Annotated in this window: 57 protein-coding genes (2 of these 57 running past the window's edge); 35 read left to right on the forward strand and 22 right to left on the reverse strand. The window is 58.9% G+C overall.

Going from position 1 to position 56,657, the window contains the following annotated elements:
* Positions 1-947: the 3' portion of a dihydrolipoyl dehydrogenase family protein gene (locus BMY55_RS03135; protein ID WP_091428221.1), read on the forward strand. 424 nt of this gene lie to the left of the window's left edge; 947 of the gene's 1,371 nt are visible here — the last part of the coding sequence; its start codon lies off the left edge, out of view; its stop codon occupies positions 945-947.
* Between the two features lie 24 nt (positions 948-971).
* Positions 972-2,360, forward strand: coding sequence for a sensor histidine kinase (locus tag BMY55_RS03140; RefSeq protein WP_091428223.1), 1,389 nt, complete (start codon positions 972-974; stop codon positions 2,358-2,360).
* Between the two features lie 7 nt (positions 2,361-2,367).
* On the opposite strand, the gene BMY55_RS03145 is transcribed toward BMY55_RS03140, so the two are convergent.
* The 5 genes from BMY55_RS03145 to ubiA form a co-directional block, all read right to left on the reverse strand.
* Entirely contained in the window at positions 2,368-5,574 is a 3,207-nt protein-coding gene (locus tag BMY55_RS03145) for a reductive dehalogenase (RefSeq protein ID WP_245744634.1), read from the reverse strand.
* 1 nt (position 5,575) lies between these two features.
* The gene (locus BMY55_RS03150; protein ID WP_091428225.1) at positions 5,576-7,231 is read right to left on the reverse strand and encodes a sulfatase-like hydrolase/transferase; all 1,656 of its coding nucleotides are present in this window, start codon (positions 7,229-7,231) and stop codon (positions 5,576-5,578) included.
* Positions 7,232-7,362: 131 nt separating this feature from the next.
* Positions 7,363-7,692, reverse strand: a complete 330-nt coding sequence (locus BMY55_RS03155) for a hypothetical protein (RefSeq protein WP_091428227.1) — start codon at positions 7,690-7,692, stop codon at positions 7,363-7,365.
* A 24-nt stretch (positions 7,693-7,716) separates the two neighbouring features.
* The gene (locus tag BMY55_RS03160) at positions 7,717-9,810 is read right to left on the reverse strand and encodes an OmpA family protein (RefSeq protein ID WP_091428228.1); all 2,094 of its coding nucleotides are present in this window, start codon (positions 9,808-9,810) and stop codon (positions 7,717-7,719) included.
* 64 nt (positions 9,811-9,874) lie between these two features.
* The gene (ubiA, locus tag BMY55_RS03165) at positions 9,875-10,843 is read right to left on the reverse strand and encodes a 4-hydroxybenzoate octaprenyltransferase (protein WP_091428230.1); all 969 of its coding nucleotides are present in this window, start codon (positions 10,841-10,843) and stop codon (positions 9,875-9,877) included.
* 11 nt (positions 10,844-10,854) lie between these two features.
* On the opposite strand from ubiA, the gene BMY55_RS03170 reads away from it, so the two are divergent.
* The 4 genes from BMY55_RS03170 to BMY55_RS03185 all read left to right on the forward strand — a co-directional run bounded on the left by BMY55_RS03170 (position 10,855) and on the right by BMY55_RS03185 (position 14,387).
* Entirely contained in the window at positions 10,855-11,580 is a 726-nt protein-coding gene (locus tag BMY55_RS03170; RefSeq protein WP_091428232.1) for a 16S rRNA (uracil(1498)-N(3))-methyltransferase, read from the forward strand.
* Positions 11,550-12,443 carry a GNAT family N-acetyltransferase gene (locus BMY55_RS03175; RefSeq protein WP_177179277.1) on the forward strand — a complete coding sequence of 298 codons (894 nt, stop codon included), beginning with the start codon at positions 11,550-11,552 and terminating at the stop codon, positions 12,441-12,443. The genes BMY55_RS03170 and BMY55_RS03175 overlap by 31 nt, the downstream gene beginning before the upstream one ends.
* On the forward strand, positions 12,440-12,952 hold the full coding sequence (locus BMY55_RS03180; protein ID WP_091428235.1) for a hypothetical protein: 513 nt from the start codon (positions 12,440-12,442) through the stop codon (positions 12,950-12,952). Before BMY55_RS03175 ends, BMY55_RS03180 begins: the two co-directional genes overlap by 4 nt.
* 64 nt (positions 12,953-13,016) lie before the next feature.
* A complete protein-coding gene (locus tag BMY55_RS03185; RefSeq protein WP_091428237.1) occupies positions 13,017-14,387 on the forward strand; it encodes a glutamate--cysteine ligase in 1,371 nt (456 codons plus the stop codon).
* A gap of 461 nt (positions 14,388-14,848) precedes the next feature.
* On the opposite strand, the gene BMY55_RS03190 is transcribed toward BMY55_RS03185, so the two are convergent.
* Positions 14,849-15,091 carry a hypothetical protein gene (locus BMY55_RS03190; RefSeq protein WP_091428239.1) on the reverse strand — a complete coding sequence of 81 codons (243 nt, stop codon included), beginning with the start codon at positions 15,089-15,091 and terminating at the stop codon, positions 14,849-14,851.
* A gap of 93 nt (positions 15,092-15,184) precedes the next feature.
* Between BMY55_RS03190 and BMY55_RS03195 the strand changes: the two genes are divergently transcribed.
* Together BMY55_RS03195 and BMY55_RS03200 are read left to right on the forward strand one after the other, a co-directional pair.
* Positions 15,185-15,553, forward strand: coding sequence for a YigZ family protein (locus BMY55_RS03195; RefSeq protein WP_091428241.1), 369 nt, complete (start codon positions 15,185-15,187; stop codon positions 15,551-15,553).
* Positions 15,550-15,903, forward strand: coding sequence for a diacylglycerol kinase (locus BMY55_RS03200; RefSeq protein WP_091428243.1), 354 nt, complete (start codon positions 15,550-15,552; stop codon positions 15,901-15,903). The genes BMY55_RS03195 and BMY55_RS03200 overlap by 4 nt, the downstream gene beginning before the upstream one ends.
* Positions 15,904-15,907: 4 nt before the next feature.
* Here the strand turns inward: BMY55_RS03200 and BMY55_RS03205 are convergent, their stop codons facing one another.
* The gene (locus tag BMY55_RS03205; protein ID WP_091428245.1) at positions 15,908-16,366 is read right to left on the reverse strand and encodes a hypothetical protein; all 459 of its coding nucleotides are present in this window, start codon (positions 16,364-16,366) and stop codon (positions 15,908-15,910) included.
* Positions 16,367-16,726: 360 nt separating this feature from the next.
* Between BMY55_RS03205 and BMY55_RS03210 the strand changes: the two genes are divergently transcribed.
* Positions 16,727-17,320, forward strand: coding sequence for a thymidine kinase (locus BMY55_RS03210; RefSeq protein ID WP_091428248.1), 594 nt, complete (start codon positions 16,727-16,729; stop codon positions 17,318-17,320).
* A gap of 1 nt (position 17,321) precedes the next feature.
* On the opposite strand, the gene BMY55_RS03215 is transcribed toward BMY55_RS03210, so the two are convergent.
* The 4 genes from BMY55_RS03215 to BMY55_RS03230 form a co-directional block, all read right to left on the reverse strand.
* Positions 17,322-18,272, reverse strand: a complete 951-nt coding sequence (locus BMY55_RS03215) for a 2-hydroxyacid dehydrogenase (protein WP_091428251.1) — start codon at positions 18,270-18,272, stop codon at positions 17,322-17,324.
* The gene (locus BMY55_RS03220) at positions 18,272-18,610 is read right to left on the reverse strand and encodes a tRNA-binding protein (protein ID WP_091428254.1); all 339 of its coding nucleotides are present in this window, start codon (positions 18,608-18,610) and stop codon (positions 18,272-18,274) included. Before BMY55_RS03220 ends, BMY55_RS03215 begins: the two co-directional genes overlap by 1 nt.
* Positions 18,603-19,427: a pyrroline-5-carboxylate reductase gene (gene proC / locus BMY55_RS03225; protein WP_091428257.1), complete on the reverse strand. Its 825-nt coding sequence runs from the start codon at positions 19,425-19,427 to the stop codon at positions 18,603-18,605. Before proC ends, BMY55_RS03220 begins: the two co-directional genes overlap by 8 nt.
* A gap of 109 nt (positions 19,428-19,536) precedes the next feature.
* Complete coding sequence (locus tag BMY55_RS03230) at positions 19,537-20,040, reverse strand: type III secretion system chaperone family protein (RefSeq protein WP_091428259.1); 504 nt, start codon at positions 20,038-20,040, stop codon at positions 19,537-19,539.
* A 325-nt stretch (positions 20,041-20,365) separates the two neighbouring features.
* Between BMY55_RS03230 and BMY55_RS03235 the strand changes: the two genes are divergently transcribed.
* The 4 genes from BMY55_RS03235 to BMY55_RS03250 all read left to right on the forward strand — a co-directional run bounded on the left by BMY55_RS03235 (position 20,366) and on the right by BMY55_RS03250 (position 23,581).
* Positions 20,366-21,652 carry a lipoprotein-releasing ABC transporter permease subunit gene (locus BMY55_RS03235; RefSeq protein ID WP_245744635.1) on the forward strand — a complete coding sequence of 429 codons (1,287 nt, stop codon included), beginning with the start codon at positions 20,366-20,368 and terminating at the stop codon, positions 21,650-21,652.
* Complete coding sequence (locus BMY55_RS03240) at positions 21,645-22,322, forward strand: ABC transporter ATP-binding protein (protein ID WP_091428261.1); 678 nt, start codon at positions 21,645-21,647, stop codon at positions 22,320-22,322. Before BMY55_RS03235 ends, BMY55_RS03240 begins: the two co-directional genes overlap by 8 nt.
* 105 nt (positions 22,323-22,427) lie before the next feature.
* Positions 22,428-23,075, forward strand: a complete 648-nt coding sequence (locus tag BMY55_RS03245) for a DUF3047 domain-containing protein (RefSeq protein ID WP_091431969.1) — start codon at positions 22,428-22,430, stop codon at positions 23,073-23,075.
* Between the two features lie 92 nt (positions 23,076-23,167).
* Complete coding sequence (locus tag BMY55_RS03250; protein ID WP_245744636.1) at positions 23,168-23,581, forward strand: c-type cytochrome; 414 nt, start codon at positions 23,168-23,170, stop codon at positions 23,579-23,581.
* 168 nt (positions 23,582-23,749) lie between these two features.
* On the opposite strand, the gene BMY55_RS03255 is transcribed toward BMY55_RS03250, so the two are convergent.
* Positions 23,750-24,457, reverse strand: a complete 708-nt coding sequence (locus BMY55_RS03255; protein WP_091428262.1) for an AbiU2 domain-containing protein — start codon at positions 24,455-24,457, stop codon at positions 23,750-23,752.
* 16 nt (positions 24,458-24,473) lie between these two features.
* Positions 24,474-26,432 carry a DNA topoisomerase IV subunit B gene (parE, locus tag BMY55_RS03260; RefSeq protein WP_091431973.1) on the reverse strand — a complete coding sequence of 653 codons (1,959 nt, stop codon included), beginning with the start codon at positions 26,430-26,432 and terminating at the stop codon, positions 24,474-24,476.
* A gap of 216 nt (positions 26,433-26,648) precedes the next feature.
* On the opposite strand from parE, the gene BMY55_RS03265 reads away from it, so the two are divergent.
* Positions 26,649-28,016 (forward strand): pyridoxal phosphate-dependent decarboxylase family protein, encoded by a 1,368-nt coding sequence (locus BMY55_RS03265; RefSeq protein ID WP_091428263.1) that lies wholly within the window; start codon positions 26,649-26,651, stop codon positions 28,014-28,016.
* A 69-nt stretch (positions 28,017-28,085) separates the two neighbouring features.
* Here BMY55_RS03265 and BMY55_RS03270 read toward each other — a convergent pair whose 3' ends face one another.
* Both BMY55_RS03270 and truA read right to left on the reverse strand, forming a co-directional pair.
* Entirely contained in the window at positions 28,086-28,949 is an 864-nt protein-coding gene (locus BMY55_RS03270; protein WP_177179278.1) for a DUF533 domain-containing protein, read from the reverse strand.
* A 145-nt stretch (positions 28,950-29,094) separates the two neighbouring features.
* Positions 29,095-29,862, reverse strand: coding sequence for a tRNA pseudouridine(38-40) synthase TruA (gene truA, locus BMY55_RS03275; protein WP_091428265.1), 768 nt, complete (start codon positions 29,860-29,862; stop codon positions 29,095-29,097).
* A gap of 108 nt (positions 29,863-29,970) precedes the next feature.
* Between truA and BMY55_RS03280 the strand changes: the two genes are divergently transcribed.
* From BMY55_RS03280 to BMY55_RS03290, 3 genes are read left to right on the forward strand one after another with little or no spacing between them, the layout of a single operon-like run.
* On the forward strand, positions 29,971-31,410 hold the full coding sequence (locus BMY55_RS03280) for a YcjX family GTP-binding protein (protein WP_091428266.1): 1,440 nt from the start codon (positions 29,971-29,973) through the stop codon (positions 31,408-31,410).
* Entirely contained in the window at positions 31,407-31,841 is a 435-nt protein-coding gene (locus BMY55_RS03285; protein ID WP_091428267.1) for a GNAT family N-acetyltransferase, read from the forward strand. Before BMY55_RS03280 ends, BMY55_RS03285 begins: the two co-directional genes overlap by 4 nt.
* Positions 31,841-32,848 carry a YcjF family protein gene (locus tag BMY55_RS03290; RefSeq protein ID WP_091428268.1) on the forward strand — a complete coding sequence of 336 codons (1,008 nt, stop codon included), beginning with the start codon at positions 31,841-31,843 and terminating at the stop codon, positions 32,846-32,848. The genes BMY55_RS03285 and BMY55_RS03290 overlap by 1 nt, the downstream gene beginning before the upstream one ends.
* An 18-nt stretch (positions 32,849-32,866) precedes the next feature.
* Here BMY55_RS03290 and BMY55_RS03295 read toward each other — a convergent pair whose 3' ends face one another.
* Entirely contained in the window at positions 32,867-33,304 is a 438-nt protein-coding gene (locus tag BMY55_RS03295; RefSeq protein WP_091428269.1) for a group III truncated hemoglobin, read from the reverse strand.
* A gap of 275 nt (positions 33,305-33,579) precedes the next feature.
* On the opposite strand from BMY55_RS03295, the gene ileS reads away from it, so the two are divergent.
* The 11 genes from ileS to BMY55_RS03350 all read left to right on the forward strand — a co-directional run bounded on the left by ileS (position 33,580) and on the right by BMY55_RS03350 (position 45,238).
* Positions 33,580-36,570 (forward strand): isoleucine--tRNA ligase, encoded by a 2,991-nt coding sequence (ileS, locus tag BMY55_RS03300; protein ID WP_091428270.1) that lies wholly within the window; start codon positions 33,580-33,582, stop codon positions 36,568-36,570.
* 75 nt (positions 36,571-36,645) lie between these two features.
* Positions 36,646-37,104 (forward strand): methylated-DNA--[protein]-cysteine S-methyltransferase, encoded by a 459-nt coding sequence (locus BMY55_RS03305; protein WP_091428271.1) that lies wholly within the window; start codon positions 36,646-36,648, stop codon positions 37,102-37,104.
* A 62-nt stretch (positions 37,105-37,166) separates the two neighbouring features.
* Positions 37,167-38,093, forward strand: coding sequence for an ABC transporter ATP-binding protein (locus BMY55_RS03310; RefSeq protein WP_091431975.1), 927 nt, complete (start codon positions 37,167-37,169; stop codon positions 38,091-38,093).
* Positions 38,090-38,851, forward strand: coding sequence for an ABC transporter permease (locus BMY55_RS03315; protein ID WP_091428272.1), 762 nt, complete (start codon positions 38,090-38,092; stop codon positions 38,849-38,851). The genes BMY55_RS03310 and BMY55_RS03315 overlap by 4 nt, the downstream gene beginning before the upstream one ends.
* Before the next feature lie 80 nt (positions 38,852-38,931).
* Complete coding sequence (locus tag BMY55_RS03320) at positions 38,932-39,729, forward strand: S49 family peptidase (protein ID WP_091431976.1); 798 nt, start codon at positions 38,932-38,934, stop codon at positions 39,727-39,729.
* A 168-nt stretch (positions 39,730-39,897) separates the two neighbouring features.
* Positions 39,898-40,869 (forward strand): calcium/sodium antiporter, encoded by a 972-nt coding sequence (locus tag BMY55_RS03325; protein ID WP_245744637.1) that lies wholly within the window; start codon positions 39,898-39,900, stop codon positions 40,867-40,869.
* Positions 40,869-41,660 (forward strand): SDR family oxidoreductase, encoded by a 792-nt coding sequence (locus BMY55_RS03330; protein WP_091428273.1) that lies wholly within the window; start codon positions 40,869-40,871, stop codon positions 41,658-41,660. The genes BMY55_RS03325 and BMY55_RS03330 overlap by 1 nt, the downstream gene beginning before the upstream one ends.
* A gap of 315 nt (positions 41,661-41,975) precedes the next feature.
* Positions 41,976-43,859 (forward strand): excinuclease ABC subunit UvrC, encoded by a 1,884-nt coding sequence (gene uvrC / locus BMY55_RS03335; RefSeq protein WP_245744638.1) that lies wholly within the window; start codon positions 41,976-41,978, stop codon positions 43,857-43,859.
* Positions 43,860-43,877: 18 nt separating this feature from the next.
* Positions 43,878-44,552 carry a CDP-diacylglycerol--glycerol-3-phosphate 3-phosphatidyltransferase gene (gene pgsA, locus BMY55_RS03340; RefSeq protein ID WP_091428274.1) on the forward strand — a complete coding sequence of 225 codons (675 nt, stop codon included), beginning with the start codon at positions 43,878-43,880 and terminating at the stop codon, positions 44,550-44,552.
* Positions 44,545-44,793 carry a molybdopterin converting factor subunit 1 gene (gene moaD / locus BMY55_RS03345; RefSeq protein WP_091428275.1) on the forward strand — a complete coding sequence of 83 codons (249 nt, stop codon included), beginning with the start codon at positions 44,545-44,547 and terminating at the stop codon, positions 44,791-44,793. The genes pgsA and moaD overlap by 8 nt, the downstream gene beginning before the upstream one ends.
* A gap of 1 nt (position 44,794) precedes the next feature.
* The gene (locus tag BMY55_RS03350) at positions 44,795-45,238 is read left to right on the forward strand and encodes a molybdenum cofactor biosynthesis protein MoaE (RefSeq protein ID WP_091428276.1); all 444 of its coding nucleotides are present in this window, start codon (positions 44,795-44,797) and stop codon (positions 45,236-45,238) included.
* A gap of 28 nt (positions 45,239-45,266) precedes the next feature.
* Here BMY55_RS03350 and BMY55_RS03355 read toward each other — a convergent pair whose 3' ends face one another.
* The 4 genes from BMY55_RS03355 to fsa form a co-directional block, all read right to left on the reverse strand.
* A complete protein-coding gene (locus BMY55_RS03355) occupies positions 45,267-45,965 on the reverse strand; it encodes a CDP-alcohol phosphatidyltransferase family protein (protein ID WP_091428277.1) in 699 nt (232 codons plus the stop codon).
* 61 nt (positions 45,966-46,026) lie between these two features.
* A complete protein-coding gene (locus BMY55_RS03360; RefSeq protein ID WP_091428278.1) occupies positions 46,027-46,962 on the reverse strand; it encodes a tyrosine recombinase XerC in 936 nt (311 codons plus the stop codon).
* Positions 46,959-47,666: a DUF484 family protein gene (locus BMY55_RS03365; protein WP_091428279.1), complete on the reverse strand. Its 708-nt coding sequence runs from the start codon at positions 47,664-47,666 to the stop codon at positions 46,959-46,961. The genes BMY55_RS03360 and BMY55_RS03365 overlap by 4 nt, the downstream gene beginning before the upstream one ends.
* Positions 47,667-47,806: 140 nt before the next feature.
* Positions 47,807-48,460, reverse strand: a complete 654-nt coding sequence (fsa, locus tag BMY55_RS03370; RefSeq protein WP_091428280.1) for a fructose-6-phosphate aldolase — start codon at positions 48,458-48,460, stop codon at positions 47,807-47,809.
* A 102-nt stretch (positions 48,461-48,562) separates the two neighbouring features.
* Here fsa and BMY55_RS03375 point away from each other — a divergent pair, with 102 nt between their 5' ends.
* A complete protein-coding gene (locus tag BMY55_RS03375) occupies positions 48,563-50,758 on the forward strand; it encodes a primosomal protein N' (protein WP_091431981.1) in 2,196 nt (731 codons plus the stop codon).
* Between the two features lie 75 nt (positions 50,759-50,833).
* Entirely contained in the window at positions 50,834-51,256 is a 423-nt protein-coding gene (locus BMY55_RS03380; protein WP_177179279.1) for a GNAT family N-acetyltransferase, read from the forward strand.
* Positions 51,257-51,264: 8 nt separating this feature from the next.
* On the opposite strand, the gene BMY55_RS03385 is transcribed toward BMY55_RS03380, so the two are convergent.
* A complete protein-coding gene (locus tag BMY55_RS03385; protein WP_091428282.1) occupies positions 51,265-52,338 on the reverse strand; it encodes a YeeE/YedE family protein in 1,074 nt (357 codons plus the stop codon).
* Positions 52,339-52,472: 134 nt separating this feature from the next.
* Here BMY55_RS03385 and BMY55_RS03390 point away from each other — a divergent pair, with 134 nt between their 5' ends.
* The 5 genes from BMY55_RS03390 to BMY55_RS03410 all read left to right on the forward strand — a co-directional run bounded on the left by BMY55_RS03390 (position 52,473) and on the right by BMY55_RS03410 (position 56,346).
* A complete protein-coding gene (locus BMY55_RS03390) occupies positions 52,473-53,708 on the forward strand; it encodes an MFS transporter (RefSeq protein ID WP_091428283.1) in 1,236 nt (411 codons plus the stop codon).
* Positions 53,709-53,790: 82 nt separating this feature from the next.
* Complete coding sequence (locus BMY55_RS03395) at positions 53,791-54,660, forward strand: 50S ribosomal protein L11 methyltransferase (RefSeq protein WP_091428284.1); 870 nt, start codon at positions 53,791-53,793, stop codon at positions 54,658-54,660.
* Between the two features lie 140 nt (positions 54,661-54,800).
* Positions 54,801-55,109: a hypothetical protein gene (locus BMY55_RS03400; protein ID WP_143064274.1), complete on the forward strand. Its 309-nt coding sequence runs from the start codon at positions 54,801-54,803 to the stop codon at positions 55,107-55,109.
* 200 nt (positions 55,110-55,309) lie between these two features.
* Positions 55,310-55,633: a 2Fe-2S iron-sulfur cluster-binding protein gene (locus BMY55_RS03405; protein WP_091428286.1), complete on the forward strand. Its 324-nt coding sequence runs from the start codon at positions 55,310-55,312 to the stop codon at positions 55,631-55,633.
* Entirely contained in the window at positions 55,633-56,346 is a 714-nt protein-coding gene (locus BMY55_RS03410; protein ID WP_091428287.1) for an FG-GAP repeat domain-containing protein, read from the forward strand. Before BMY55_RS03405 ends, BMY55_RS03410 begins: the two co-directional genes overlap by 1 nt.
* Positions 56,347-56,352: 6 nt before the next feature.
* Here the strand turns inward: BMY55_RS03410 and purD are convergent, their stop codons facing one another.
* Positions 56,353-56,657, reverse strand: partial view of a phosphoribosylamine--glycine ligase gene (gene purD, locus BMY55_RS03415; protein WP_091428288.1) — the 3' end only. The gene runs 958 nt beyond the window's last position; 305 of the gene's 1,263 nt are visible here — the last part of the coding sequence; its start codon lies off the right edge, out of view; the stop codon is at positions 56,353-56,355.

The following is a 56,657-nucleotide window of genomic DNA, read 5'->3' on the forward strand; positions in this document are numbered from 1 at the left end:
TGACGAATGAAACGCTTTTTGACCTGGAAGAGCAGCCCAAGCATCTGCTGATTATCGGCGGGGGGCCGATTGGCATGGAAATGGCGCAGGCGCATCGACGGCTGGGCAGCAAGGTGACGGTGATCGAAGGGGCGAAGGCGCTGGGCAAGGACGACCCGGAACTGGCGGCGCAGGTGCTGGATGTCTTGCGGGGCGAAGGCATCGCCATTGAGGAAGAGGCGTTGGCCGCCGAGGTGCGCGGAAAGGTTGGCGCGATCGAGGTGGAGGTCAAAGATGGCCGCGTCTTCACAGGCACACATCTTCTGGTGGCTGTAGGCCGGAAAGCGAACACCGAAAAACTGAACCTGAAGGCCGCAGGCATCGAACCCACGCGCGCGGGTATCAAGGTGGACGACAGCCTGCGCACCACCAATCGCAAGGTCTATGCGATAGGCGACGTGGCCGGCGGGCTGCAATTCACCCATGTGGCGGGGTATCACGCGGGGGTCATCATCCGATCAATGTTGTTCGGGTTGCCGTCCAAGCAACGCACAGATCACATCCCTTGGGCGACTTATACATCCCCCGAACTGGCGCAAATCGGTTTGACCGAAGCCGAAGCGCGTGAAAAGCATGGCGACGGGCTGGAAGTTGCCCGGTTTGATTTCGCTGGCAATGACCGCGCCATCGCCACGCAGCAAACCGATGGGCGGATCAAGGTGATGGTGGTCAAAGGCCGCCCCGTGGGCGTGTCCATTGTCGGGCCGGGCGCGGGCGAGATGATCAATCTTTGGGCGCTGGCACTGGCCAATAACCTGAAGATGAGCCAGATCGCCGCCATGGTCGCGCCCTATCCCACGATGGCGGAAGTCAGCAAACGTGCAGCAGGGGCCTATTTCTCGCCGCGACTGTTTGATAACCCTTGGGTCAAGCGGATTGTCGGACTGGTGCAACGGGTCCTGCCGTGATGATGTAACAGCGGAGCACGCGCCGTGTTTAACACCCTTTCAGGACGTTTCCTGATCCTGACGACCCTGTTCGTCATGTTGGCCGAAGTGCTGATCTTCGTGCCATCGGTTGCGCGGTTTCGCGAGGATTACCTGCGCACCCGACTGGAACGCGCGCAGATCGCGTCGCTGGTGCTTTTGGCCGATGACATGATCGCGCCGGAACTGGAAGTGGAGCTTCTGGAAAACGCCGAGGTTTACAACGTTGTATTGCGTCGCGATGAAGTGCGCGAGTTGATGCTGTCCTCGCCCATGCCTGCGGCGGTCGATAAAAGTTTCGATCTGCGCCAATCGACACCTTTCACCCTGATCCGTGACGCGATGGTGCGCCTGTTCACGCCAGAACCCGAGGTGATCCGCGTGATCGGCGACCCGGTGCGTGAAGGTGGGTTGGTGATCGAGATTACCATGATGACGGGCAAGCTGCGCAGCGCGATGCTGGAATATGGTCTGAACATCTTCTATTTATCGGCCGTCATCTCGGTGATCACGGCGGGTCTTTTGTTTCTGGCTGTGCGCTCGCTTATGGTGCGACCGATCAAACGGGTCGTCGGTAATATGAAAGACTATGCCATCGACCCCGAGGATGCGCGCAGGATCATCCAGCCCAGCACCCATGTCACCGAGCTACGAGAGGCCGAGCTTGCCCTGAAAAGTCTTCAAACCGATCTGACCAGCGCGCTGAAACAAAAAGAACGGCTTGCGCAGCTGGGTGGGGCAGTTGCCCGGATCAGCCATGATCTGCGCAATATTCTGACGACGGCGCAACTGTTTGCCGACCGCATGGAAAGCAGCAAGGATCCGATGGTCAAACGCATCGGACCGAAGCTGGTGAACTCGATCCATCGTGCGGTTAGCCTGTGTGAAAATACGTTGACTTTCGGCAAGGCGGAAGAACCCGCGCCGGCATTGGGTTGGGTTGCCTTGGCCAATTTGGCAGGCGACATATTCGATAGCGAACGGCTGGCCGCAGGGGACCATGACATATCTTTTGCCGAGGATATTCCCACCGGGATGACGTTGCGCGCCGATCCCGAGCAGCTTTACCGGGTTTTGTCCAATCTCGTGCGCAATGCTCGACAGGCAATTGTGGCTTCGGGCAAGCCGGGTGAAATAGCCGTTCAGGCAACCGAAACGAGCAAGGATTGGCAGATCCGGGTGGCCGATACCGGGCCGGGCCTTCCAAAACCCGCGCTGGAACATCTGTTTCAACCCTTCGCGGGCACCAATCGCAAGGGTGGATCTGGGTTGGGGCTGGCGATTGCGGCCGAACTTGCGCGGGGGCATGGCGGGACGCTGGTGCTGGAGCAAACAGGTCCAGGCGGAACCACGTTCCTTCTGACTTTGCCAAAAGAGGTCGTGCACGCCTTGTGACTATTGACTATCTGTCAATCTCGATCACGCCATCAGCGTCTGCGGCCCGGCTTTGGCACAGGATCATACTGTTTGCGCGCTGGGCGTTGGACAGGACGAAGTCGCGGTGCTCGACCTTGCCCGAGATCACGCCGCATTTGCAGACGCCACAGATGCCGTCTGAGCATTTCACATCGACATGAACACCCGCGGTGTTCAGCGCCCCTGCTGCTGTTTGATCCTTGGGCACCGCGATCCGTCGCCCATCTTTCAGTTTGATGGTGAACGGGTGGTTCTCGTAATCCGGTTGTTCGGGCGGGGTGAAGTATTCCAGATGCAGCGCTGTTTCGGGAATGCCCTGCCGCGCCGCTGCCTCCATCACCGATGACATATAGCGGTCAGCGCCGCAGCAATAGACATGCGTGCCGTCTGGTGCGCCTGACAGGATCGCCTCGAAATCCGCCCGCGTGCCTTCATCCGAGAAATGAAGATGCACGTGTTCCGCCCATGGCATCGCAGAAAGGTCGGTCAGAAATCCCGCTTCAGATCGGCGGCTGGCCGAATAGTGCAGCGCGAAATCCGCGCCGATGGCGTGCAGACGATGGGCAAACGCGATCATGGGCGTGATGCCGATGCCACCGCCCATCAGAAAAGTTCTTGAGGCGCTTTCGTCCAGTTCAAAGTGGTTGATCGGCTTGGCGACGAAAACCTTGCGCCCCTCGGTGAATATCCGATGCAACAGGGCTGAACCACCGCGACCGTCCGGTTCGCACAAGACTCCGATTTGATAGCTCATCCGATCCGCAGGATCACCCGACAACGAATACTGACGCAGGAAATCTGGCGATACCAGCACATCCAGATGCGCGCCGGCGGTCCATTCGGGAAGCGGGGCACCGTCGAGGGACGAGAACTCGTACTTCTTGACACCTTCGGCCATAGGGTCGACCCGCTTCACCACCAACTGCAACACAGGCGCATCATCAGGCACGGTGTAACGATGGATCATCGTTTGATCACCTGCCGCCAGCCGGGTGCGGTATTCGCTGGCCGGGATCATCGCCTGATAGGCTGCGATTCCGGCCTCGCGTTCCATTGGGAACGGATATGGATAAGGCGGCGGGGCAAGGGGGGCGGGATAAACAGCGAGTGTCTGATCTTCATAGCGAAGGCTCAGATCGCGGTTCAGTCCTCGACGGTTTGCCGGAATGTCGGTCGGATGATACCCGCCATCCGGGCCAAGTTTCAGATCCCACCACCATTTCTTGGTGTCATTCAGTTCACCATGGCCGACGGCATCATCCAGTTTCGCCAAAACGGGGGCCGCACCTGGCAGGGTCGATGCCGCCCAGCGGAACGGAGTCTGCGCAAACAGCCCTTCAAGGTTCCACGGGCAGGTTTTCATACACCGACCACACATGGCGCCACCGGGTTGGGTTACGCGATAGGTTGTGCATTTCTGACTGTCGGATTTCCAGATCTCATAGCCGTTGAACATCAGCTTCGGTCCGGCGGTGATGGCACCCGATGGGCATTCGCGCGCGCATTTGTTGCAGGCTTCGCAGAACCGTTGCAGGCCGAAGTCGATTGGTTTGTCATGTGCTATCGGCATATCGGTCGTCACCACCCCCGATTTCAGGCGCGGGCCAAGATAGGGGTTCAGGATAACCTCGCCGATCCGGCTGACCTCGCCCAATCCGGCTAGAAGCAGAAGGGGCGGTTGCAGGACAGTTCCATCCATCACGGTATGCGCCTTGGCGGCATAGCCAAGGTTGCGGATATGTTGTGCGATCACGCCACCGATCAGAGAGAAACGCAGATAAGCGCGCATGGATTGGCTGACGGCGATCCAGTCGTCCCCCGACGCGCCCTCCATCGTCTCAAATCCCTGATCCACGATCATCGAGACCGCTTGACCATGCGAGGGCTTGATCTCGGCCCCTGTGGCATCGTGGCTGTACCACACCCATTCCGGGCAGCGACTGGTGCCCACTGCGTCGATCCCAAGGAAATAACTGGCAGCCTTTAGCGCGGCGGCGTTTGCGACCGGGTCACTGGGACGGCTGGCTTGATCCGCGACGGGTCCGTCCTGTAGGGGTGTCAGCACCCCCAATGCGCGGCGCTGGGCATAGCTTGGCGCCGCCTTGCGAACATAAAGTCCGCCGGACGAGTTTTCCTGCAAGTGCTTTCCCATGTCACCGAATTGTGCGCGGGCAAACATGTCGGCGCGTTTCGGAACGCGGGCAACATTGGGTTCGTCGATATAGGTTGTCGGCGTGTCGACACGCTTCAGGCGCTCGAACGGATGGGCGCCCATGGCATAGTCGCGCTTGGCGTATGGGTCGCGGTTCAGCGCCGATTTCGTTGTCTTTGTTCCCAGCCACCACGTCGGTCCGTTGATCTGGTGCCATGGTTGTCCCGACATTGGCGCAAGAGCCTTGTCGGGTGTCAGCGCCATGTCGGTCGTCACCGCCGCCAGTCCGAACCGAGGGCCGATCCACGGCGCAACGATTTGTGCGTTCTCGATCGTTGCCAGACCCGCTGCAACCGCCAGCCGGTTCAGATCAACATCGGTGGCAGACCCCGTATGCGCCCTGGCATCAAAACCCAGAAGACGGATGTAGTTTGCAATGACAATGGCGGTTTCAGCCCCCAGCAGACAGGCGCGCTGCGCCTGCGCATCCATGATCCATGCGGCCCCCGGTTCGTCCGGTCTGGGGTCGCGGTGATACTCATAAAGGAATACCAGAGCATACCGGTGGCAGCTGATCTCGCGTGGCGATGCCCCAAGATTTTCGCGCAGTTCTGCCATCAATGTGTCGATGCCAGCGGCCAGTGTGTGCACTTCGCGGCTGTTGAGTGACGTGACAAGCGCCCCAATATTCGGATTGATGATCGGCTGTCTCAGAAAGTCATCTGACCCCAGATCCGCGATACCCACCATGGACGCGTCCGAGAAATAGCCAAACGCTTTCAGATGCTCGGCGCGCGCGGTGGGGTCATCGGGGATAGTGGCCCGCGCCGGGTTCACATCGCCATCCCGTATCGCGTCCAGTGCAGCCTGATAGGGCGCCATTGCATTGACGATGCTGTCCGGTTGGTCGGCACGGTCAAACCGCACCGGCGACAAGGCGGGTATGCCAGACAAATCGGGTGTGCCGTCTGTGCGGCTCAGCCCTTCAAGCGGGTATGGTCCCATATGCACCGGGCGGTTCTTGGTCGAAAACAGCCGCATTTCAGGTTTGATCCACCGACGTGGCCTTGCCGGAATAGGCGGTCAGATAGTCTGGCGGTATATCTTCGTCTCCGAACAGACCCAACAGAATACCGACGCGAGCAGATCCTCCTTTGCGCCGCGCTTCGATCTGCGCGTCCGAGATTGTGGTGCGGTGCGATTGCCGCCGCGCCCAGTGAAACAGCTTGTCATAAAGGGCTGAGATGACTTCAGCATGATCACCCGACGCGCCCAGATCGACCAACTCGTCGGGGTCGTTTTGCAGGTCGAACAGCATCGGTCGAAAGCCGCCCTCGGCATGCGTCATCTTCCAACGGTCGGTCACGACCATGAACAGCCGGCAATCCTTCGGTGCAAGCCCCAGCCTGGAGGCCGCGCCCGAGGTCGAGAAGTCATATTCGCTGATCGCAAAATTGCGCCACGCGGTGTCTTTCCCTTCCAGAAGCGGCACCAGGGATCGGCCTTCAAGGATATGGCGCGGCACCTCTCCGCCAGCCATCTCAACAAACGTGGCGGCAAGGTCGATCTGCTCAACCAACTTGTCGCAGACCGTGCCACGACGGGAATCGGCCGAGGGCCGAGGGTCAGAGATGATCAGCGGCACCCGTGCGGATGGGTCGTGGAACATGTCCTTTTCGCCCATCCAATGGTCGCCCAGATAATCGCCATGATCCGAGGTGAGCACGATCACCGTGTCATCTGCCTGCCCGGTGTCATCCAGATAATCCAGCAACCGCCCCAACTGGTCATCGCATTGCTTGATCAGCCCCATATAGGCGGGGATGACGGTTCTGCGCACCTCGTCGCGGGAAAAGGCGGTGCCGACGCCGCCCTCCATGTAAGCACCGTAGACCGGGTGCGGATCTCGGCGTTCGGCGTCAGATCGAACCACGGGCACGATGTCGTCCACGCCATACATATCGTGATAGGGCGCGGGCACAATATAGGGCCAGTGCGGCTTGATGAAGCTGACATGGGCACACCACGGTCCCTTGCCCTTCTGCGCCTCGATGAAATCAATCGTGCGGCTTGTCAGCCACGGCGTTTCGCTGTCCTCTTCCCGGATGTTCGCAGGCTTGTCGGCATGCATCATCAGGAACCCCGAAGCGATGTCGCCTGCGCCCGTGATGCCTGCATTTGCATTGTCGTGCCACGGGTTTTCCGATGGGTAGCCCTTTGCTTTGAGATATTCGTTATAGGGCGAACGTTTTCGGTCATAGAACCCGTCCGGCCCCTCGGCCCAGAGTCCATCGTCACGAATCCATACATCGAACCCGCATTCTTCGACGCGCGCACCGATGACACTGTCTGGCGACAGGCCCAGCCGCGCCATACCTTCGGCATCCGCTTTCATGTGGGTCTTGCCGATCAGCCAGCACTCCATCCCGGCTTTGCGCAGATGGTCGCCCATCGTCATTTCGCCAACCTTCAGGGGGAAGTTGTTATGAGCGGCCCCGTGCGAAGACACATAGCGGCCGGTATAGGTGCTCATCCGGCTGGCACCGCAGACGGGTGACTGGCAATAGGCGCGATCAAATCGCACCCCGCGCGCGGCCACACGGTCGAAACTCGGTGTTTCTAATGTCGGGTGTCCGGCACAGCTGAGATAATCGAACCGCAACTGATCATACATGATGAAAAGGATATTTGGAGCCATGCCCGCGCCTCCCACGGCATATCATTCTGTTCGCAATGGAATCAGTTGAGCATGGACGCGAAGGGGGCGCTACCCCATATTGGATTCAATATCCATTTCCTGTGGAGGTTGGGCTTCTCACCGGGTGTGGGTCAGGTCGCCTGTTGAACCCGTTCGATATAGGCACGAAGCTCACCCGCTTCTTGACGGGCGTCACGCAGACCGTCCATAGCGGCGCTAAGTTCTGCCTCGGTCTGTTGCAACTGGTTGGACATTTCAGCCTCGCGCTGCTGTAGATAGATCATGGCCTGATCGCGAGTTTCTTCTGCTTCGTGAAGGGCCTGAGCCATCTTGTCCAGCTCGTCCATTTCGGTTCCGGCGACCTGAACGAACCGATGGATCAGCCAATGGGAAAACCATCCAAGTGCGAATGCCACGAACAGGATGATGGCGGTGACGATGATAAACTCTGTTCTGTTCATCGTGGGAAGTCCTTGTTTGGTGGCCTAGCGCTCGGGGCGCGGTTGGGGGCGGGTGTCATCGGCTTCGGGCGAGTGCACATCTATGCCGCTATCGGGTAGCGGGTCGGTGTCAGGGGCTGCGTCTTCGTCGGTCGGGTTGGCATCGCCCTCGTCAGAATCTGCGCCAGCGTCTGTCTCCGCGGCCCCGGCATTTTCGGCGTCCGCATCTGCGGGGGTGCCGTCATCTGGCGTGGAATCAGCATCACCAGCGCCATCGGACCCTTCCTGATCTGTGCCCGTATTGTCATCCGACCTCCCGGATGTATCGAGCAGACGAAACTCGATCCGGCGGTTGGCTTCGCGACCTTCCTCAGAGCCGTTATCTGCAATCGGATCAGCCTCGCCATAACCCTTTGCGGTCAGGTTTGTCGTCAGAATGCGCCGCGTCAGAAGTGCATTCAACACTGCCTGTGCCCGGCTTTGCGAAAGGGCAAGGTTCATTTCCTCGCGACCTTGACTGTCGGTATAGCCCTGAATTTCCATGCGGACATCCGCGCAGTCCTTCATAATCTCGGCGATCTCGTCGATGGTATCGGCGGCGGACGCTTCTATGTTGGCTGATCCGGGCGCAAATGTGATCTTCTTCTTCGCCATGATGGCATTGATATTGGCGGCGCATTGCTCTGGGCTGGGCAACGACAGAAGTGGATCAAGCTCTTCCTGATAATCCACATTGATCTGGAAATTCTCGGACGCCCCCAGTTTTTCGCTCAGAATGCGCGAGACGGTGTCGCTTGCATCCGGGTCGCCGGTGACGCCGCGAATGTCCACGACCTCGGGTTGGACCACGACCGACCCGCTGGACAGAAAGGACAGGGCTTCCAATCCCGCAAGAACACGCGTCGGCCAATCACTTGGCAGTTCGCTGTCCAGCCGTGTAGCAGGATACACATTGCCCGATCCGAACTTCGCCCGAGCAAAGCTCACGGTGGCGCTTCGCAAGGTTTCATCGGTCAGGCGGCCCCGCATTTGCACCATTCCTTCTGGACTTCGGGTGGCGACAAATTCGGGTGGCCCACTGCCTTCGCCGCTGCCGTCAATCTTGACGGGCGCTGGCAGGACGGAATGCAGGGAATAAAGGTCGGGCAGATTGTTCTCCAACTCGCCAACAATACGGTCAAAGGTTGCCTGTGATGTGGTGTCGGGGGCCACAAGTGTCACGTCCGCGTCCGAGAAGGTGATTGATCCTCCGCCCAGCTCGCTGACCGCACGAATGCCGGTTTCGACGGCGTCCGGCCAATCTGGTGACGGCACACCCAATCCGATGGTGCAATTTGCTGCGTCGGTCAGGCCAGCTTCGGTTGCCGCCGATACAATCCGCGCGCGCCCGACGGTGGTGTGTGCGGAACACGCATCGAAGCGTGGGCCGTTTTCGTCGATCAGGAACCGCAATGTGAATGGGGTGATCACTGGTCGCGGTGCCGAAATATCAATCGACAGAAGGGCCGTGCGGGGGGCTGCGCGTTTCAGATCGCGCGCCCACTTGGCTTTCTGATCTTCGCTATCCGCCAGCGCAGTGATTGCCACTTTATGCGCATCCATAGATATTTTCGAGCGTGGCAATGTCTCAAGTGCGTAAACCGCGAAGGCCAGCGCCTCGTCCCAATTGGCGGGCATTGGATAGTCAGCGGTTTCAAGCAGGTCGGTGACATGGGAATCGCGTGCAATTGCGTTAACGTCGCTGTTAAGGGCCTCGCGGTCAGTGGCCGCCGGGATTAGGCCTATCATGGAAATACCGGCGTCATTGCGCAAAATCTCGATCGAAAAGCGCGGCGGCTTGATCGCTTCAGCTGCGGGGATCGTCACGTTATCAATGACACGGGTCGAATCAACAACCTTTCCGGCTGCCGCGAGCGCCCGAAACCGGGCGGCTTCACTGGGGGCCACGCCGGACAGGATAACCTGAAGCCCATCGGCTTGGACGCTGGCCCATTCATGGCCCTGCAGGAACAGTTCGTCCTTGACGCCGTCCTGCGACGTTGTCTCGATGGTGGACACCGCAAGATTGGCTGCAAGAAGTGACACCAAAGCCGCAATAAAGAACGAGGCGGGAACAAGAAAAACTTGCGAAAGGCGCATGTTGAATGGCGTCCGTTGTCTAGTGAATCCCATGCTTCATAAGGTGTGTCGCGTCCCGGCGCAATCAAAGCAATATCGCAATGGCGAGAAACAGCACAGGGATCAGTCCAGTATTCCGGTTGGATCGGAACAGTCGCAGGCAGGTTTCCGGATTGTCTGTTTTCAGTTGCCCGAGTTGCCACACCATATGCCAACCCATGAACCAGACTCCGCCAAGAGCGATGGCCAATGACAGGACATTTGCACCGGGAACCAAGGCCAAAACAACTGCAAATGCCATCAGGGCAACCGTCAGAATCTGAAACAACAGCAACCAACGTCGGCTGTTGTCGCCAAACAGGCGGGCGGTGGATTTTACACCGATCAGGGCGTCATCTTCGGTGTCCTGATGGGCATAGATCGTGTCGTAAAACAGTGTCCACGCGATACCTGCGACATAAAGCATCACTGCGGGCCAGCCAAGGCTTCCGGTATGCGCGGTCCACGCCAGAAGCGCGCCCCAGTTGAAGGCGATGCCCAGAAAGACCTGTGGCCACCAGGTAAACCGCTTTGCAAACGGATATATGGCGACTGGCAGCAGTGAGATAATGCCCAGCAAGATGGTCGCGCCGTTGAAGGTCAGCAGAATGCCAAACGCGATCAGGGCTTGCAGCGCCATCCAGATTGCGGCTTGCCGTGCCGTGACCTGCCCGGATGGAATAGGGCGACTGCGCGTTCGTTCGACCCGCGCATCAATGTCCCGGTCGGTGATGTCATTCCACGTGCAACCCGCCCCACGCATCAGCCAAGCGCCGATGGCACACCCCAACATGATCCACACATCAAACCAACCGAAACGCCCGGTGACGTTGGCGGCAAGCAATACCCCCCACCAGCATGGTAGCAGTAAAAGCCAGGTGCCGATGGGTCGGTCCGCGCGGCTCAGGCGCAGGTAAGGGCGGCTCCATGTCGGGGCGCGATGATCGACCCAATTGCCGCTATAGGCGTCGGACACCCGCCCTTTTGGCTCTGGCATATCGGCGTTTTGGGTCATAGGTTTCCCTCATGAAACAGGCGAAAGTCAGGCTCTATGTAGATCACCCCTTGGCCGAGGGGCAAACCGTTTCGCTGTTGCGGGATCAAGCACATTATCTTTTTGCGGTAATGCGGCTGGGCGAAGGCGACCTTGTGGCCCTGTTCAACGGGCGTGACGGAGAGTTCCCGGCACAGATCATCGAAGCCGGGAAGCGCAAAGGCGTTCTGGAATGTGCGGCCCGGTCGCGTCCCTTGCATATGCCGCCTGACCTGTGGCTGTGTTTTGCGCCGATCAAGAAAGCCCGCACCGATTTTATCGTGGAAAAAGCGGCTGAAATGGGCGCGGCCCTGATCCAGCCGATGCAGACGGAGTTCACCAATTCCGAACGCATCCGCCGCGACCGCCTGCAAGCACATGCTGTCGAGGCGGCCGAGCAATGCGGTGGCACCTATGTGCCCGAGGTTGTTGACTTGATGCGCATGGACAAACTGCTGGACGCTTGGCCCGATGATCGTCAGATCATGTTCTGTGACGAGTCATTGGCGGGGGCCGCGGAAACCCTGAGTGCGGCCAGCGGCCATCGCTGGGCGATCTTCATCGGTCCCGAAGGCGGTTTTTCCGACCGCGAACGTGGGCGCCTGCTTGCTATGGATGTCGCGCATCCGGTCAGCCTTGGCCCGCGCATCCTGCGGGCGGATACGGCTGCGGTCGCTGCGATGACCCTGTGGCAACAGACCTTGGGGGATTGGGCGTGATCCGCGTGGCAAAGCCGGGCGATGAAGGCGCGATTGATGCCTTCCTCGCGCCACGTTCCGAAAGCTCAATGTTTCTGCGATCCAATCTGGCACAGTTCGGCGTCAGCCCCGATCAGTCCGATGATCCGCGCGCTACGACCTTCTGGCTGATCGAAGAAGGTCCCATTCGCGCGGTGTTTGGGAAAAGCAATGCCGGGTTTCTGATGGGGCAGGCCCCCGACAATCACCGGACCGATTGGCGGGCATTTCGTCACGTATTGCGAGGAGCAAAGGTGGCAGGCATCACGGGCGAGACACATCAGATCAAGACTGCGCTGGATATTCTGGGCCTTCGCGATGCAGCGTTTTCCGTGATGCGGGACGAACCGCATTACAGACTGATTCTTCAGGACCTTGAGCGCCCGACAGGCAATGCGCAGCTTCGTCCGGTCAGGTCGGATGAGTTCGACATGCTGGTTGACTGGATCATCGACTATGACACCAGCGTGCTGGGATCGGCGATGAATGCGGAAACCCGCACCCGCGCCCTTGCCAACGCCAGCGCACACATGGATTCCAAAAACCATCGGATTTTGGAAGTGGATGGCATACCCGTCGCCAAAACCGCGTTCAATGCGGCATTGCCCGACATGGTGCAGGTCGGCGGTGTTTATACGCCCCCGGAACATCGGTCGAGAGGCTATGCCCGCACGGCAGTCGCCCTGCATCTGCTGGAAGCGCGCGAGCGTGGTGTGACGACCGCGATCCTGTTTGCCAGCGGCGAGCCCGCCTGCCGCGCTTATGAATCGATCGGTTTTCGAAGGATCGGCACCTATACGCTGGGCATCCTCGCTAAAGCGCAGGTGATTGGAGCTGAGGAATGAGCTTTATGCGACCCGAAGCACGCGATGCGTTTGCCCGGTATCGCGAAGCCATGGTGGGCGGCGGGATCATACTGTTGGGTCTATGGTGGGCAATCGAATCGCTGGGCCTGGTCAAGTGGATCGGCCTGGCCGTCGCGGCATTCGGTGCTGCGATCCTGTGGTCGGGCATGCGTCATGCACGCATCCGTGCGGGTCACGGCGGTGTTGGGGTGGTGCAGGTCGATGAACGGCAAATCACTTATCTGGCCCCGGTCGGTGGCGGCTTTGCGTCGCTGGACGATGTCGGTCGGATCGAGATTGCCAAAGACCGCGCAGGCATGGCTGTTTGGCGGTTTCGCACCGGCAACGACATTCTGTTCATTCCAGTGCGCGCTGAAGGGGCCGAGGCATTGTTTGACGCGTTGACCGCCTTAACGGGTGCAGACATTGACGGGGCGATCCGAGCGGCCAATACGCCACCCAATGATACTGTTGTGATCTGGCAGCGCCCGGCCGTATCGCTGCATTGACAGTCCCGCCCCATTGGCCCACCACTGAAAGACCTTGCAAGGCGCGAACAGTCAGGAGACGCCCATGTCCATCCCTCAGTCCGGCGGCGGACCCATCACCCATCATGACCAACTGGCCCGGTATCTGGAAGACGGCTGCAAACCGCGTGATACGTGGAAGATCGGGACCGAGCATGAAAAGTTCGGCTACTGCAAAGACACACTGAAACCGCTGCCCTATGATGGACCGCGGTCGATCCTGGCGATGCTGGAAGGCTTGCGGGACCGCTTTAACTGGACCGAGGTGCGCGAGGCGGGCAACCTGATTGGCTTGGAACGTGACGGGGCGAATATCAGCCTTGAACCCGGTGGGCAGTTCGAGCTGTCTGGCGCGCCCTTGGACAGTATCCACCAGACTTGCGACGAGGTGAACGAACACCTGCGCGAGGTGCAAGAGGTGGCCGAGGGGATCGGCGCGCGTTTCATCGGTCTGGGGGCGGCCCCCGAATGGACGCACGAACAGATGCCTGTGATGCCCAAGGGGCGTTACAAGCTGATGACCGACTACATGGACAAGGTTGGGACACACGGCAAGCAGATGATGTATCGGACCTGCACGGTGCAGGTGAACCTCGATTTTGCGAACGAGGCCGACATGGTGCAGAAATTCCGTGTGGCGCTGGCGTTGCAGCCTGTGGCCACCGCGCTTTTCGCCAATTCACCGTTCTTTGAAGGAAAACCGAACGGTCACAAATCCTGGCGGTCGCGCATCTGGCGTGATCTGGACCCGGCCCGCACCGGGATGCTGCCATTCGTCTTCGAAGACGGGATGGGGTTTGAGCGCTATGTCCAATACGCGCTCGATGTGCCAATGTATTTTGTCTATCGCGAGGGCGTATATGTGGACGCGCTGGGTCAGTCTTTCCGCGATTTCATGCAAGGCAAACTGCCCGCGCTGCCCGGAGAAAGGCCGACGTTGTCCGATTGGGCCGACCACTTGACCACCATCTTCCCCGAAGCGCGGATCAAGCAATACATGGAAATGCGCGGCGCCGATGGCGGCCCGTGGCGCCGACTTTGTGCGTTGCCTGCGTTCTGGGTGGGGCTGATGTATGACCAAAGCAGCCTTGATGCAGCGTGGGACCTTGCAAAAAATTTGGGTGCCGAAACCCGCGAGGATCTGCGGGTTGCCGCTTCGGTCAAAGGGTTGCAGGGCGAAGCGGGCGGCGTGAAGCTGCACGATCTTGCTCGCGAGGCGGTAAAAATAGCCGAAACTGGTCTGAAGGCGCGCGCACGGGCAGGGAATGCGGGGCTGGTGCCCGACGAAACTCATTTCCTGAATGCCCTTCAGGAAAGTGTCGAGGAAGGGCGTTCGCCCGCCTGTGAATTGTTGGCCAAATATCACCACGAATGGGACGGTGATTTGAAACGGATCTATGCTGAATACAGCTACTGAGATGCTTTGAGTCTTCCGCGAAAGGCGGTTTTCAGGAGGCTCGTTCTACATATGAAGGGGCGCTGCCCCTCGGCCTCCCGCTGCGCGGGCGCCCTCACCCCGGGATACTTGTGACAAGAAAAAGAGAGGGGGCTGCCCTCTCTTTCAAGCTTTCGCTTTTCCTTGTACGGTCATCGGCGTCCCCGCCTGTACCGCTGAATCAGAATAACGCTCATTGGTTAACAAAATGTTGCGCTTTTTCTTGTTTCAAATATCCCCGCCGGAGGCTGCCATCATTTCGACGCTTGGTGACGATGCGCCTGATGTGCACGCAAGATATGGCATTCCAGAACTGCACGCGATGCTTTCCAACTACGGATGACCTTAGCGCGGCAAACGGGCGGCAGTCATGACGCACATGCTTGCGATCGACCTCGGCACATCTCATCGCGTGCCCCTTTTGGACGCCGCGCGGCGAGTGTTCATTCGTCTTTTATCTGCGCCGAGCGATAGATCCCTTCTGGCAGGTTCAAAGCCGCCGTCAGGTCCCTGAGTTGTGCAAGCGACAGGGTGATCCGGTGCACAAGATCCGTGCGCGGGTCCCATTGTTCCAACGTGACGCAGTCGTCAAACGCGTTGATCGTGACGTCTTCATTCAGATGCTCGCGGCCCTCGTCCACAAGGGTGACGACAGTGGCATCAAATTCGTGCTCAATGGTAAACATGGGACGAGTTTACGCGTTCAGACGGCAAAGGCCAGTGCCTCATTTGAGCGCAGTGTTCGAAGGTGCCGATGTAGTGGAGGGGAGCCGGGACATATGCGACAGTTTAACGGATTTCTGACGGATCGAGGATCAAAATACGCCGTGTCCGGCGGGCCGGTTGCGTCCCGTGCCGAAGTAAAGTCTTTTCTGAAAACCCTTGCGCGAGACAAACGCTTCGCAAAAGCCACTCACAATTCATGGGCCGCCATTTTGCCCGATGACGGTCCGGTCAAGGGTGACGATGGCGAAGCGGGTGCGGGGATGGTGATCCTGCGGATGCTGGAGCGCGAAGGGCTGCACGGGCACATCATCGTGGTCACGCGTTGGTTTGGTGGCACCAAGCTGGGGGGCGATCGGTTTCGCCGTATTCAGAATTGTGTGGATCATTACGTCGCCAATGCCATACTGGAGGCGCGGAGATGATCAGGTCGGAACTGAAACGCTTCTGGAACACCTGTGTTTGGTCTTGGGCGGGGTGGTGCACCGCGTGGAAAACCGAAAAATCGCTGCGCCAATGGATGATCGTGTGCCTTTTGTCCTGCGGTCTTGCGCTTTGGCTTGATCTTAGCCGCGGAGAGCGCGCCCTCATGCTTGCTTTGTCCGTGCTGGTGGTGGCGTCCGAACTGATCAACACGGCGATCGAGCGGGCTGTCGATCTTGTGACAAAAGACATCCACCCGCTTGCAGAGCAGGCAAAGGACGCCGGCAGTGCGTTTGTGGCGTTGACTGCCTTGGCCGGGGGCTTCGCTTGGCTGGCGATCTTGATGGGCTGAACCTTCAGCTGCCGCTTTCTTCTTCCAGATGCAGCTTCATGTCGATCAGCACATGTTGAAGTGCCAGCGTTTCGCGCAACAGGCGTTTGGCTTCATTGATCGTGATGACGCCGTCTTCGATGGATTGCTGATACTCGCCCATCAACATGGCAAACCGCTGTGACAGCGCGATAACATCGGAATTGACGCCGCCACCTTGGGCATTTTTACGTTCTGAATCATAGGACATGGTGATACCGCGCAGTTCCGCGAGTGCACCTGTGACATGAGGATATCGTGCAGCTTCTTCCAAGGCGGCCACTGCATCAACGGGCATGAACCTGTCCGCATGCTCGTCACTGTCAGAATAATACCGGCCCAGTGTCGCCTTGGATTTGCCGGTTAGTTCACACGCGGCCTCAAGCCCCACATCCTTGACCAGGGCCTCGGTGTGTTTTTTCAGATAGCTGCCAATACTGTCCATATTCGTAACCTCATCGCGTCCGCACAGCTTTGCGGGGAAAACCAGTTTTCTTTTCCCATTATTCTCAGCGCAATGGAATGGCTTATTTAATTCGTGGCAAGTTGGTGAGTTTATCGAGTGCATGGTGCAGTTTGTGCCAGCGCGCGGAAAGGGCCCGTCATGTGTATTATGGCGGGGGTCTGGTCAGGTGATCAGATCAGTGTCAGCAGGGCATAGGTAGTGAGTTTGAGGTCCGTTCCATCCCCAGGGTTTCGACCCGCAGACCTCGGTAGTGATTTTGTCCCTGCGACCCCCTTTTCGTCTGCGCATGAAACGACAGATAGTCTTGATCGCGGGGTCGGTGCCGCGTAATCCCTGTGCATGGCAAAACTCTATTTTCAGTATTCGACGATGAATGCGGGGAAATCGACCCTGCTCCTGCAAGCCAGCCATAACTATGGCGAACGCGGAATGCAGACCTATCTGGTTACGGCACGGTTGGATAATCGCGCTGGGACGGCCCGGATCGGCAGCCGGATCGGTATCGGGTCAGAGGCTGATACGTTCTCAGTTGGCGAAGACCTGTTTCAAAAAATCAAGGCGCGGCTGGATGCCGGCCCGTGTGCTTGCGTTTTCATTGACGAAGCCCAATTCCTTGAACCCGATCAGGTTTGGCAGCTGGCGCGTGCGGTCGATGACCTTGGCGTGCCTGTCATGTGCTACGGGCTGCGCGTTGATTTTCAGGGCAATCTGTTTCCGGGGTCGGCGGCGTTGCTGGCGCTGGCAGATGAAATGCGCGAGGTGCGCACGATCTGCCATTGCGGCAAGAAAGCCACGATGGTGGTGCGCCAGGACGGGGAAGGCAACGTGATGACCGCTGGCGATCAGGTGCAGATCGGCGGGAATGAGACATATGTCTCGCTTTGCCGCCGTCACTGGCGAGAAGCCGTGGGTGACAACGCGACCGGCGCCTAGATCAGACTGGGTTGACCAGTGGTTTGCCCGCCACAAATGCTTCCAGATTATCCACGGCCAGCAACCCCATCGCGGTGCGCACCTCAAGCGTGGCAGTGCCCAGGTGGGGCAGAAGCGTCACGTTTTCGCGCGCGATCAGGGCGTCAGGCACCCTGGGTTCAAACTCATAGACATCCAGGCCCGCACCCGCGATCTGCCCGGCGTCAAGCGCAGCGATCAATGCGGCCTCGTCCACGATTTCACCTCGCGCGATGTTCACGAATATGGCGTGGGGCTGCATCGCAGTAAACGTGCCCGCGCCAATCAGATGTTGGGTGTCTGCCCCGCCAGGGACGGCGATCACCAGAATATCGCAGGCACGGGCCACGTCCTGAATGCTATCCAACTGTTGCGCCGGGAAAGCTGGGAGTTTCGGAGAGCGGTTGAAGAATACCACGTCCATTCCGAACCCATAGTGACAACGCGCGGCTATCGCTTGGCCGATGCGGCCCATGCCAATGATGCCGACAGTCTTTCCGGTGACGTGCATCCCCAACATCTGCGTGGGGTGCCAGCCGTCCCAGAGACCCGCTCGCACAAGCCGTTCACCTTCACCCGCGCGGCGTGCCGTCATCAGGATCAGGATCATCGCCATGTCGGCGGTCGCGTCTGTCACTGCACCGGGCGTGTTGGTCACCACCACTCCATGCGCGCGGGCGGCATCCACGTCGATATGGTTATAGCCCACGCCGAAATTGGCCAGCAGCTTGGCGCGGATATTCCCTGCCGCCTTGAACACCTCGGCCGAGTAGAAATCGCCCAGAGTTGGCAGCACGAGGTCATAGTCGCGCAGGCTTGCCACCATCTCGTCATGCGACATGGATGTGGTGTCGGTGCGCAGGGTCACATCGAAACCCGCGCGGGCACGATCAATCACCTTTTCTGGCAGGGGGCGGGTGACGAACAGCCGCATCAACACATCCGCGCGCCGTTCGGAACGGTCTTGTCCGGGGTCAACAGCACGATGTCTTCGTTTTCGTCGGGCAGGCCCAGCACCAGAACCTCGCTCATCACCGGACCGATCTGGCGCGGGGGGAAGTTGACGACGGCCAGAACCTCTTTGCCCACCAGCGTTCCCGGGTCGTAAAGCGCGGTGATCTGGGCCGAGCTTTTCTTTTCACCAAGCTCTGGCCCGAAATCGACCCAAAGTTTGATGGCGGGCTTGCGGGCCTCGGGGAAGGGTTCGGCACGGGTGATGGTCCCCTTGCGAATGTCGACTTTCAGGAAATCGTCAAAACTCAGATCACCCATTGGCAAGCTCCTTGGATCGGTTGGCGGCAGCGGCAACGGCACGGGTTAGAAGGGCGGGGAAGCCGTCTTTCTCGTTCATCAGCACCGCAAGTGCGGCGGCGGTGGTGCCGCCGGGGCTGGTCACGTTCATGCGCAACTGGGCCGGGTCGTCGTCTGCTTGTTCCGCCAAAGCGCCCGCCCCGGCCACCGTCGCCGTGGCAAGCTGCATGGCAAGACCGGCTGACAGACCTTGCGTCTCACCGGCGGCGGCCAGCGTTTCGATCAGGTGAAAGACATAGGCCGGGCCAGAGCCTGACACGGCGGTCACCGCGTCCATCTGGTGTTCCCCGTCCAGCCGCACGACCTGCCCAACCGCAGTGAGCAGTGCCTCGGCCATGTCCAGATGCTCATCGGTGGCGAGGTCATTGCCGCAGATCGCCGTAATTCCACGCGCAATGGCGGCGGGGGTGTTCGGCATCGCGCGGATGATCGGGGTCTGGTCGCCCAGCATCGCCTTGTAGGTGGCAATCGAGGTGCCAGCCGCGACCGACAGAAACAGCGTGTTGCCATTGCCGAACCCGGCCAGTGCGGGCAGCGTATCCGCCATCATCTGCGGCTTCACTGCGACCAGAACGATGGCTGGGCTGTCAGGCAAGGTCATGTTCAGGTTCACCCCGGTGCTGGAAAGCCAGTCCGATGGATGGGGATCGTTCACCCAAACCGCCCCCGCAGGCAGACCTTGTGCCAGCCAGCCTTCCAGCATCGCCGATCCCATCTTGCCGCAGCCCAGCAGCACCAGCCCGCGTGCCTCAAGCTCTTTCATACTCCCAGTGCTCATGTTGGCTCCTCCGCTATTCCAGCCATGGATAACGCGATGGTCGGGCAGGGAGCCAGCAAAAAAGCCCGACTGAAGCCGGACCTTTTTCTTAACCCGTCATGAAGTGGGATCAGGCGCGGCCATAAGCCTCGGCAATGGCGACCTGAAGCGCGTCGTCCACGCTGCGATCGGTCCAGCAGACCAGTTGGAAGGCAGGATAGAACCGTTCCGACGTTGCAACCGCGCTTGAGATCAATTGGTCGATTTGCTGCGGGCTGACGATTTGTCCGCCATTCAAGGCAAGGCCATAGCGATACACCATCAGACGCTGTTCATGCCAATAGGTGAACGCACCGGTCCAGCACATGTCATTGGTGCGGTTCAAGGCCTCGTAAAGGCGAGGCAGGCTTTCTTCCGGCGGCTCCATCTCGAACGTGCAGATCAGGCGCAACGTTTCGTCATAGGGCGACCACGCAAGGGTCAGCGAATAGGTTCGCCATTGTCCTTCAACCGCCATTGCGATCTGGTCGTCGGCCACGCGGTCAAACTCCCAAGCGTGGTGTTCGGCAATGGTTTCGACGATGTCGATGGGGTGAAGCTCGTCACTTTCGATGAACTGCTCGGTCGCGGACATGATGTTGTCCTTCCATTCGTTTCAGCCTCGCGACGCTTGGGCAGATGGTCGGCCAAGACCAAATGCGGCCACTAAGACTTGATGCCTGTACTAGGTTCGGCGTTCTGTGCGCCTTGCCCTTACTAGATATGGTGTCAGGTCGCCGAGTCCCTGTAAAGACAAACTTTCGCAGATGAAGCAGTTGTCCACAGAAAACATTTGTTTCTCCACAACTTAACGGGGCATGACGGGGAAGGCGGAACCAAGCCAGTTTTTTCGGGTCCGCTTGACGTTGCCCCTTGGAACCCCCAACTTGCCGCGAAACAGAAGATGTCAGGAGACACAGGTGTCCAAACACACAGCCCCGTTTGCCCGGTTCGAGTGGCAGATTGCTTGGCGATACCTGCGCGCGCGCCGCGCCGATGGGGGCGTCAGCACGATGACCTGGATCAGCCTGATCGGTATCACGTTGGCCGTCGCGGCGCTCATCATAACGCTGGCTGTACGCACCGGGTTCCGGGACGAATTTGTCGACACGATTTTGGGCGCCAATGCTCATGTTGAGGTCTTCGCCCAGAGCTATGTGAATAAAAATGGGCAGGTTGAACGCTCGATCACGAATTATGTGGAGTGGGCAGAACGCATCGCCCAAGTGCCCGGTGTTGTCCGAGCCGCGCCCCTGATCAAGGGTCAGGTCATGGCAAATGCGGGCCAGAACAACGCAGGGGTCGAGGTGTTTGGCATATCCTATGATGATCTGCTGGCCATCCCGCGCGTGGCCAAGCCCGAAAGCTTTGCGGGCGATATCTCGGCGTTTGAAAACGGCATTGCCATTGGGTCGGGCGTGGCGGCTGAGCTTGGTATCGGGCTGGGCGACAAGATCAAGATCATCTCGCCCAACGGGGTCAAGACGGCGTTCGGCACCAGCCCGCGGGTGAATGCCTATGACGTGACATATATCTTCACTGCCGGGCGCTGGGACATCGACCGCACACGCGTGTATCTTCCCTTTGCCGAGGCGCAGAGTTTTTTCAACCGTGAAGGCGCTGCCGATCAGATCGAGGTGATTGTTGATGAGCCAGAAAAGGTTGATCGGCTGATCGAAGATATTCTTGCCGCGACCGTGGAACCGTCATCCTATTGGACCTGGCGTGACCGATCCGGCGCGTTTCTACGGGCACTCGATATGGAAGATAACGTCATGTTCATTATCCTGTCGGTGCTGGTGCTGATCGCATCAATGAACATCACCTCGGGCTTGATCATGTTGGTCAAGAACAAGGGGCGCGACATCGGCATCCTGCGCACCATGGGTCTGACCGAAGGGTCGATTCTGCGGGTGTTTTTCCTGTGCGGATCGTTGACGGGGATCGTTGGCACTATCGCAGGGGTTATCCTTGGCTGTCTGTTTGCCATCAATATCGACGCGATCTTTTCGGCAGTGAACTACTTTGCCGGGGGCGGGGTGTGGGATCCGTCGATCCGCGGCATCTATCGCCTGCCCGCCAAGCTGGAGTTTTGGGACGTGGCGTCCGCTGTGGGCCTATCCCTGACCCTGTCTTTCCTTGTCACCCTGTTTCCGGCACGCAAGGCAGCCCGGATGAACCCGGTCGAGGCGCTGCGCTATGAGTAACCCTGTTCTTCACCTGTCAGGCATCGAAAAGACCTATAACGCGGGCACACCCGGCGAAATCCGCGTGCTGCGCGGGGCTGATCTGGAGATTGCGCGGGGTGAGGTCGTGGCATTGGTCGCGCCCTCTGGATCGGGCAAATCAACGCTTCTGCATATCGCCGGGCTGCTGGACACGGCAGACGCTGGGCAGGTTGCGATCAACGGGCAGGATATGGGCGCGCTGTCGGATCGCAGGCGCACCGCAGCCCGCCGGAACGAAGTGGGGTTCATCTACCAGTTCCACCACCTGCTGCCCGAATTCACCGCGCTGGAAAATATCGCCTTGCCGCAACTGGCCAACGGGATCAGCGACCAATCGGCCCGCGATCACGCGATGGAGTTGATGGGTCGCGTGGGCGTTGATACGCGCGCGACCCACCGACCGGCGGAACTGTCGGGCGGTGAACAGCAGCGCGTCGCCTTCTGCCGCGCGCTTGCCAACCGCCCCGCGCTTTTGCTGGCGGATGAGCCCACCGGCAACCTTGACCCCGACACCGCGGACACTGTGTTCAACGCGCTGATGGAACTGGTGCGAGACACCGGTCTTTCGGCCCTGATCGCCACCCACAACCTTGAACTGGCCGCGCGGATGGATCGGACGCTCAGACTGGATGCGGGCGTCATCGTCTGACCGCTCTCGGTTCCTGACATTCACGTGACAGGCGGCGCGCTGCCATTGCGCCGCGCGATCCTTCTGGCACACTCCGTGCTCGCAACCCGTGCATCGGAGAACCACATGCGCCACCTGACAAAATCCGTTTTCTTCGTTGCAGCACTGGGTGTGCAGGTGGCCAACGCTGGCCCTGTCGGATTTGGCGACTGGCGACAACATTGGTTTGCCCGGTTTGCGGATGTGGATTTCACCTACTCCGGCAAGTCGCTGAGCGTTCAGGCCAACGGCGCCGTGTCGATCACCTACAAGCTGCTGGACCAACAGCATTGGGATGCCAGGACCGCGCAATGGCGGTGGGCCGTGGATAGAACCGTGCCCGCAACCGACCTGCGCCAGAAGGGCGGTGATGACCGCAACCTTGCGCTCTATTTCGCGTTCCTTCCGGAAGCCGAGGCCGAACGGGTAAACGGGGGCCGCAACCTGCGCCGCCTTCTGAAAAACCCCATGGGTCGAGTCCTGGTCTATGTCTGGGGCGGCGATCACGGGCGTGGGGCCGTTCTGCCGTCGCCCTATCTGGGCACGCGCGGCAAGACCGTGGTGCTGCGGCCATCCGGAACGGGAGGATATAGCGAAAACGTCGATCTTGCCGCCGATTATCGCCGCGCCTTTGGATCGGATCCCGGTGCCCTGGTCGCCTTGGCCGTGTCGTCCGACAGCGACGATACCGACACCATTGCGCGGGGGCAGATCACGGATCTGGTGTTGAAATAGGCGGATTGCAGCAGCTTGGGCACCTGTTCCGGTTGAACCTGCCAGACGGCGTGCTAGGGTTATGCAACCCCTTTGAAAAGCTGCGAGGTTCCATGCTGCGCACCGTTCTGATCATCCCCGCCCTGACCCTGACGCTTGCCGCCTGCGAGCCGGATGGGTTGTTCACCGCAAGCACCGATAAAGTTGACGTGACGGACGAGACCGGCGCGCAAATCTTTGCAGAGAACTGCGCGTCCTGCCACGGGGCGGACGCCAAGGGCGGCGCGATGGCAGGAGCCCCCGACCTGACCACACTAACCGCCCGCCACGGCGGCAAATTCCCGGCCCGATATGTCATGTCCACCATCGACGGCTACGCCCAAGGCACCCACCGAGGCCCCATGCCCGAATTCGGTGCCTATCTGGAAAGCGAGATGGAGGTCTGGGTGGACGAAAAAGGCGTGCAGACCCCGACGCCGGGGGCGCTGGTGCGGCTGGCGGAGTATTTGGAGAGTTTGCAGGGGTAGGACCTGACGCCGCCCCTTCGCCAGGTCGATAGACCGGGCAGCGCCCGACCCTCCCCACGGGAGGGCGCTTTTGCAACGTTATCAGCACACGGAATGGGTTCGGGGGTTGTGAGTGGTTGCCTCACGAGAGCTGAACGAGCGCCCACCCAGGGTCGGGCGCTGTCCTAGTCATACTTCTTTGTCCGAACTGCGGTTTTTTTCGAGCTCGGACAAAGGGGGGACTAAATCCCAAAAATCAGAACAGTATCGCTTTGCTACACTCAACTGATCTTCGCAGTTGACTACATGAAATGTCCAAATTCTTATTGCTTCTTCAGTGAGTCTAGCGCATTGATTTGCAAGGTTAATTACTTGTCGATAATTCACCTTTCTCACTTCGTAGCCAGACCTTTCAAGCTTTCGGCGGTGACCACTGATGTTCTCGAGATGATGCGCCAGAATCTCGTCGCGATGGATCTTTACCGCATCGAACTCAGGACTTTTCAAAGCATTTTCGACATTCTCGGCAAGACTTTCGATTGAACAGCCGACTTTTCCAATCTCAAGAAATTCCTCCGGCCAATCAGGATGTGCTTGTCTTCGAGCGTTTTCAATATGTTGCTCCATGCCTTGAATGGACCTGACGAACGTCGGAAGCGAGTTTCCATGATTGTCCAGATTCCTGCCAACAAACATGACCACATTGCTGATGACGGCCTGCACAGCAGTATCTAAGGCGTGCCCAGAAAAGGAGCCGTCGATAACTTTGGTGACTCTCTTGTTCCCAACTGTCGCTTCCATAAAGGCCACTTCAAAGAGTGAAGCAGTAAGTCTCTTTTCTAATTCTGCAGCTATTTGGTCTAGCTTCTGAATGTTTTTGCTTGGGCTTTCGACCATTGGCTAATTTGCCCCCTCAAACATCCAACTCCTCCACGAACCTCGCATTCTCCTGAATATACTGGAACCGAAGCTCGGGTTTCTTCCCCATCAACTGTTCAACCAGAGCTGCCGTTTCGCCCGGTTCATCCTCGTCAATCGTGACGCGGATCAGCTTGCGGGATGCCGGGTCCATCGTGGTTTCTTTCAGGTCTTTCGCGTCCATCTCGCCCAGACCCTTGAACCGGCTGACGTCGATTTTCCCTTTGCCGCCCAGACCTTTTTCCAGCCACGCGTCCCGCTCTGCCTCGTCCAGACAATAGACGCGTTTGGCGCCTTGGGTCAGGCGGAACAGCGGCGGGCAGGCCAGATACAGGTGGCCCGCGTCGATCATCGGGCGCATTTGGGTGAAGAAGAACGTCATCAGCAGGGCCGCGATATGCGCACCGTCTACGTCCGCGTCGGTCATGATGATGATTTTGTCATAGCGCAGGTCATCGACGTTGAACCGCGTGCCCAGCCCGACGCCAAGGGCTTGGGTCAGGTCGCTGATTTCCGCGTTCGTGCCGATTTTCGAACCCGCCGCGCCCAGCACGTTCAGGATTTTCCCGCGCAGGGGCAGCAGCGCCTGAGTCTTGCGGTTGCGCGCCATTTTGGCGGACCCACCGGCCGAGTCGCCCTCGACAATAAACAGCTCGGTCCCTTCGCGGTTGGTGGCCGAGCAATCGACCAGCTTGCCCGGCAGGCGCAGTTTCTTGGTGGCGGTCTTGCGCTGGGTCTCTTTTTCCTGTTTGCGGCGCAGACGTTCCTCGGCCCTGAGAACAAGGAAATCAAGGATCGCACCCGCGGATTTCGTGTCGGCGGCCAGCCAGTTGTCGAAATGGTCGCGGACCGATTGCTCGACCATCTTGTTGGCGCTTTCGGTCGATAGCCGGTCCTTGGTCTGCCCCACGAAAGACGGGTCGGCGATGAAACATGACACCAGCGCGCATCCGCCCGTCATCAGGTCGTCGCGAGTGATGTTGGCGGCTTTCTTGTTGCCCACCAGATCTCCATACGCCTTGATGCCTTTCAGCATCGCGGCCCAGAAACCGGTGACGTGGGTGCCGCCTTCAGGGGTTGGGACGGTGTTACAGTAAGACTGCAAATAGCCATCCATCGACGGCGTCCAGTTGATCGCCCATTCGACATATCCCGGCTCACCAAACCGTTCGCGAAACTCGACCTTTCCGGCGAAGGGCTGATCGGCATAGACCGACGCGCCGCCCAACGTCTCTTTCAGGTAATCGGACAAGCCGCCGGGAAAGTGAAACGAGGCTTCGGTCGGGGTTTCGCCATCTTCAATGTGCGATTTCCAGCGAATTTCAACGCCCGAGAACAGATAAGCCTTGGAGCGCACCATGGTAAATAGTCGCTTGGGTTTGAACCGATGGTGGCCAAAAATTTCCTCGTCGGCGTGGAATGTAACATCCGTGCCCCGCCGATTGGGGGCCGCGCCGACTTTCTCAACCGGGCCAAGCGGTATGCCGCGTGAAAACCGTTGTTCGAACAGTTCCTTGTTCTTGGCAACCTGCACGACCATCGTGTCTGACAGGGCGTTCACGACAGACGAGCCAACCCCGTGCAACCCGCCCGAGGTCTGATACGCCTTGCCCGAGAATTTTCCGCCCGCGTGCAGGGTGCACAGGATGACCTCTAACGCCGATTTGTCGGGGAACTTGGGGTGTGGATCAATCGGAATGCCGCGCCCGTTGTCGCGGACGGTGACGGCGTAGTCTTCGTGCAACTCAACCTCGATCCGGTTGGCATGGCCCGCAACGGCTTCGTCCATCGAGTTGTCAAGGATTTCCGCCACCATATGATGCAGCGCCCGTTCATCGGTGCCGCCGATATACATGCCGGGCCGCTGACGCACGGGTTCAAGACCTTCCAGCACCTCGATCGAGGACGCGTCATAGATGTCTTGGCCTTGGCTGGCCAACAGGTCATTGCTCATGGATGTATCGCCCTGCATGCTGCTTTGCTTTGCTATTTGCTGTAGTATGACAGAGCACCCGGACCGGGAAAAGGGCGGGTGCGTCGATAGCGCGATTGATACACCAGTTTTTCGGTTTTCGGGAAGGAACCCAACGTGACAGAACAATCAAATGCCCGAGGGGGTGAATGCGCAGGTTCTCTCGAACCGGCTGATTGGCAGGTGTTTCGCAAGCAGATGCACGATCTGCTTGACCATTGTCTTGACCGAATGGTGAATGCGACCGAACACCCGTGGCAATCACCACCGGATAATTTGATCAGTGTCTATGGGATCGGGCGGGGTGGCGATCTGGTCGCGCGCCTGACTGAACAGGTCATGCCCTATCACAGCGGAAACACCCACCCCCAGTTCTGGGGCTGGGTTCAGGGCAGCGGTTTGCCGTCGGACCTCATGGCCGGGCTTGTCGGGGCGGTGATGAACGCCAATGTCGGCGGCCGCGATCATGGTGCCAATGCGATGGAACATGCGGTCATCGACTGGACCCGCCGGAAAATGGGCATGAGGCCCGGGGCAAGCGGCGTGTTGGTGACGGGCACATCGCAGGCGACAGTAATTGCGCTTCAGACCGCGAAAATGCGCGCTGTTCCTGAGATGCGGTCCAAGGGCGGTGGTGCAAGCCTGACGGTGTATGCCGGAGATCGGGTTCACAATGCGATACGCAAGGCGGTAGAGCTTTTGGGCCTGGGCCATAACGCGTTGCGTCTGATCCCGACGGATCACGGCAAGATGGATGTTCAGGCCTTGGTGCAGCAGATCGCACAGGATTGTGCTGACGGTTTTCTGCCGCTGGCGATTGTCGGGACGGCCGGGTCGGTGGACATCGGCAGTTTCGATGATCTTAATGCCCTGGCCGATGTCGCGCAGGCGCGGAATATCTGGCTGCATGTTGACGGTGCATTCGGTGCCTGGACGCGATTGGCCGACGACCCATGGCGCAGTCTGAGCGACGGGATTGAACGGGCGGACAGCATCGCGCTTGATTTCCATAAATGGATGTATGTCGGCTATGATTGCGGCTTGGCCCTGATCGCGAACGAGGCCGAACACCGCGCCGCCTTTGCCGTCCGTCCGCCCTATCTTGAGGGGTTCGAGGCGGGTCTGTCCGGCGGCGAACGTTGGTTCTGCGACTATGGTATCGACCTGTCACGCAGCAATCGAGCGCTGAAGGTCTGGTGCGCGTTGGAGATGTTCGGGGAAGACGCATTTGCCGCGGCGATCACGCGCAACTGCGCGCAGGCTGCGCTGATGGCCGATCTGGTCCAGTCGCATGGCATGGCGCTGGTTGCGCCGGTCGTGTCAAACATTTGTGTGTTTACCGCAAGGCCGGATCTGTCGCCGCAGGAACAATCCAGCTTGAACAGACAGATTGCGATCAAACTGCAACTGGACCGGGGGCCCGTGTTTTCGACCACACATGTGAGCGGGATAACATGTCTGCGCGCTGCATTTGCCAACCATCGGACGCGTGATCACCATATTCACACCGCGATACAGAATGTGAAGGCGCTTGCTGAAAATGGCCTCTTGGCCAATGGCGAATAGAACACCGTTATCGAATAGCAGAAATGGTGCCGTATGCGTGGCGCCATTTCTGACAGTATCGCTTTGCGTTTAGCTGTATAGCGCGGGTTCGCCCATCCGCTGATGTATCGCGTTGGCGGTGCGGGCATCTATACCCAAAGCCTGGCCCAGTTCGTGCAGATATTTTGCTTCGGCCTGACTGTCGAGGTCCAAGCCGACCAGCGACATAGCATAGACTTGTGCCTCCATCCCGCGCGGCACGTCGTTGGCAAGGCCCTGGACACTTACCGGGCGGCGGAACGCGTCGTTCAAAACATCAACCTCGTCCGGGGTCATGTCGCCCATATGCTGCATCAGCGCTTCTTTCTCGCGCTCGTCGATACGTCCGTCACACTTGGCTGCTTGCACGATGGCGCGCAGCAATACAGCGGCTTGGTCTTCTTGCTCCTGGGTTGGTGTGGCTTCGGGCGCGCCTCCATTTTGAAATGCATCGTTCAGCATGCCACCCAACGAACCGGGCGTGGGTGTCGCCACGCGCGTGTCCGGTGTGCCGCCGCCAGACAGGCTTTCCAAAAGGCCGCCCAAGCCGCCCTGAGCGGCACCAGTGCCAGAGCGCGCGCCACCGAGCATACCGCCCAGCATGTCCATCAGATCGCCACCGGGATTGGCAGGTTGACGACCCGTCGATTGTGACCCGCCGCCAGCGTTCATGATACTGCCCAGAATATCGGTCAGTCCGCCACCAGAGCTTTGCGTGGATGTCAACTGACCGCCAGACAAACTGCCCAACAGATCGCCCAAGCCACCTTCCGGCGAATTGGTGCTGCCAAATATGCTGCCGGTGCCCGGATCGGATGCGGGGCGCTGGCGAGCCGCACCTTTGCCCATACTGGACACGCCTTTGGCGATAGCTGCACCAAGGGCCATTTTAGCCAGTGTTCCTACAAGACTCATATCAATACCTCCCAATTCAATCTGTATGGACATTAGAAGAGCATTTGCCCGGACATAAGGGGAAACACGGTGCGGGCGCGTCAGAAACCCATCAGATGTTCGCGCATACGACCGTGCAAATTGTCTGATTCGAGCCCGTGTGACGTCAGGCGAACGGGTCTTCCGGATAGGTCACGCCAGCCAGATAAAGACCGCCCGGGGGGCTAACCGGACCACAAGCGGCGCGATCTCGTGCCTTGAGTGCGCGGCTGACCTCGTCCGGTGTCCAGGCCCCGACACCCACACGTTCCAGCGTTCCGACGAAGCTGCGGACCTGATTGTGCAAAAAAGACCGGGCGCGCACGTGGAAACGGTATTCGGTGCCATGGGGCAGGCGAAGCTCCTCGACCCGAAGCTGGTCCAGCGTCTTGATCGGGCTTTCGGCCTGACAGATCGACGACCGGAAGGTTGTGAAGTCATGCCGCCCCAACAGGCGGTCTGCGCCGACTTGCATGGCGTTCGCGTCCAACTTGTGCTTGATGTGCCAGGCCAGACCGCGATCATGGGTCAGGGGTGCGCGGCGGGATATCAAACGGTACAGATACCGACGCTCCAGCGCCGAGAATCGCGCGTGGAAATCGTCGGCCACCTGCGCGCAATCCACAATCGCAACACTTTGGCCTCTCAGGTGGAAGTTCAATGCCTCGGACAGTCGAAACGCATCCCAATCCTTTACCAGATCGCAATGCGCCACCTGCGCCAGACCATGAACGCCCGCATCGGTGCGCCCAGCCGCCGCGATTTTGTGATCGCCGGGTTCGAGTTTCGCCAACGCAGCCTCGATCGTTCCCTGAACCGAAGGGTGCTCTTTCTGGCGCTGCCAACCGGCAAAACCTGCGCCGTGATATTCGATCTTCAAAACGTATCTGGGCATAACGTTTCGCATACCGCGCAGCGAAGATGTGGGCAAGTCGCGACATGACCGAGCGCACGCATTGAACGCTCCCCTCTGGCACAAGACTGCGTGCGCGCATATGTTCGGATGGATAAGAAGACGGAGGCACCCGTGGGGCTAGGCGATATCGCAGACAGCATCACCCGACAGATCGAGGCCATAGGCGACGCCACAAGCGAGGCGTTGTTTGAGCCGGTGATCCGTTTGGGGGTTACAGGCCTGTCGCGCGCGGGCAAGACGGTTTTCATCACATCGCTGGTTGCCAACCTGATGAACCGGGGGCGTATGTCCGGGCTTCTGGCCGCGTCTGAAGGGCGCATCCAGACAGCTTTTCTGCAACCGCAACCGGACGATACGGTGCCGCGCTTCGATTTTGAAACTCATCTGGCGGCGATGACGGGGCCGACACCGCACTGGCCGGATTCAACCCGCGCCACGTCCGAACTGCGCCTGTCGTTCCGTGTGCAACCGTCGGGCATTCTGGGTGGGCTTCGCGGGCCGCGCACGGTGCATCTGGACATCGTTGACTACCCTGGCGAATGGCTGCTGGACCTGGCGCTGCTGGACCTCAGCTATACCGAATGGGCGGCACAGGTGCTGGATCGGATTGCCGACCGTCCGCAAGCGGCAAGCTATCTGGGCATGGTGCAGGGGATCGACGCCGCCGCACCGCTGGACGAGATGGAGGCGAAACGCCTGGCGGGTGGATTTGCCGCTTATCTGACATCCGCACGCCAGGACGGCTATAGCGATTGCACCCCCGGTCGGTTCCTGCTGCCCGGTGATCTGGAGGGTAGCCCGGTTCTGACCTTCGCGCCCATTCTCCAGCCCGGTTCGACCCCGCGTAAAAGCCTGTGGCGCGAAATGGAGCGGCGTTTTGAAGCCTATAAATCCCGCGTTGTGAAACCGTTTTTTCGTGACCATTTTGCGAAAATCGACCGCCAGATCGTGCTGGTTGATGTGTTGGGGGCGATCCATTCGGGCCCCGCTGCGCTGGAAGACCTGCGCCGCGCCATGGCTGAAATCCTGACCGCCTTCCGCCCCGGTGCGAACGCTTTCCTCAGTTCGATCTTCCTTGGGCGGAGGGTGGAACGTATTCTTTTTGCCGCCACAAAGGCCGACCACCTGCATCACAGCCAGCATCCACGCCTGACGGCGATCACCGAGGCGCTTTTGCGCGAAGCTCGTGACCGGGCGGATTTTGCAGGCGCCAAGACCGCGGCCATGTCGATTGCCGCCCTGCGCACGACCGTTGAGGAACGCATGGAGCATGACGGGCAAATGCTGGATTGCGTAAGAGGCAGGCTCTTGGACAGCGGCAAGACCGCTGCATTCTATCCGGGTGCTTTGCCAGACGATCCCGCGCGTCTGTTGTCGCCCGCGCGAAAGGGGGCTGAGGCCTGGCTTGATGCGGATTACGAGGTGATGCGCTTCGCGCCTGCCGTGGTGTCGCTTAAGCCGGGTGAGGGGCCGCCCCATATCCGACTGGATAAAGCGGCAGAATTTTTGTTTGGGGATCGGCTATGAAAATCTTGCCCGCGACGCCGGCCGATGCCCCCGCGATAGCAAATATTCTGACAGGGTGGATCGCCGCAACCCCATGGATACCACGCGTCCATTCCCGCCGTTCGGAAAAAGAATTCGCGCGGATATTGGTGGATCGTGGCTGGACCAAAGTGGCACGCGACCGGGGGCGCGCGCTTGGATTTCTGGCTCGTGACGGGGCCGAAGTGCATGCGCTTTACCTGTCCCCCGCCGCGCGTGGGCAAGGGATTGGCAAGGCCCTGCTGGACGAAGCGAAGGCCGTTTGCCCCGAGCTTTCGCTCTACGCCTTTCAGGCGAACGAAGGCGCGTGTCGGTTTTACCGGCGCGAAGGTTTCTCCGAAGAGTTTCGCACCGATGGGGCTGGCAACGACGAACATTTGCCAGACATTCGCTTTCGTTGGAGGGCTGCGTGATGAGTAGATCGGAAAAACCCAGAACCGGTCCCGTGTTGATCGAATTGGACGATGTGCAGACTGTTTCGCCCGCCGATGCCCCTCCGGTTCCAGAGGTCGCGGCAGTGGATGCCACCGGCGCGGCTATGCAGGGCGCGATCAGTTTTGCTGGGCGCAAACGTTCGCGACTTACACGGTGGTTTTGGTCGCTTCTGCTTTCAATCACCGGGTTCGTCCTGTCGGTGGCGGCGTATGATTTTGTCACCAGCCTGATCGCCCGCCAACCCGTATTGGGCTATGCGGCACTTGGTTTGATTGCCGCCTTCACCCTGGTGCTACTGATCATTGCGCTGAAAGAATGGGTGGCGTTTGCCCGGCTGCGTCGCGTCGACACGCTGCATCATGCCGCCGAAGCCGCCGTGGCCCATAATGACTTGGCCGAAGCGCGTGTCGTTGTTGAGAAACTCAAGCAGCTTTACCGCGGTCGCGATGATCTTCGCTGGGGCTTGAAGCGTCTTGACGAACGCGAAGCGGATGCGTTCGATGTGGACACATTGCTTGCATTGACCGAACGCGAACTATTGACCCCGCTTGACGCCGCCGCGGTCAAAGAGGTCGAAGCCGCCGCCCGTCAGGTGGCCATGGTCACGGCGATCGTGCCAATAGCCCTTGCAGATGTTGTCACGGCCTTGACGGCCAATATCCGCATGATCCGCCGTATCGCGGAAATATATGGTGGCCGGTCCGGCGTGTTGGGCGGCTGGCGGCTGACTCGTGCGGTGATGGCGCATCTTGTGGCGACAGGCGCTGTGGCCGTCGGCGATGACATGATCGGATCGCTGGCCGGGGGCGGGATGCTGTCAAAACTCAGTCGCCGTTTCGGCGAAGGCGTGGTCAACGGGGCGTTGACCGCCCGCGTGGGTGTGGCAGCCCTTGAGGTCTGCCGCCCGCTTCCCTTCGGCCCAAAGAAACGCCCCGGCGTGTCGGGTATCGTTAAGCGCGCATTGACGGGTTTGTTCGGAAGCTGAGCCTCTGATCCGGGCTGATCAGCTTAGTTTCGGCACGTGCTGCGCAGGCTGCGACAGATCTTCGACACCCATCCGTAATCCGCGGCCGATCCGATGGGCCAGCATGATCCACGCGCGCGCGGTGTTTGGTGGCAGCAGCTCGTTTGTGACCTCTTCAAACAGGTCTAGCCATGGGTTGAAATGGGCTGGTTTCACGTCTCCGGCTTGCATATGTGCCCGCATCGGATTGCCGTCGTAACCTGGTTCTCGCAGGATGGCCCCGCGCCAGAACCTTGAAATCAGCGCGATATGCGCCGCCCATTCGGCATCCGTCGTGCCCACGTGACCATTGAAAACCGGTCCAAGCTGTGGATGTCGTCGGATCTGCGCATAGAACTCTGCCAAAACCCGGTCGATCTGATCCGGCGTGATATCGAAAAGCCTGAGTGGATTTGGCTTTGAAGCTGTCTGTGCCATCGCACACCCTTTTTCGCACACCCTTTTCCGAGTAAAATACTCGACAAACTCGGGGCCGCCAAGGGGGGCGACATGGACAAAACAGCACAGGCCTTCATGACTTTACGCCGCCGAACCACGCGCCTATAACGCCCCCATGATGCACGCACAGGCCATCATTATTCGAATTATATGCCCGGCGCTCTGATCCAGACGAGCCGCCGGGACAAGGCGTTTGGAAATCCGCGCCGCCCCAAGCCTCTATTTGCGATAATCTCCTGAAAAGGACCGGACACATGTGTGCCGACACCCCTGAATACAAAGACACCCTGACGCTTCCCGTCACCGATTTTCCCATGCGCGCGGGCCTGCCCAAGCGCGAGCCTGAATGGCTGGCCCGTTGGGAAAAAATCGGCGTCTATGATCGCCTGCGCGAAAAAGAAGGGCGCACACCGTTTGTGCTGCACGATGGGCCCCCTTACGCCAATGGGCACCTGCATATCGGTCACGCGCTGAACAAGACAATCAAGGATATGATCGTGCGGTCGCACCAGATGATGGGGTTTGACAGCCGTTACGTGCCGGGCTGGGATTGCCACGGCCTGCCCATCGAATGGAAGATCGAAGAGCAATACCGCAAGAAGGGCCGCGACAAGGACGCGGTCGATGTGGTCGATTTCCGTCAGGAATGCCGCAAGTTTGCTGCTGGCTGGATCGACATCCAGCGCGAGGAATTCAAACGTCTGGGTATCACCGGCAACTGGGCCGACCCCTATCTGACGATGGATTTCCACGCCGAACGCGTGATCGCCGAAGAATTCATGAAGTTCCTGATGAACGGCACACTCTATCAGGGATCGAAACCCGTGATGTGGTCGCCGGTCGAAAAGACTGCGCTGGCCGAGGCCGAGGTGGAATACCACGACAAGGAAAGTTTCACCATCTGGGTGAAGTTCAAGGTCACGGATTTCAGCCTGCCCGATATGGTCCTGTCCGACGAAGAGGAAACCGACGAAACCCGCGGGGCGGTTGCTCTGGCCAAAGACGCGGCTGCGCACGATTTTATCGGCGCGCATGTGGTGATCTGGACGACGACCCCATGGACCATCCCGTCCAACAAGGCCGTCGTGTTTGGCGAGACCTTCGAATACGGGCTATACGAAGTCACCGATTGCCCGGATGAGTGCTGGGCCGCCAAGGGCGACCGGTTCATCCTTGCCGACAAGCTGGCCGCGGATGTGATGGCGCGAGCGCGGCTGGAACCCGGGAAGTATCGCCGCGTGCGTAACGTGACGCCCGCGCAATTGTCAGGCATGACGCTGCACCACCCGCTGGCCGGTGCAGAAGGCGCCAATGGGGAATGGGACGCTGCCCGTGACTTCCGCGCCGCCGATTTCGTGACGGACGAGGAAGGCACCGGGTTTGTCCACTGTGCTCCGTCCCACGGGATGGAAGAATTCGAACTGTATCGCGATCTGGGGATGCTGGATCAGGTCATCACCTATAACGTGATGGACGACGGATCATTCCGCGCGGACCTGCCCTTCTTTGGCGGCACCTACATCCTGAACCGCAAGGGCGGCGAGGGCGATGCAAACAAGACGGTGATCGACAAGCTCGCCTCCGTTGGGGGGCTGCTGGCCCGTGGTAAGATCAAGCATTCCTATCCGCATTCATGGCGGTCGAAAGCGCCGATCATCTATCGCAACACGCCGCAGTGGTTTGTGTCTGTGGATCGCGAAGTCGGCGACGGGCAGGACGAGATGGGCAAGACCATCCGCACGCGCGCCCTGAACTCGATCGACCAATTGGTGAAATGGTGGCCGCAGACCGGACGCAACCGGCTTTATTCGATGATCGAGGCGCGGCCCGATTGGGTTCTGTCGCGTCAACGCGCCTGGGGTGTGCCGCTGACCTGTTTCGTGAAGAAAGGCGCGCTGCCGACCGATCCGGACTATCTTCTGCGTGATCCCGCAGTTAATGCCCGTGTGGCTGAATCCTTCGAGGCGGAAGGTGCGGATGCGTGGTATAAGGACGGTGCCAAGGAACGCTTCATCGGCGATGCGGCCAGCCCGGATGACTATGAGCAGGTGTTCGATGTGCTGGACGTGTGGTTCGACAGTGGTTCGACACATGCGTTTGTTCTGCGCGACCGTGAAGACGGTACGCCGGACGGGATCGCGGATGTCTATATGGAAGGCACCGACCAGCACCGCGGGTGGTTCCACTCGTCGCTTTTGCAAGCTTGCGGCACCAAGGGGCGCGCGCCTTACAAGAACGTCGTGACCCACGGCTTCACCCTGGACGAGAAGGGCATGAAGATGTCCAAGTCTCTGGGCAACACCATCGTGCCGGAACAGGTCGTGAAGCAATATGGCGCGGACATCCTGCGCCTGTGGGTGGCCCAGACGGATTATACGGTCGACCAGCGGATCGGGCCGGAAATCCTGAAAGGGGTTGCCGACAGCTATCGCCGCTTGCGAAACACAATGCGCTTCATGCTGGGCAATCTGCATGAGTTTGACGAAGCCGAGCGTGTGGACGCAACCGACATGCCCGAGCTGGAACGCTGGGTGTTGCATCGTCTGGCAGAACTCGATCACGTTGTGCGCGAAGGGTACAAGACCTTTGATTTCCAAGGTGTGTTCTCGGCCGTGTTCAATTTCGCGACCGTCGATCTGTCGAGCTTCTATTTTGATATCCGCAAGGACGCGCTGTATTGCGACGGGGCGGACAGCCGGAACCGCCGCGCCGCGCGCACGGTGCTGGACATCCTGTTCCATCGTTTGACCACCTGGCTTGCGCCGGTGCTGGTCTTCACGATGGAAGATGTGTGGCTGGAGCGGTTCCCGGGTGATGACAGCTCGGTCCATCTGGTCGATTTCCCCGACACGCCTGCCGATTGGCTGGACGAGCCATTGGCCGCGAAATGGTCGGGTATCCGCAAGGCGCGCCGTGTGGTGACTGCTGCGCTGGAAGTGCAGCGGCGCGACAAGGTGATCGGGGCGTCACTGGAGGCCGCGCCGGTGGTTCATGTGCGCGACAAGGACATCCTGGCCGCGCTGAAATCTGTGAACTTCGCGGATATTGCAATCACCTCGTCTGTGTCGCTGACAAACGACCCGCTACCATCGGAAGCCTTCCGCCTGCCAGAGGTCGAGGGCGTGGGCGTTGTGTTCGAAAAAGCGTCCGGCGAGAAATGCCAGCGTTGCTGGAAAATCCTGCCGGATGTGGGCAGCCATGACCACGCGGGCACCTGTGGTCGCTGTGACAAGGCGCTGGGCTGATCACATCGCCCAATAGGCAAGAGACCGAGCGCCCTGGCCATTGTGTCGGGGCGTTTAGTTTTGCAGGCTGCACCTATGACAGTTGCAGTGGTCGATAGCCCGGTCGGGCGTTTGGGATTGGTCGAGGAAGCAGGGGTCATCGTCCGGCTGGTTTGGAATGCTGAACCGGATGGCGTGTTGACACCCGTGCTTGCAGAGGCACAGCAGCAACTCAACGCATATTTCGATCATCGGTTAACGCGGTTTGAACTTCCAACACGCGTCGCGGGCAGCGACTTTCAACGCGCTGTTTGCGATGTCATGGCGGACATCCCTTATGGTGAAACTCTGACCTATGGCGACATTGCAAAGCTGACCGGCAACTCGGCGCAAGCGGTTGGAAATGCGTGTGGCGCCAATCCGATCCCGATCATCATCCCTTGCCATCGCGTGATGGGCGCAGGCGGCAAACTGGTTGGATTTTCCGGTGCGGGCGGGGTCGAGACAAAAGTTCAGCTTTTGCGCCTTGAAGGCGCTGCCGGGTTGCTTATCTGAAAGGTCTGGTCCGCAACGCGTTGTTGAACAACAAACAACCGGCGGCAACACAGGGGGACAAAATGACCAAGATCCTGAACGTCAGCGGCGTGACCAAGACCTATGAGGGCGGTCATGAAGCCCTGAAAGGTGTTGATCTTGAGATCGACGAGGGCGAGATTCTTGCCCTGCTTGGCCCCAATGGCGCTGGCAAGACGACGCTGATCTCGATCATTTGCGGAATTGCGACGGCAACTTCTGGCACGATCACAGTGGGTGGGTTCGATCACGTGAAAGATTACCGCGCCGCCCGCAATCTGATTGGACTGGTGCCACAGGAAATCAATCTGGAACCGTTCGAGACAGTGATGAACACGGTGCGCTTTTCGCGCGGATTGTTTGGACGACCGCGCGATGATGCACGAATTGAAGAAATCCTGAAACTGCTCAGCCTGCATGACAAGAAGGACAACCGTATCATGACGCTGTCCGGCGGCATGAAGCGGCGCGTATTGATCGCGAAGGCGTTGTGCCACGATCCCCAGGTCCTGTTTCTGGATGAACCCACCGCAGGCGTTGATGTCGAGTTGCGCAAGGACATGTGGGACATCGTCGCCAAGCTGAAACAAACCGGAGTGACCGTTATCCTGACCACCCATTACATTGAAGAAGCCGAAGCGATGGCCGATCGGATCGCGGTGATCTCGAAAGGGGAAATTCTGTTGGTCGAAGACAAGGATGCGCTGATCAAGCGCCTGGGTCAGAAGGAGCTTCTGATTGAATTGGATACCCCGATTGATACCGTGCCTGAGACATTGGCTGACTATCCCCTGACCGTGTCGGGCGAAGGTGGGTTGGTTTACAGCTATGATGCGCAGGCGGGCAGCACCGGGATTACCGGCCTGCTTGCGGACCTGCGCGACGCCGGGCTGCATATGTCGGACCTGTCCACGCGCCAAAGCTCGCTTGAGGATATTTTTGTGGATCTGGTAAGGGAGGACGCCGCATGAACTGGAATGCCATTGCCGCAATCTATCGGTTCGAAATGGCGCGGACCTTTCGCACGCTGATGCAGTCCATCGTGTCGCCTGTGTTGTCCACATCGCTTTATTTTGTCGTGTTCGGTGCCGCCATCGGGTCGCGCATTGATCAGGTCGAAGGCGTCAGCTATGGCGCGTTCATCGTGCCCGGTCTGATCATGTTGACCGTCCTGACGCAAAGCACCACCAACGCCTCGTTCGGAATCTATTTTCCCAAATTCATCGGCACTGTTTACGAGCTTTTGTCCGCGCCAATCTCGTTTTTCGAGATTGTCATCGGTTATGTCGGAGCGGCGGCGACCAAGGCCTTCATGATCGGTCTGATCATTCTGGCCACGGCGCATTTCTTTGTCGATCTGACCATCGCCCATCCCGTCTGGATGATGGCGTTTCTGGTGCTGACCTGTATCAGTTTCGCGTTGCTTGGTTTCATCATAGGCATCTGGGCACAGAACTTTGAACAGTTGCAGTTGGTGCCACTGTTGGTCATCACGCCGCTGGTGTTTCTTGGTGGCTCGTTCTATTCGATCTCGATGCTGCCTCCGGTTTGGCAGACCATCACGCTGTTCAATCCTGTCGTCTACCTGATCTCGGGCTTTCGCTGGGCGTTTTTCGGCATGGCGGATGTATCTCTTGGCTGGTCAGTGCTTGCGATTGCAGTTTTCATGACCACATGTCTTGCAACCATCGGCTGGATTTTCCGCACTGGATATCGGTTGCGCAGTTGATGATGGGCGATTTGCAACAGGGGGAACATGCATCGCCCCTTTCCCTTGTTTGATCCGGAGGCGCGATCTAAATGACAGCCATGACAACCTATATACCGTTCATCAAGAAGCCGCCGCTGGTTGCGGTGATCCGCCTGTCTGGCGTGATTGCGTCAGGCGCGCGGGGGCAATTGAATGACGCAGTCCTTGCCCCGGTGATCGAACGCGCCTTTCGCAAAGGAAAACCACAGGCCGTCGCATTGGTGATAAACTCTCCGGGTGGCAGCCCCGTGCAATCCAGCCTGATCGCGGCCCGCATTCGTCGTCTGGCCGCCGAGAAAGAAATTCCCGTCTATGCCTTTGTCGAAGATGTTGCGGCATCGGGTGGATATTGGCTGGCGACGGCGGCGGATGAGATTTACGCCGACGAAAGTTCGATCCTCGGGTCCATCGGCGTGATTTCGGCTGGGTTTGGCCTGACGGGATTGATTGAAAAAATCGGGGTCGAGCGGCGGGTCTATACCGCGGGAAAATCGAAATCCATGCTGGACCCGTTCCAACCGGAAAAGCCCGCCGACATCAAACGCCTGAAGGCGTTGCAAATGGATATTCACGAGGCGTTCAAAGCGCAAGTCGCATCCCGTCGGAAAGGCAAGCTGGCCGAAGATGAAGATTTGTTCACTGGTGACATCTGGCTGGGCCATGCCGCGATCGAGAAAGGTCTGGCTGATGGGATCGGGCATGTGGTGCCCAAGATGAAAGAGAAATTCGGCGACAAGGTGCGGTTTCGCGTCCACGGCCCGCGCCGCCCGTTCATCAGCCGGTTTGGATTGCAACTGGGGTCAGACGCGATCACGGCGATAGAGGAGCGGGCGGAATTCGCGCGCTTTGGTCTTTGAATGGTCATTAAGATCGTCGTTCTGTTTCTGGTTGCGATGGGCGTATTGGCCATGTTCGGGAAGCTCAGATACCCCGGGCAGCAACGTATCGAAGCCATGAAATGTCCGCGTTGTGGAAAGTACCGGTTGGGGAAGTCCCCCTGCGACTGTAGCGGAAAGGGCTGAGCCTTGGATCTGATCTATGCCATGCTCGGCCTTGTCATTCTTCTGTTCGCGGGCGACAGCCTTGTGCGCGGGGCGGTGAACATGTCGCTGCGCCTTGGTGTGCCTGCGCTGATCGTTTCGCTGACCGTCGTCGCGTTTGGCACTTCGGCACCCGAGCTTCTGATCTCGGTCAAGGCAATCTTCGAAGGGGTGCCCGGGTTGGCCATGGGTAACGTGGTCGGGTCAAACACCGCGAATATCCTGTTGGTGCTTGGGGTGCCGGCCGTGATTTCCGGTCTGTCTACGGCGACCTGTGACACCAGGAAAAGTTATCTTCAGATGATGGGGGCCACGCTGCTGTTCATCATCTTGAGCATGAATGGGGTGATCACTTGGATACAAGGTCTGGTGCTTCTGGCTGCGCTTGGCCTGATGCTGAATTCGGCGTTTCGCGTAGCTTTGTCGCACCGACGCTCCAACCACGTTGCGGCAAATGACGCCTGCTGCGACGGCGAAGAAGAGGTCGAGGGTGCCGACCCGGACATGCCGTGGTGGAAGGTCATTCTGTTCCTCGTGCTGGGCTTGATTGGCTTGCCGTTGGGGGCTGATCTTCTGGTCGACGCCTCGACCAACATCGCCCGTCATTTTGGTGTGTCTGAAACTGTGATCGGCCTGACGCTGGTGGCGCTGGGCACTTCCTTGCCAGAGCTGGCGACGACAGTGATGGCGGCGCTGCGAAATCAAGCCGAGGTCGCCTTGGGAAACGTGATCGGGTCGAATATGTTCAACCTGCTGGCAATCATTGGCATTGCGTCTTTGGTGGGTCCGATCCCAATTGAGCGCGGTATCCTGCATTTCGACCTTTGGGTGATGTTGGGTGCGTCCCTACTGCTGGCACCTTTCGTCTTCTTGAAATGGCATATGGGTCGCATATGGGGGGTCGTCTTGTCGTCGCTCTACGTGATCTATGTGATGATCGTTCTGGGAATGTCCTGATGAACCAGCCACGCGCATTGATTACCGGGGCGGGCGCGCGGCTTGGTCGTGCCATGGCGTTGGAACTTGCGCGGCAGGGGTGCGATGTGGCGGTCCACTACGCGACATCAGAGGATGGGGCATCCGAGACCGTCGGGAACATACAATCCATGGGTCGGAAAGCCGTGGCCTTGCAGGCTGATCTTCTGGATATGGAACAGGTTGAGGTGCTCGTGCCTCGCGCGGCAAAGGCGTTGGGCGGGCCGCTGTCCCTATTGGTCAACAATGCGTCGATCTTTGAGTATGATACGCTGACCTCGGCCACGCAGCAAAGTTGGGACAGGCATATGTCCTCGAACCTGCGGGCACCGTTCTTCCTGATGCAGTCCTTTGCCGCGCAAGCGTCCAGAGCGGTCATTGATGATAATGGCGAAAGCCTTCCCCAAGCGCTTGTCGTGAACATGCTCGATCAGCGTGTGCAAAAGCCCACGCCCGAGTTCATGACCTACAGCCTTGCCAAGAACGCTCTTTGGACGCTGACCCGTACTGGCGCGCAGGCTCTGGCCCCGCATGTGCGTGTCAACGGTATTGCGCCCGGGACCACGCTGATCGGTGCGCGACAGACGCAGGCGCATTTTGACGGGCAGCGGTCAGCATCACTTTTGCAACGTGGGGCGAACGTCGAAGACATTACAGCCGCGCTTGCATTTTTCCTGAATGCACCAGCCGTCACAGGGCAAATGATTGCTGTGGATGGCGGGCAGCATCTGGCATGGCAGACCCCGGACATTCGCGGCGTGGAAGATCACTGAGACCCGGTAAAATGGCACAGGTTGCTTTCAGCAACCACAAAGTTGTGCACGCGTGAAGTTCCCCCTGCGGAAAGTCCATATTTTTTGCAATGATTTCATTTGTTTACACGGGCGTCATATTTCTTTTGTTAACTATCAATGGCTTAGATAGCTGCCTAAAAATTAGGCACATCGCGGAAGCAGGCTGAATACAAGGGATTTTTGTGGATGGTCAAAACATGTCCTCAGAGTTATCCACAGAAATTGTGGGCAGGTTTCCTCTTGTCTTCGTGGCGTTAAGATTGCAGGCGCGCAGAGAATCAGGGCAACAATATAATGAACGCTGAGAACACCATGAAAGAGCAGGATCGACCAGAGGTTCCGGTCGGACATGGTGTCATTCAATCTTATTTGAAAACACTGGATAATTCACCGGGTGTTTACCGGATGCTCGATGCCAAGGGGCGCGTGCTCTATGTGGGCAAAGCGCGCAGCCTGAAGAAACGTGTGTCGAACTATGCCAAGCCGTCGGGGCATACCGCGCGTATCGCACGGATGATCAGCCAGACCGCGTCGATGATGTTTCTGACCACGCAGACCGAGACCGAAGCGCTGCTGCTGGAACAGAACCTGATCAAGCAATTGAAGCCGCATTTCAACGTGCTTTTGCGTGACGACAAGAGCTTTCCGAACATTCTGGTCACTGGGCATGATTTTCCGCAGATCAAGAAACACCGTGGTGCGCGGAAAGAGAAGGGTGCATATTACGGCCCCTTTGCCAGCGCTGATGCTGTGAACCGGACCCTGAACCAGTTGCAGAAGGTGTTTCTGTTGCGCAATTGCTCGGACGCTATGTTCGAAACCCGCACGCGACCCTGCCTGCAATATCAGATCAAGCGATGCTCTGGCCCGTGCGTCGGTAAAATTGATGCCAAAGGGTATGCAAGTCTTGTGCGCGATGCCGAGGATTTTCTGTCGGGCCGCACAACAAAAATGCAGGAAAATCTGGCAGCAGATATGCAGGCGGCATCCGAGGCACTGGAGTTTGAAAAGGCCGCCATCTTGCGCGACCGTATCCGGGCGTTGACCCAGGTGCAGCAAGCGCAGGGTGTCAATCCGCGTGGCGTCGCCGAGGCGGACGTGATCGCGCTTCACATGGAAGGCGGGCAGGCTTGCGTTCAGGTGTTCTTTATCCGCGCCCATCAAAACTGGGGCAACCGCGACTTCTATCCGCGCACAGGTGCGGGGGCGGGGCCGGGCGAAGTGCTTCAGGCTTTCGTAGGTCAGTTCTATGACCAGAAGGAACCGCCGCGCCTGATCCTGCTGTCCGATCCGCTGGACGAACAGGACCTGATGGCCGAAGCGTTGTCAGAACGATTGGGGCGCAAAGTTGAAATCTCTGTGCCATTGCGAGGCGAGAAATCCGAACTTGTCGCAAATGCGCAACGCAATGCCCGCGAAAGCCTTGGCCGTAAGATGGCGGAAACGGCCACTCAGGCACGGCTGCTGGATGGCATCGCACGGGCTTTTGATCTGGACGTGCCACCACAGCGGATCGAGGTCTACGACAACTCGCACATCCAAGGCGCCCACGCGGTCGGCGCGATGATTGTGGCCGGGCCGGAAGGTTTCATGAAAAGCCAGTATCGCAAGTTCAACATCAAGGGCGATGATCTGACCCCCGGCGATGATTTCGGCATGATGAAAGAAGTGCTGACGCGTCGCTTCAAACGTCTTCTGAAGGAAGACCCGGACCGTGAGGGCGAACATTGGCCCGATCTCCTGCTGATCGACGGCGGCGCGGGACAGGTCAGCGCAGTCCACGAGATCATGGAGGAGCTTGGCGTGACGGACATCCCGATGGTTGGAGTGGCCAAAGGGGTCGACCGTGACCAAGGAAAAGAAGAATTCTATCGACGGAAACAGCGCCCCTTCGCGTTGAAACGGAATGACCCGATTCTTTACTTTATCCAACGTTTGCGGGACGAAGCGCACCGCTTTGCCATCGGCACCCACCGTGCTAAACGCGCCAAAGCGCAGGGCGCAACCCCGCTGGACGAGGTGCCGGGTGTGGGGGCTGCCCGCAAGCGAGCGTTGTTGCAGCATTTCGGATCGGCCAAGGCGGTCAGCCGCGCGGGGCTTGACGATCTGAAGGCGGTCGACGGAATTTCCGAAACACTTGCCGAAACCATCTATGGCTTCTTCCATGACAAGGGCTGACGGGGTAAGGAGAAACCTATGAGATGGAACCTGCCCAATATTCTGACCGTTGCCCGCTTGATCGCGGCTCCTTTGTTGCCGGTGATGTTTCTGTATTTCGCGCGACCCTGGGCGGATTGGTATGCGATGATCCTGTTCATCGTTGCCTCGATCACCGATTATCTGGACGGGTATCTGGCCCGCGCATGGAAGTTGGAAAGCCTGTTTGGTGCGGCGATGGATCCGATTGCCGACAAGGCCATGGTGCTGATCGCGCTTCTGGTGATCAACGGCTATGCCGGAGTGACACCTTGGATATTGTTGCCCTCGGCACTGATCATCTATCGCGAGGTGTTCGTATCTGGTTTGCGCGAGACACTGGGTGATCGCGCGCGTGCGTTGAAAGTGACTCAACTGGCAAAATGGAAAACCACGGTGCAGATGGTGGCGATCGCGGTCCTGTTTTCCACCGGGATTTTCCAGCAAAGCCTATTGGATCGAATGCAGGGCATGGATCAAGCAATCGTTGAGGGCATCTTCAATGGCACGATTTCGGATAATGTTGGGCTGTTGTATTACGAAGCCGCCGGGCGGTGGTCGGCATGGTTGGGAATCACACTGCTGTGGATCGCAGGCGCACTGACGGTCGTAACAGGCTGGGATTATTTTCGTAAAGCCCTGCCATTTCTGCGAGAGGAGCCTGACAATGGTTGAGGTCATGTATTTTGCCTGGGTTCGTGAACGTATCGGAGAGCCGCGCGAGAAAATCGACACACAAGCGTCAACGGTGGCCGAGCTGGTGAGCGAACTGAGCGCCCGTGAACCACGTTATGCGGCGGCGTTCGCCGATCTCGCTGCCCTGCGCGTGGCTCTGGACCAAGAGCTTGCTGACTTCGATGCCCCGCTGAAAGGAGTGCGCGAAGTGGCGTTTTTCCCTCCGATGACGGGTGGTTAGGATGTCAGTCAGGGTTCAATCAGAACCGTTTGATCCGGGCGCAGAGCTGTCGCGATTTGCACAGCGTCGCGCTGACATCGGGGCCGTGGTCAGCTTCACAGGCATTGTGCGCGATGATGTCGGCACGCTTTCGCGGATGGAGATCGAGCACTATCCAGGCATGACGGAAAAAGCAATCACGGCGATCGTGGATGAGGCTTGCGCGCGATGGTCACTGGCGGGGTGTTTGGTGATCCACCGACACGGCCCCTTGGCACCCGGCGAACAGATCATGATGGTGGCAACCGCAGCCAAACACCGGGTCGCCGCGTTCGAAGCTGCCGAATTTCTGATGGACTATCTGAAATCCCGCGCGCCGTTCTGGAAAAAAGAAATTCAGCAGGACGGGTCAACCGACTGGGTAGACGCCAAGGTGGATGACGAGGACGCATTGACGCGGTGGTGAGATCGAGCAAGCGTTGGTTCGCGCATCTTCAGGCAGTGCCGCGCTCAGGCATGATCTGTTGCGCAATTCCCGCCCCCAACAAGTAGATCGAGGTCAGCACCAACCCCCAATGCGCCCAGCTTTCCGGGTGAAAATCGACCCATGCTGCCCATCCGGCAAAGCCAGTCCATGCAAGCGCGACGGGCAGACTGATTGCGCGCCAGCGTTCGGTGCGAACCGGGTGGATGAATTTCAGCGGCAGGAACATGGCCACCGCAAGCGCTGTCACCAGAACCAGCATGAACCAGAAATTCGGTTGCGTTGCGAACAGGACAATGACCAGCATATTCCAACAGCCGGGAAACCCCGAAAAGCTGTTGTCTTTGGTTTTCATCCTGGTGTCGGCAAAATAGATCGCACTGGCGAAGGTGATAACGATGATGGCAAACCAGCCAGTCCAGCCGGGCATCAGACCCGACTTGAACAGCGCGTATGCCGGTATGAAGACATAGGTCAGATAATCAATGATCAGGTCCATCAACACACCGTCATATTGCGGCGCGTTGACCGACACGTCATAGCGCCGTGCCAGCGGCCCGTCGATGCCATCGACCCCGAAGGCTACAACCAGCCACAGGAACATCAGGCTCCAGTTTTCGTCCACGGCGGCCAGCATGGCCAGCATTGCAAAAACGGCACCTGTCGCGGTCAACAGATGGACGAGAAGGGCTTTGGTCGAAAGTTTCATGCGCGCTTTGTGCCGGAAAAATACAAAAGGGGAAAGAAGAAACCCGGTGGCTCCTGTTTGGTTACGCGCGCGGGTGAGCGGCGTTATAGACCTCTAGCAATCGCGATGTGTCGACTGTCGTATAGGCCTGTGTTGTCGACAGGCTGGCATGGCCCAGCAATTCCTGAATGGCTCGCAAATCGCCACCGGCGGCAAGAAGATGTGTCGCGAAGCTGTGCCGCATGGCATGGGGTGTGGCGGTTGCTGGCAGGCCAAGTTGCAGGCGCACTTGCTCCATCGCCTTTTGCACGATGCGCGGGCCAAGTGCGCCACCGCGAACGCCGCGAAACAGGGGCGCGTCAGGTGTTTCCGGGTGGGGACACAGGCGGCGATAGGTCTCGACAGCATCACGGGCGGCGGGCAGAACCGGCACAACACGTTCCTTGCCGCCCTTGCCCTTGATGCGCAAGGCGTCCGCCAGGGGCGCATCGGCGCAGGTCAAGCCAAGTGCTTCCGAGATACGCAAGCCGCAACCATAAAGAAGTGTCGCAACTGCGATGTCCCTTGCACCGACCCAACCGTGCTGAGATTGCATCCCGACCGTCTCGATCACTGCCATGGCGGCATCGGGTGCCAGTGGACGGGGCAGTTTCTTGGTAAATTTCGGGCTGCGTGTCGACAGCACGGCGGTGGCATCGAAATCATCCCGTTCGCTCAGCCAGCGGTAAAAACTTTTGACGGCGGACAAAGACCGGGCAAGAGAGCGCGCGCCTACGCCGCGCCCGCGCTCATGCGCCATCCACGCCCGCATGTCGGACAGTGTGACGCGAGCCAGTCCGCCCCGCCCGGCTGATCCGCCCAGATGGCCTGCCATGAAAGCCAGATACGCGGTCAGATCGGTTTGATACGCCGTGACCGTGTTCGTAGAGGCACCATCCAGCGCCCGGATGTGATCCAGCCATTCCGAAAGTGCTGCGCGTGCACCGTCCGAGATTGCAAATGTGTCCTTGGCTGTCACGACAACCAGCGGCGCATCGCGCGTTCAAACACACCACCGAAGAACGCCAGAAGATCGGTGCCCTGACCGGGTTTGAACAGCTGCGCGTCCTCGACCCCCAGAACCAGCATGCCGGGCAAACGGCCTTCGCCGAGATCCAGACGAATGCAAGCCTCGGACCGGACCCAGAAACCAGTGTCACCATAGATAGTTTCGTCTTGTTCTTGAATCTGGCGCAGAAAGACCTGACGCGTGGATTGATCGCCGCTCATACCCAGATAGTCATTTACGAACCCGGGGGCTGCGATGGACAAGACCGGGCCCAACCGCCCGACTGCGCGGTTCTTTTCGCCGTGTTCAGTTTCCAGAACCAACCGAACACAATCGACGCGTAAGATTTCGGCCACTTCGCCGCTGAGGTCTGCCATGAACAATTCAAAATCCGCCGGGTCCAGCATCCTGAGCACGGCACGGTGGATCATGTTCATGCCGGAAATGTTGTTGTATGCTGCTGCGATCACCGACCGATGGGTATCTTCCAGACGGTCCAGACGGGCCTCAAGCCGCTCCATCGCAATGCCACGCAGGTCCACGATATTGGCCCCCATCGCGCGTTCATTCGCGGCGATTAACGCACGCATGATATCCTGATCATCCAGAATTGTTTCGGGTTGCGCGATTAAATGCGCGCGCAATTCATCGTCAATCGTAGCTGGTACGCTCATCTGCTGCCTCAGTTTTGTTTTGGTCGTTTTGACCGAACATACACCAAGCCGAAGCGCGGTTGGTCAATTTTTTAACACCTGCCCCAACAGAAAGAGGGGGCCGTGGCCCCCTCGTAACAGTTGTGCAGTCGTAAGACCGCTTACAGAATTTTGATACCAGCCGCTTTGATGTCGGCCAGAAACCCATCCAGACCCTTATCGGTCAGGACGTGTTTCGCCATCGCCTTGATGACCGAAGTCGGCGCGGTGGCCACATCAGCCCCGACCAGCGCGCAGTCTTTCATGTGGTTGACCGACCGGATCGACGCCGCCAAAATCTGCGTCTCGAACCCGTAATTGTCATAGATGGTCCGAATGTCCTCGATCAGTTCCAGCCCATCCATGTTGATGTCATCCAGACGGCCGATGAAGGGTGAAATGAAGGTGGCACCGGCCTTTGCGGCCAGAAGCGCCTGGTTGGCCGAGAAACACAGCGTCACGTTCACCATATTGCCTTCATCGGTCAGCACCTTGCAGGCTTTCAGCCCGTCCCAGGTCAACGGGACTTTGATCGCGATGTTGTCTGCGATCTTGGCCAGCTTGCGTCCTTCGGCGATCATGGTGTCAGCATCCAGGGCGGTGACTTCGGCAGAGACTGGTCCATCCACGATGTCACAGATTTCCTTGGTCACTTCCAGAATGTCACGACCGGATTTTGCGATGATCGAGGGGTTGGTTGTCACGCCGTCAAGCATTCCAGCGTCGTTCAGTTCCTTGATGGCGTCGATATCGGCAGTATCAGCGAAAAATTTCATGTGCGCGACTCCTGTAGCTGTTGGGCGTTTGCGCTCTCATACCCCATGGGCGCGCGGGCAGAAAGCCCTTATGGTGCGCCCGACGACGGGGACTCAGGCGAAATGAGCGACATTCAGCATTTTTCGGAAGGCGCGCGCGTCGGTGTTCTGACCGCGCAGCCCTTGGACCGCATTCTGACCTACCGCGCGCCTGAAGGGGGCTGCGTGCAGGGTGACTTTGTCGAGGTGCCGCTTGGCCCGCGCAAGGTGTTGGGCGTGATCTGGGGGCCGGGCGAAGGTGGGTTTGATGCCTCAAAATTGCGCGCCGTGATCCGCGTGCTGGACGTGGCCCCGATGCGCGCCGAAATGGCCGAGTTCCTGACCCGTGTGGGCGATTATACCCTCACCCCGATGAGCCAGATGCTGCGCCTTGCCACCCGCGCGCCGGGATTGTCCGATCCGCCCTCGATGCGGAAGGTTCTTAAGGCATCGGGTCATCGCCCCAACCGCCTGACGGACGCGCGTGCGAAGGTGATGGACGTGCTGATGGATCAGCCCGGCGTTGGGTTCACCCAGAAGGAACTGGCCGATCTGGCGGGGGTGAGCGGATCGGTAGTCAAGGGGTTGGTGACACTGGGCGCCATCCGCGAAGAGGGTACACCCCGTGATTTACCTTATCCGCGACTTGATCCGGACCTGCCCGGCAAGGAATTGACCGACGATCAGGCCGCTGCGGCCAAGCAGTTGACCGACGGGGTGCGCGGTGGTCGATACGGCACCACGCTCTTGCGCGGGGTCACGGGCGCAGGCAAGACCGAGGTTTATCTGGAAGCTGTCGCCGCCGGTCTGCGCAAAGGGCGGCAAGCTCTGGTGCTTCTGCCCGAGATCGCCCTGACTGCGGAGTTCTTGAAACGCGTAGAAGAACGTTTCGGAGCGCGCCCTGCCGAATGGCATTCCGGTGTCACCATGACCGAACGCCGCCGATGCTGGCGGATGGTCGGGCAGGGGGAGGCTTCGCTGGTGGTCGGTGCTCGTTCTGCGCTCTATCTCCCTTTTCGGGACCTTGGCTTGGTGATTGTGGATGAGGAGCATGACGGCTCCTACAAGCAGGAAGACGGTGTGCTCTATTCCGCGCGGGACATGGCGGTGATGCGGGCCTCTATCTGTGATGCGCAAGTAGTGCTGGCGTCTGCCACGCCGTCGTTAGAGACTTGGGCCAACTGCGAAGCGGGCAAGTATAAGCGCATTGAATTGACAAGCCGTTATGGCCCCGCCGTCATGCCCGACATGCGTGCGATTGATATGCGGCAAGAGGATTTGCCGTCGCAAAGCTGGATATCACCCACACTGAAAGCCGCTGTGACACGCCGCATCGCGAAGGGTGAACAATCGTTGCTGTTCATCAACCGCCGTGGCTATGCGCCGGTCACGATCTGCCGCGCCTGCGGACATCAGATCGGTTGCGACCACTGCGACGCACGCATGGTGGAACATCGCTTTCAGAAACGTCTTGTCTGCCACCAATGTGGCGAGACGAAACCGATGCCCGAGGCTTGCCCGGAATGCGAGGTTGAAGGCAAGCTGGCCCCTGTTGGCCCAGGAGTCGAACGGCTGGCGGAAGAGATCCGAGCGAGCTTTCCCGACGCCCGCGTTGCTGTGTTGTCGTCCGACCTTTTTGGGTCAGCCCGCGCGCTTAAAGAACAGATCGAGCTGATCGCCGAGGGCGGTGCCGACATCATCATCGGCACGCAACTGGTGGCAAAAGGGCACAATTTTCCAAAGCTGACTCTGGTCGGGGTGATTGATGCCGATCTTGGCTTGCAAGGGTCCGACCTGCGCGCGGCTGAACGCACCTTCCAATTGATCCGGCAGGTTGCAGGCCGGGCCGGGCGGGCGGAAACACCCGGCGTAGCGCTTTTGCAAACATTCCAACCCGAACATCCGGTGATCCGAGCGATCCTTGCGGGCGAGGAAGAGAAGTTCTGGCGCGCGGAAGCGGCCGAGCGTCAGGCTGCGGGCGTTCCGCCCTACGGTCGTCTGGCCGGGATCGTCCTGTCCTCGCCGGATATTCAGGCAGTGTTCGATCTGGGGTCCGAGATGGCGCGGCGATCCGAACCGTTGATCCAGATCGGCGCGCAACTCTACGGTCCCGCGCCTGCGCCCATCGCCCGCGTCCGCGGACGGCATCGTGTTCGATTGCTGGTGAAAGCGGATAAGAGCGCGCCCATTCAAGCAGCGCTGAAACGTTGGCTGGCGCAGTTCCAGATCAAGGGGGATATGCGCGTATCCGTGGATATTGACCCGCAGAGTTTTTATTGAGCACTACTGCCGCTGGCCTGGTGCAACATTCCATGTGGTCCGCGCATCGGCTATACTGCGCACATGACCGGCCCTGTGACCTACCATTTTTTGAACGCAGAGAACGCCCGGATGCTCGAAAGGGCAGACGTCTTTGACAACGCCGTTGATCCCGAGTTTTTGAAGGCGTTCGTGTCGACGTCAGGGCACGAAATGATCTTTGCGCGAGTGGATGACAGCGTTATTGGATTTGCGTCAGGCACCGTTTTGCTGCATCCCGACAAACCCCCTGCGTTTTTCATCAACGAGGTCGGTGTGGCCGAGGAAATGCGCAGACGTGGCATCGCAGGCACGCTGTGTCGAAACCTTATCGAACAAGCGCGCGATGCCGGGTGTCAGGGCATCTGGCTTGCCACGGAGATGGGGAACAAGCCCGCGCGCGCACTTTATCAGAGTTTGAATGCGCGCGAGACTGGCGAGATTGTCGTCTATGATTGGGATGGAGCAATGGATGTCTGAGGTGCGGATCACGCCGCCGGCAGCGCTGCGCCTCTTCCCTTCGACTGATCGACCAAAGCATCGGTAAAGACCGCCCCGATCCACATGCACAAAAGCGCAAGCCATGCGGTTCCGACTAAGATCGACGTGCCCGTCACACCCGCACCGATAGCGCACCCCCCGGCCAGCATGGCACCGAAGCCCATCAGCACCGCCCCAAACATCGAGCGGCGCATGTTGGCCTCGCTGTCGAAGCCTTGGAACTTGAACTCCCCGGCCAGCCAACTGGCGGCAAAGGCCCCAATGACAACGCCGGGAACAAGGCCCACATCGAACTCCAACACCGGATCGGGGATCAGGAAGAACATAAGCGTGTTGGCGGACGGGCCAGAGAAGGTGACGGAGTTTACGGTCACAGGCTCGAACGCAGCAAGAGACAGTTGATACGTCAACACCCAACCCAGTGCGACGGCAAAGCCGACACCGGACCCGAAAACAAGACGCCGGTATCCCATGCCGGATTTGCGCGCGATATAGATCGCGAGGACGGCAATCAGTATGCCAAGCGCGAAACCGGACCAGTCCGGCACGCCAAGCGCATTCAGCAGGTTCACATTCACGCCGCCATCGGTCATCCACAGCCGGGCCAGTTTATCGCGCGTTGGGGCGAGCCAGCCATGCAGGCTCATCTGCGCGACCACCGCGAAGATCAGGCCGGACACCACCGATCGCAGGTTGCCGGTGGCCGCCAGCACCAGAAGGCGGCCCGAACAGCCACGCGCCAGCACCATGCCCACGCCGAACATCAACCCGCCAATGATGGCACCCGACCAAGTGCCAGTCACCGCCATCATGCGCGCGTCCTCGGGTCGCAACAGGCCCAGAAGTGACGCCCCCTGCACCCAGACAAGAGCGGTTGAGAAGGTCAGAAGCCAAATCGCCACGGAACTGTCCATCATACGCCGGGCGAACTCCACGGTCGCTGCGCGCAGGCAAAACCGGGACCGTTGGGCCGCGACGCCAAAGACAATTCCGGTTATCAGCCCGAACAGCGCGGCTGTCGGCTCCTCTCCGATACGATCAATCAGGGGCACAATATCCATACGATCTCCTTCAATTGCTGGGTTAACTTGCCGGGTTATGTTTCGGCCTACCTTGACATAAATCATTAACACATACGATTGAGTGAATGCGTTTTGATCTCGCCAATTGAAAAAAACAGGCGTAATGCGAGATCATGAGACACCAGATCCTGACACTCGACGAAGCCCGGATGCTACCGTTCTGGCGTCGCCCCATCTTTCTTTTGATGCTGATGGCGGCCGGGATGCCGATTGCGTTTTTCACCTGGTCCGCCCTTCTGAACAACTTCGTGATCGAGGTAGCGGGTTTCACCGGCGTCGAAATCGGCTGGTTGCATACGGTGCGCGAGATTCCCGGCTTTTTGGCCATCGGCGTGATCGCCTTGCTCATGCTGTTTCGCGAACAGGTTCTGGGTGTTGTGGCGCTTGGTCTACTGGGCGCGGCCACCGCGATCACCGCATGGTTTCCAAGTTTGGGAGGCATTCTGACAATCACGATGTTGTCGTCTATCGGGTTTCATTATTTCGAGACGGTGAACCAGTCGCTTCAGCTTCAATGGATCGACAAAAAACGCGCGCCGCAAATGTTGGGGTGGATCATGTCCATCGGGTCTGCGGCCGCTTTGCTGAGTTATGGGCTTCTGATGTTGACGTGGAAGACATTCGATCTGAGCTATAATCTTGTCTACATGATCGCGGGCGGCACTACGCTGGCCATTTCGGTGTTCGCTTTCTTCGCCTATCCGCAGTTTGAAAGCCCCGAGCCGCAGTTGAAGCAGTTCGTGCTGCGCCGCCGTTACTGGCTTTACTACGCGTTGCAGTTCATGGCGGGCGCCCGGCGACAGATTTTTACGGTCTTCGCCGCCTTCATGATGGTCGAACGCTTTGGTTTTGAGGTGCACGAGGTCACGGCGCTGTTCCTGATCAACTACCTTGCCAATATCTTCTTTGCGCCATTAATGGGGAAAGCGGTTGCCAGATGGGGAGAACGTCGTGCGTTGGCCTTTGAATATACCGGGCTGATCTGCGTGTTCCTTGCCTATGGCGGGATCTATTATTTTGGCTGGGGTGTGGTGCTGGCGGCAGCGCTTTATGTGCTCGACCACCTGTTCTTCGCGCTGGCCTTCGCGCTGAAAACCTATTTCCAAAAGATCGCAGACCCGAAGGACATCGCGCCGACAGCTGCCGTCGCCTTCACAATCAACCATATTGCAGCGGTCTTCCTGCCGGCGCTGCTCGGTTATCTGTGGGTTGTGTCGCCGGGGGGCGTCTTTGGGCTGGCCGCGGCCATGGCTTGTATCTCTCTGATGCTGTCGCTTCTTATCCCACGCCACCCGGAGAAGGGGAACGAGACCGTCTTTTCGCGCCCGTTGCCGCAGGTTGCCGAGTAACTCGCCTGCCAGCGTTGTGGTTGTGGTTGACCGCGCGGGCGCTGCTCGCTAGGCCGTTTCTGTCATCAGAAAGGATGCTGTCATGTCCACTTGGACCGCACTTACCACGTTGGACGGCCAAGACGCCGCCGAAGCGCTTGGCTTGGCGATGGAGGTGTTGACCCCAGACCCCATCGGCGTCGGTGTGTTTGAAGTGGAGGACGGGAGCGGAATTTGGGAAGTCGGCGGCTATTTCACAGAGGAACCTGATGCCGCCGGACTTGCCCTGCTGGCGGCGATGCACAAGGCAAAAGACTTCACTGTCTCGGAATTGCCCGAGGTTGATTGGGTCGCCCATGTGCGCCGTGAATTGTCCCCGGTCGAAGCCGGACGCTTTTTCGTGCATGGCAGTCATGATGCCGACAACGTGCCGGAAGGAAAGATCGCACTGCTGATCGAAGCTGCGATGGCATTCGGCACAGGACACCACGGCACCACGCTGGGTTGCCTGAAGGCGCTGGATGGATTGGTAGAACAAGGGTTTGTCGGCAAGAATGTCGTCGATATTGGTTGCGGGACCGCCGTCTTGGCGATGGCTGCCGCGCGTGTTTGGCCCAATCCGGTCTTGGCCAGTGATATTGATCAGGTGGCCGTTGATGTCGCAAGAGCGAATGTTGCTGCCAACGATCTTGAAGAACGTGTCCATTGCGTAGAGGCAGCAGGATTCAATGCTCCAGAGTTGCATGAAGCGTCGCCATTTGATCTGGTATTTGCAAATATTCTGAAAGGGCCATTGATCGGACTTGCCCCGGATATGGCAAAACACCTTTCTACCAAGGGATATGCGATTCTATCGGGTATTCTGAACCCGCAAGCAGACGAAGTGATTTCCGTTTATCTCCAAAACGGGCTTAATCTGGTCGAACGCACCGAAATTGTTGACTGGACGACACTGGTTCTTCAAAAAAGTTAGTGTTTTTTACGCGAAAATTTGACAGATTTCTGGTCATAAACACTTTTTTGCCATATTCTGAACTGGGTGTATTTTTAATTTGTTTATTGGGGAGGGTATTGAAAGTGACTGATGCACAAGTTCAAGACTTTCAAAAACGAGTGCGCGGAATTAGCCGTCAGCACCGTCGCTTGTCGCAGGGCTATGTCCAGCTGGTAGAGCGCGATGGGCTGTTGGTGCCCAGCAAGCCCCGGCTGCGGCGGGGGTTCCCGATCAAGGGACTGATCCTGACGCTTATTGGGTTCATGCTGTTCAAAGGCTTCCTGTTCAGCCAGGTCGGCGTGATCAACTACAATGATCGTCTTGACCGACTGTCGCAAGGGACGATGATCGAACAAGCCGGGGCTTGGATCATGCAGGACGATCCGGTGACAACTGCCATTAGCGGGTTCATGTCCAACCCGTTCTAACGTGGACATCTAGTTTCAATGCCAGCCCGCGCGCGACAAAGCGTTTCGGGCTGGTTTCGTTTTGAAACGTGGCTTTCGCGATGTCATTTCGACGCAAAGCCACATTTTCCGTTACGGTAAGCTGTCTTGACTGGCAAATCCTCTTGGCCTTGCCTATCTGCCTTGTCTAGAAAGACCCGAGCATGAACAGGAGGCGCCAAATGGCAAAGATTACCTATATCGAGCACAATGGAACGCAGCACGTCGTCGACGTCGCCAACGGTTTGACCGTGATGGAAGGCGCGCGCGACAACAATATCCCGGGAATCGAAGCCGATTGCGGCGGGGCATGCGCCTGTTCGACCTGTCATGTCTATGTCGACGCGGCGTGGGTCGACAAGGTGCCCGCCAAGGACGCAATGGAAGAAGACATGCTCGATTTCGCCTATGAGCCGGATGCCGAGCGGTCCCGCCTGACTTGCCAGCTCAAGGTCACTGATGATCTTGACGGTCTGGTCGTCCATATGCCGGAAAAACAAATCTGATGATCGGTCTGCGGGCTGCCCTGATTTTCATCTGCCTTGCAGCCCCGGCGGCAGCGCAGATCACGTCGGCCCGATATGTTGAACGCACGGACCGCTATGGCCATGGGGCGGTTCCCGGTGGCGAATATGGTGCGCTTGAGGTGACGCTGGCTGACGGTGCGCGCGCTGTGTCCCGCGTCTCTGGCGGCGTGTTCGAGGATACGACACCGCGACTGCACGATTTCGATGGTGACGGCGCGCCCGAAATCGTGACCGTGTTCAGCGGCGATGATGTCGGCGCAATGATCCGCATCTATGCGTGGCGTGATGGCAAGCTGGTGCTGCGTGGGGCAAACACCCCGATCGGCGCGCGTCATCGTTGGTTGGCCGTGGCAGGCATGGCAGATTTCAATGGCGATGGGTTGGACGAGATCGCCTTTGTCGATCGTCCCCATTTGGCCCGCAGGCTCATACTAACAACAGTCAAGCCTGGTCGTGACGGCGTTGCATTCAGCGAGTTGGCCACCGTCGGAGGTCTGACCAATCACAAATTCGGTAGCCCGATGATCGAAGGTGGCGTGCGTGATTGCGCGGGGGAGCCTCCGGTCGTTGTGACCGCCAGCGCCAACTGGTCCAGGGTCATTGAAACCCGTCTGGACGGTTTGGAACTGAAGCTGATCAATGTCGGTCGGTATCAAGGACCGGACAGCCTGTCGGCGCGTTTGGGCTGTTAGGGGTGGTTAAAGCGCCCGCCAGCCGATATCCGAGCGGTTGAACCCCTCGGGCCAGTCAATCTTTTCGATCATCGCATAGGCGCGGTCGCGGGCCTCGTGCAGGCTGTCGCCGCGGGCGGTGACGTTCAGGACACGTCCGCCGCTGGCGGTGATCTTCCCGTCGACTTCGGTCGTTCCAGCGTGAAACACCATATTCTTCGAATCCTCAGGCAGATCATCCAACCCGTTGATAACCGTCCCCTTCTGATAGGTCCCGGGATAGCCCTTGGCCGCCATCACCACCGTGATTGCGTGGTCGTCAGCCCAGTTGA

Origin of the sequence: Aliiroseovarius sediminilitoris (assembly GCF_900109955.1) — a bacterium.
Taxonomy (GTDB): Bacteria; Pseudomonadota; Alphaproteobacteria; order Rhodobacterales; family Rhodobacteraceae; genus Aliiroseovarius; species Aliiroseovarius sediminilitoris.

Coding starts and splice junctions, on each gene's coding strand:
- truA (WP_091428265.1), bottom strand. CDS start 29,862: ATGCCCAGATACGTTTTGAAGATCGAATATCACGGCGCAGGTTTTGCC.
- BMY55_RS03240 (WP_091428261.1), top strand. CDS start 21,645: ATGAGTAACCCTGTTCTTCACCTGTCAGGCATCGAAAAGACCTATAAC.
- BMY55_RS03200 (WP_091428243.1), top strand. CDS start 15,550: ATGATCAGGTCGGAACTGAAACGCTTCTGGAACACCTGTGTTTGGTCT.
- BMY55_RS03160 (WP_091428228.1), bottom strand. CDS start 9,810: ATGCGCCTTTCGCAAGTTTTTCTTGTTCCCGCCTCGTTCTTTATTGCG.
- BMY55_RS03405 (WP_091428286.1), top strand. CDS start 55,310: ATGGCAAAGATTACCTATATCGAGCACAATGGAACGCAGCACGTCGTC.
- BMY55_RS03155 (WP_091428227.1), bottom strand. CDS start 7,692: ATGAACAGAACAGAGTTTATCATCGTCACCGCCATCATCCTGTTCGTG.
- BMY55_RS03320 (WP_091431976.1), top strand. CDS start 38,932: ATGACAACCTATATACCGTTCATCAAGAAGCCGCCGCTGGTTGCGGTG.
- proC (WP_091428257.1), bottom strand. CDS start 19,427: ATGAGCACTGGGAGTATGAAAGAGCTTGAGGCACGCGGGCTGGTGCTG.
- BMY55_RS03365 (WP_091428279.1), bottom strand. CDS start 47,666: ATGAGCGTACCAGCTACGATTGACGATGAATTGCGCGCGCATTTAATC.
- BMY55_RS03305 (WP_091428271.1), top strand. CDS start 36,646: ATGACAGTTGCAGTGGTCGATAGCCCGGTCGGGCGTTTGGGATTGGTC.
- BMY55_RS03210 (WP_091428248.1), top strand. CDS start 16,727: ATGGCAAAACTCTATTTTCAGTATTCGACGATGAATGCGGGGAAATCG.
- BMY55_RS03390 (WP_091428283.1), top strand. CDS start 52,473: ATGAGACACCAGATCCTGACACTCGACGAAGCCCGGATGCTACCGTTC.
- BMY55_RS03270 (WP_177179278.1), bottom strand. CDS start 28,949: ATGAGTCTTGTAGGAACACTGGCTAAAATGGCCCTTGGTGCAGCTATC.
- BMY55_RS03295 (WP_091428269.1), bottom strand. CDS start 33,304: ATGGCACAGACAGCTTCAAAGCCAAATCCACTCAGGCTTTTCGATATC.
- BMY55_RS03385 (WP_091428282.1), bottom strand. CDS start 52,338: ATGGATATTGTGCCCCTGATTGATCGTATCGGAGAGGAGCCGACAGCC.
- BMY55_RS03310 (WP_091431975.1), top strand. CDS start 37,167: ATGACCAAGATCCTGAACGTCAGCGGCGTGACCAAGACCTATGAGGGC.
- BMY55_RS03170 (WP_091428232.1), top strand. CDS start 10,855: ATGAAACAGGCGAAAGTCAGGCTCTATGTAGATCACCCCTTGGCCGAG.
- BMY55_RS03215 (WP_091428251.1), bottom strand. CDS start 18,272: ATGCGGCTGTTCGTCACCCGCCCCCTGCCAGAAAAGGTGATTGATCGT.
- parE (WP_091431973.1), bottom strand. CDS start 26,432: ATGAGCAATGACCTGTTGGCCAGCCAAGGCCAAGACATCTATGACGCG.
- BMY55_RS03410 (WP_091428287.1), top strand. CDS start 55,633: ATGATCGGTCTGCGGGCTGCCCTGATTTTCATCTGCCTTGCAGCCCCG.
- BMY55_RS03245 (WP_091431969.1), top strand. CDS start 22,428: ATGCGCCACCTGACAAAATCCGTTTTCTTCGTTGCAGCACTGGGTGTG.
- moaD (WP_091428275.1), top strand. CDS start 44,545: ATGGTTGAGGTCATGTATTTTGCCTGGGTTCGTGAACGTATCGGAGAG.
- BMY55_RS03330 (WP_091428273.1), top strand. CDS start 40,869: ATGAACCAGCCACGCGCATTGATTACCGGGGCGGGCGCGCGGCTTGGT.
- ubiA (WP_091428230.1), bottom strand. CDS start 10,843: ATGACCCAAAACGCCGATATGCCAGAGCCAAAAGGGCGGGTGTCCGAC.
- BMY55_RS03350 (WP_091428276.1), top strand. CDS start 44,795: ATGTCAGTCAGGGTTCAATCAGAACCGTTTGATCCGGGCGCAGAGCTG.
- BMY55_RS03355 (WP_091428277.1), bottom strand. CDS start 45,965: ATGAAACTTTCGACCAAAGCCCTTCTCGTCCATCTGTTGACCGCGACA.
- BMY55_RS03150 (WP_091428225.1), bottom strand. CDS start 7,231: ATGGCTCCAAATATCCTTTTCATCATGTATGATCAGTTGCGGTTCGAT.
- BMY55_RS03230 (WP_091428259.1), bottom strand. CDS start 20,040: ATGTCCGCGACCGAGCAGTTCATCGAAAGTGACGAGCTTCACCCCATC.
- BMY55_RS03250 (WP_245744636.1), top strand. CDS start 23,168: ATGCTGCGCACCGTTCTGATCATCCCCGCCCTGACCCTGACGCTTGCC.
- BMY55_RS03265 (WP_091428263.1), top strand. CDS start 26,649: ATGCACGATCTGCTTGACCATTGTCTTGACCGAATGGTGAATGCGACC.
- BMY55_RS03255 (WP_091428262.1), bottom strand. CDS start 24,457: ATGGTCGAAAGCCCAAGCAAAAACATTCAGAAGCTAGACCAAATAGCT.
- BMY55_RS03285 (WP_091428267.1), top strand. CDS start 31,407: ATGAAAATCTTGCCCGCGACGCCGGCCGATGCCCCCGCGATAGCAAAT.
- BMY55_RS03195 (WP_091428241.1), top strand. CDS start 15,185: ATGCGACAGTTTAACGGATTTCTGACGGATCGAGGATCAAAATACGCC.
- BMY55_RS03185 (WP_091428237.1), top strand. CDS start 13,017: ATGTCCATCCCTCAGTCCGGCGGCGGACCCATCACCCATCATGACCAA.
- BMY55_RS03205 (WP_091428245.1), bottom strand. CDS start 16,366: ATGGACAGTATTGGCAGCTATCTGAAAAAACACACCGAGGCCCTGGTC.
- BMY55_RS03315 (WP_091428272.1), top strand. CDS start 38,090: ATGAACTGGAATGCCATTGCCGCAATCTATCGGTTCGAAATGGCGCGG.
- BMY55_RS03395 (WP_091428284.1), top strand. CDS start 53,791: ATGTCCACTTGGACCGCACTTACCACGTTGGACGGCCAAGACGCCGCC.
- ileS (WP_091428270.1), top strand. CDS start 33,580: ATGTGTGCCGACACCCCTGAATACAAAGACACCCTGACGCTTCCCGTC.
- pgsA (WP_091428274.1), top strand. CDS start 43,878: ATGAGATGGAACCTGCCCAATATTCTGACCGTTGCCCGCTTGATCGCG.
- BMY55_RS03145 (WP_245744634.1), bottom strand. CDS start 5,574: ATGCGGCTGTTTTCGACCAAGAACCGCCCGGTGCATATGGGACCATAC.
- BMY55_RS03290 (WP_091428268.1), top strand. CDS start 31,841: ATGAGTAGATCGGAAAAACCCAGAACCGGTCCCGTGTTGATCGAATTG.
- fsa (WP_091428280.1), bottom strand. CDS start 48,460: ATGAAATTTTTCGCTGATACTGCCGATATCGACGCCATCAAGGAACTG.
- BMY55_RS03280 (WP_091428266.1), top strand. CDS start 29,971: ATGGATAAGAAGACGGAGGCACCCGTGGGGCTAGGCGATATCGCAGAC.
- BMY55_RS03375 (WP_091431981.1), top strand. CDS start 48,563: ATGAGCGACATTCAGCATTTTTCGGAAGGCGCGCGCGTCGGTGTTCTG.
- BMY55_RS03220 (WP_091428254.1), bottom strand. CDS start 18,610: ATGGGTGATCTGAGTTTTGACGATTTCCTGAAAGTCGACATTCGCAAG.
- uvrC (WP_245744638.1), top strand. CDS start 41,976: ATGAACGCTGAGAACACCATGAAAGAGCAGGATCGACCAGAGGTTCCG.
- BMY55_RS03180 (WP_091428235.1), top strand. CDS start 12,440: ATGAGCTTTATGCGACCCGAAGCACGCGATGCGTTTGCCCGGTATCGC.
- BMY55_RS03190 (WP_091428239.1), bottom strand. CDS start 15,091: ATGTTTACCATTGAGCACGAATTTGATGCCACTGTCGTCACCCTTGTG.